33 protein-coding genes are annotated in these 41661 nt (G+C 47.7%); 13 read left to right on the top strand and 20 right to left on the bottom strand.

Annotated features, from left to right (window positions below; translation table 11 throughout):
- The 5 genes from QT987_RS23080 to QT987_RS23100 form a co-directional block, all read right to left on the bottom strand.
- Positions 1-290 (bottom strand): hypothetical protein (locus QT987_RS23080; protein WP_333244808.1); only part of this gene is annotated, 290 nt, incomplete at its 3' end.
- Between the two features lie 371 nt (positions 291-661).
- Positions 662-2482 (bottom strand): efflux RND transporter periplasmic adaptor subunit, encoded by a 1821-nt coding sequence (locus QT987_RS23085; RefSeq protein ID WP_333244811.1) that lies wholly within the window; start codon positions 2480-2482, stop codon positions 662-664.
- Between the two features lie 475 nt (positions 2483-2957).
- A complete protein-coding gene (locus tag QT987_RS23090) occupies positions 2958-3584 on the bottom strand; it encodes a Uma2 family endonuclease (protein ID WP_333244813.1) in 627 nt (208 codons plus the stop codon).
- Positions 3585-3875: 291 nt separating this feature from the next.
- Entirely contained in the window at positions 3876-5144 is a 1269-nt protein-coding gene (locus QT987_RS23095; RefSeq protein ID WP_333244816.1) for a pitrilysin family protein, read from the bottom strand.
- A 426-nt stretch (positions 5145-5570) separates the two neighbouring features.
- Positions 5571-6836 carry a pitrilysin family protein gene (locus QT987_RS23100; protein ID WP_333244819.1) on the bottom strand — a complete coding sequence of 422 codons (1266 nt, stop codon included), beginning with the start codon at positions 6834-6836 and terminating at the stop codon, positions 5571-5573.
- 332 nt (positions 6837-7168) lie between these two features.
- Between QT987_RS23100 and QT987_RS23105 the strand changes: the two genes are divergently transcribed.
- Entirely contained in the window at positions 7169-8197 is a 1029-nt protein-coding gene (locus QT987_RS23105) for a hemerythrin domain-containing protein (RefSeq protein WP_333244822.1), read from the top strand.
- A gap of 423 nt (positions 8198-8620) precedes the next feature.
- On the opposite strand, the gene QT987_RS23110 is transcribed toward QT987_RS23105, so the two are convergent.
- The 4 genes from QT987_RS23110 to QT987_RS23125 form a co-directional block, all read right to left on the bottom strand.
- Entirely contained in the window at positions 8621-9481 is an 861-nt protein-coding gene (locus QT987_RS23110) for an SDR family oxidoreductase (protein ID WP_333244827.1), read from the bottom strand.
- A gap of 398 nt (positions 9482-9879) precedes the next feature.
- The gene (locus QT987_RS23115; RefSeq protein ID WP_333244829.1) at positions 9880-12294 is read right to left on the bottom strand and encodes an SdrD B-like domain-containing protein; all 2415 of its coding nucleotides are present in this window, start codon (positions 12292-12294) and stop codon (positions 9880-9882) included.
- Positions 12295-12839: 545 nt separating this feature from the next.
- On the bottom strand, positions 12840-14759 hold the full coding sequence (locus QT987_RS23120) for an SdrD B-like domain-containing protein (RefSeq protein ID WP_333244832.1): 1920 nt from the start codon (positions 14757-14759) through the stop codon (positions 12840-12842).
- A 102-nt stretch (positions 14760-14861) separates the two neighbouring features.
- Complete coding sequence (locus tag QT987_RS23125) at positions 14862-16073, bottom strand: transposase (protein WP_333244834.1); 1212 nt, start codon at positions 16071-16073, stop codon at positions 14862-14864.
- A 513-nt stretch (positions 16074-16586) separates the two neighbouring features.
- Here QT987_RS23125 and QT987_RS23130 point away from each other — a divergent pair.
- Positions 16587-17264 carry a peptidoglycan-binding protein gene (locus tag QT987_RS23130; RefSeq protein WP_333052055.1) on the top strand — a complete coding sequence of 226 codons (678 nt, stop codon included), beginning with the start codon at positions 16587-16589 and terminating at the stop codon, positions 17262-17264.
- 776 nt (positions 17265-18040) lie between these two features.
- On the opposite strand, the gene QT987_RS23135 is transcribed toward QT987_RS23130, so the two are convergent.
- Complete coding sequence (locus tag QT987_RS23135; protein WP_333244836.1) at positions 18041-19915, bottom strand: DUF1565 domain-containing protein; 1875 nt, start codon at positions 19913-19915, stop codon at positions 18041-18043.
- Between the two features lie 365 nt (positions 19916-20280).
- Here QT987_RS23135 and QT987_RS23140 point away from each other — a divergent pair, with 365 nt between their 5' ends.
- Together QT987_RS23140 and thiS are read left to right on the top strand one after the other, a co-directional pair.
- A complete protein-coding gene (locus tag QT987_RS23140) occupies positions 20281-21363 on the top strand; it encodes a thiamine phosphate synthase (RefSeq protein ID WP_333052050.1) in 1083 nt (360 codons plus the stop codon).
- A 100-nt stretch (positions 21364-21463) separates the two neighbouring features.
- The gene (gene thiS, locus QT987_RS23145; protein ID WP_333207754.1) at positions 21464-21676 is read left to right on the top strand and encodes a sulfur carrier protein ThiS; all 213 of its coding nucleotides are present in this window, start codon (positions 21464-21466) and stop codon (positions 21674-21676) included.
- A 201-nt stretch (positions 21677-21877) separates the two neighbouring features.
- Here thiS and rpmA read toward each other — a convergent pair whose 3' ends face one another.
- The 6 genes from rpmA to glpK all read right to left on the bottom strand — a co-directional run bounded on the left by rpmA (position 21878) and on the right by glpK (position 26251).
- Positions 21878-22177 carry a 50S ribosomal protein L27 gene (gene rpmA / locus QT987_RS23150; protein ID WP_333052045.1) on the bottom strand — a complete coding sequence of 100 codons (300 nt, stop codon included), beginning with the start codon at positions 22175-22177 and terminating at the stop codon, positions 21878-21880.
- A gap of 27 nt (positions 22178-22204) precedes the next feature.
- Entirely contained in the window at positions 22205-22597 is a 393-nt protein-coding gene (gene rplU / locus QT987_RS23155) for a 50S ribosomal protein L21 (RefSeq protein ID WP_333036112.1), read from the bottom strand.
- Between the two features lie 423 nt (positions 22598-23020).
- On the bottom strand, positions 23021-23236 hold the full coding sequence (locus QT987_RS23160; RefSeq protein ID WP_015176895.1) for a hypothetical protein: 216 nt from the start codon (positions 23234-23236) through the stop codon (positions 23021-23023).
- A 324-nt stretch (positions 23237-23560) separates the two neighbouring features.
- The gene (locus QT987_RS23165) at positions 23561-24058 is read right to left on the bottom strand and encodes a DUF3122 domain-containing protein (RefSeq protein WP_333244839.1); all 498 of its coding nucleotides are present in this window, start codon (positions 24056-24058) and stop codon (positions 23561-23563) included.
- Positions 24059-24314: 256 nt separating this feature from the next.
- Entirely contained in the window at positions 24315-24686 is a 372-nt protein-coding gene (locus tag QT987_RS23170; protein ID WP_333244842.1) for a c-type cytochrome, read from the bottom strand.
- Between the two features lie 77 nt (positions 24687-24763).
- Positions 24764-26251, bottom strand: coding sequence for a glycerol kinase GlpK (glpK, locus tag QT987_RS23175; protein WP_333244844.1), 1488 nt, complete (start codon positions 26249-26251; stop codon positions 24764-24766).
- Positions 26252-26487: 236 nt separating this feature from the next.
- On the opposite strand from glpK, the gene QT987_RS23180 reads away from it, so the two are divergent.
- Entirely contained in the window at positions 26488-26937 is a 450-nt protein-coding gene (locus QT987_RS23180) for an endonuclease dU (protein ID WP_333244849.1), read from the top strand.
- 259 nt (positions 26938-27196) lie between these two features.
- On the opposite strand, the gene QT987_RS23185 is transcribed toward QT987_RS23180, so the two are convergent.
- Positions 27197-28399 (bottom strand): hypothetical protein, encoded by a 1203-nt coding sequence (locus QT987_RS23185; RefSeq protein WP_333244852.1) that lies wholly within the window; start codon positions 28397-28399, stop codon positions 27197-27199.
- A gap of 1038 nt (positions 28400-29437) precedes the next feature.
- Here QT987_RS23185 and apcA point away from each other — a divergent pair.
- From apcA to QT987_RS23200, 3 genes are all read left to right on the top strand, one after another.
- A complete protein-coding gene (apcA, locus tag QT987_RS23190) occupies positions 29438-29923 on the top strand; it encodes an allophycocyanin subunit alpha (protein ID WP_333036136.1) in 486 nt (161 codons plus the stop codon).
- Positions 29924-30099: 176 nt separating this feature from the next.
- Positions 30100-30585 (top strand): allophycocyanin subunit beta, encoded by a 486-nt coding sequence (apcB, locus tag QT987_RS23195; protein WP_006634930.1) that lies wholly within the window; start codon positions 30100-30102, stop codon positions 30583-30585.
- Between the two features lie 340 nt (positions 30586-30925).
- The gene (locus tag QT987_RS23200) at positions 30926-31129 is read left to right on the top strand and encodes a phycobilisome linker polypeptide (RefSeq protein WP_006634929.1); all 204 of its coding nucleotides are present in this window, start codon (positions 30926-30928) and stop codon (positions 31127-31129) included.
- Positions 31130-31364: 235 nt separating this feature from the next.
- Here the strand turns inward: QT987_RS23200 and QT987_RS23205 are convergent, their stop codons facing one another.
- Positions 31365-31787 carry an EamA family transporter gene (locus tag QT987_RS23205; protein WP_333244855.1) on the bottom strand — a complete coding sequence of 141 codons (423 nt, stop codon included), beginning with the start codon at positions 31785-31787 and terminating at the stop codon, positions 31365-31367.
- A gap of 36 nt (positions 31788-31823) precedes the next feature.
- Here QT987_RS23205 and QT987_RS23210 point away from each other — a divergent pair, with 36 nt between their 5' ends.
- On the top strand, positions 31824-33044 hold the full coding sequence (locus tag QT987_RS23210) for an FtsW/RodA/SpoVE family cell cycle protein (RefSeq protein ID WP_333244858.1): 1221 nt from the start codon (positions 31824-31826) through the stop codon (positions 33042-33044).
- A gap of 389 nt (positions 33045-33433) precedes the next feature.
- On the opposite strand, the gene QT987_RS23215 is transcribed toward QT987_RS23210, so the two are convergent.
- Entirely contained in the window at positions 33434-33586 is a 153-nt protein-coding gene (locus QT987_RS23215; protein WP_333244860.1) for a hypothetical protein, read from the bottom strand.
- Positions 33587-33825: 239 nt separating this feature from the next.
- On the opposite strand from QT987_RS23215, the gene QT987_RS23220 reads away from it, so the two are divergent.
- Entirely contained in the window at positions 33826-36318 is a 2493-nt protein-coding gene (locus QT987_RS23220; protein WP_333244863.1) for a CHAT domain-containing protein, read from the top strand.
- Between the two features lie 18 nt (positions 36319-36336).
- Here the strand turns inward: QT987_RS23220 and QT987_RS23225 are convergent, their stop codons facing one another.
- On the bottom strand, positions 36337-36990 hold the full coding sequence (locus QT987_RS23225) for a Crp/Fnr family transcriptional regulator (RefSeq protein WP_333244866.1): 654 nt from the start codon (positions 36988-36990) through the stop codon (positions 36337-36339).
- Between the two features lie 713 nt (positions 36991-37703).
- Here QT987_RS23225 and hslO point away from each other — a divergent pair.
- The 3 genes from hslO (at position 37704) to QT987_RS23240 (ending at position 41461) form a co-directional block, all read left to right on the top strand.
- On the top strand, positions 37704-38603 hold the full coding sequence (hslO, locus tag QT987_RS23230; RefSeq protein WP_333215619.1) for an Hsp33 family molecular chaperone HslO: 900 nt from the start codon (positions 37704-37706) through the stop codon (positions 38601-38603).
- Between the two features lie 246 nt (positions 38604-38849).
- Positions 38850-40913 carry a hypothetical protein gene (locus QT987_RS23235; RefSeq protein ID WP_333244869.1) on the top strand — a complete coding sequence of 688 codons (2064 nt, stop codon included), beginning with the start codon at positions 38850-38852 and terminating at the stop codon, positions 40911-40913.
- Between the two features lie 278 nt (positions 40914-41191).
- Positions 41192-41461: a hypothetical protein gene (locus QT987_RS23240; protein WP_333244872.1), complete on the top strand. Its 270-nt coding sequence runs from the start codon at positions 41192-41194 to the stop codon at positions 41459-41461.
- Positions 41462-41661 lie beyond the last annotated feature (200 nt).

The following is a 41661-nucleotide window of genomic DNA, read 5'->3' on the forward strand; positions in this document are numbered from 1 at the left end:
GCTCGCCTGATTGTCGGTTTGATCGCCTGATTGTCGGTATGATCGCCTGTTTGTCGGTATGATCGCCTGTTTGTCGGTATGATCGCCTGTTTGTCGGCTCGATCACCTGATTGTCGGTATGATCGCCCACTTGTCGGTACGATCGCCCACTTGTCGGCTCGATCGCCTGATTGTCGGTACGATCGCCCACTTGTCGGCTCGATCGCCTGATTGTCGGTACAATCGCCTGATTGTCGGTATGATCGAATCAATGACGTGGCGATCGACTGACGCACTCTTTTAAGATACAAGGGGCGGGTTCGCCAACAGGCTTAAAGCTTGCAAATAGGTTCTATAAACCCGCCCGAACCCACGAAAAATCCTCTTATTGATATTGCTGCAAGATGTCAGTTGAAACCGACTGAAAATTCGTCTGATGATGCAGCCAGAAACGATATGATTTTTGGCACGATCCGCCGGGGGTTGAAACCCCCGTCTCATAGAAGACAGTCGGTTGAAACCGACTGAAAATTCGTCTAAAACCGATCTACATCAACTAACTCTTCAGTCCTCTTTCAGAGGACTTTCGCTATGAGACAGGGATTTCAATCCCTGGCGGACTCTGCGACGAACTAGCGGACTCTGCGACGAACCAACTAGCCCCTACTGCGCGGACTAACTACTAACGCAAGCGCCTTCCCCCACCCGGTTGCAAACCCGGAATTCCACCCGACGATGGATTTTGGGATCTAGGCCGCAATCCGGGGGGTAAACTAAGCAGCACTTTTTCATCTCCTTTCAAACCCGATCGCACTTCCGTCTTATCATCCACCGTCATACCAGTCTTAATCGGCATAAAAGCAGGTTTGCCATCTTCTCCACCGGGAACAAAAACCCCCGTTTCCCTTTGTTGGCGGACAATTGCCGCAGTCGGAACTACCAAAACATTTTTAAGTTCACCAGCCTTAAACTCAACATTCACATTCATTCCCGATCGCAGCATTTGTTTATCATCATTAATAATTGCCGCTTTTACCTCAAAACTTGTCACATTTTGCTGGACGATCGACTGAGGCGAAATTTGAGTGATTTTACCTGCAAAAGTCTTTCCCGCAAAAGCATCGGCTTGAATAGACGCAGCCTGGCCGATCTGAATCTGAGAAATATTAGTTTCTGCTACGTTTGCTACTAATTGATTTTTGGAAGCTAAGGACAAAATAGAAGAAGAAGTCGCCGAAGAAACCGCACTACCTGCCGTCGTGGGAGTCACAAAAGCGCCCGGATCGGCGTACTTGCGGGTGACAGTGCCGGTGAAAGGAGCCCGTAGCACAGTGTCGTCGATCAGGGCTTGAACGCTTTGCAGGCTGCCTCTAGCGGCGAGAACTTGGGCGCGGGCTTGGGCGATGTCTTCGGGGCGGGAACCAGCTTCTAACAGGGCCAAAGCTTGCTGTTTTTGCTCCACAGCAGCCCGCCCCGCAGCGATGTCTTCCGGGCGTGCGCCCGATCGCGCCAGGGCCAAAGCTTGCCGTTTTTGCTCCACAGCAGCCCGCCCTGCAGCGATGTCTTCCGGGCGTGCCCCCGATCGCGCTAGGGTCAAAGCTTGCCGTTTTTGCTCGACAGCAGCCCGCGCTGAAGCGATTTCTTCGGGGCGAGCACCCGCTTGCAGCAAAGCTACAGCTTGTTCGGCTTGTCTGACTTGCGTTTGAGCTCGATCGCGCGCGGTGCGGGAGTTGTTGACAATTTGCAAAGCAATGGCTCCGGCATTGTAGAGTTCCTGATTTCTCTGAAAGTCTTCCTCTGCTTGGTTTTTGGCGTATTCGGCATCTCTGAGTTGGGCGACTGCTTGGGCGATGTCTTCAGGGCGATTGCCCTTAAGCAATTTTTGTAAATTTGCCTGTTGTTCAGCTAGTTGTGCCTCGGCTACGGCAATATCCTGGCTTCGATTGCCGTTGAGCAATTTTTCCAGACTTGCTTGTTGTTCAGCTAACGCTGCCTCAGCTACAGCAATGTCTTGGGTTCGATTGCCGTTGAGCAATTTTTCCAGACTTGCCTGTTGTTCTGCTAACACTGCCTTAGCCACAGCAATGTCCTGGGTTCGAGTGCCGTTGACCAATTTTTCCAGGTTTGCTTCGGCGGCTGCGAGTTGTCCGCGAGTTTGGGTAAGTTGCCCTTGGAGGTTGGAGTCGTCCATGTAGGCGAGAATCTGCCCTTGTTCAACCCTATCTCCTTCATTGACAAGCAAACTTTTGAGCATTCCTGAAGTTTTGGGGCTGACGTTAACGGAACGTTCGGGTACAATTGTGCCGTTTGCCGAAATTGTAATCGGCAGGTTCACCCTTTCGACAGCAACGGTTTTTTCCCTGCCTCTGGTTTCGCGGCTGGATTTGACTGTTAACTGGCTGTAAGCTGTGTAGCCGACTCCTGCAAGCAGGGATGTGGCGAGGAGTCCGCTAAGCCAGGGAGTCAGCTCTTTTTTAATCTGAAAGTGCTTTACGAAGTACATATAAATTAGACCTGATGGGTCTGTCTTGAATTTAGACCGATCGGGAACAGAAAAGGTTCAATTGAAGTCTCACTAGGTTTTTTCGGTTGTAGCGCAGGTATCTTCGGATAATAAGGAATGAGAATTAAATAACTTCCACTCTTGAAAGTGGGATGGGCGTCCCGCCCGTCTTTTTTGGACGGGCGGGACGCCCATCCCACAATAACAATTAAAATTGTAAGTTATTTAATTCGCGATCCTTAGTTCAGCTCGATCCAGATGTGAAGCAGTGGTGTGAGGCTCAAGACTCACAGTATAAAACTTTAATTAATAACGTTTTACGCCAATATATAGAGAATAATAAAACTCAGCACTCAGCATAACCCTACGTTGCATAGGAATTAGATTGATCGCGAACTGTCTACTCAAACCTTGTGGCTAAACCTACCTTTATCTGAAGAATATATCCTAATATATCCTACGTGTTGTAGTGATTTTACCTGCCAGCCATCAACACCTGTTCAGCAGTCAGTTTTAAATCTGGGAAAGTTAGAGAGACGATGGTCTGATTGCCCCGAATCTGCTGAATTTGATATTCCCCATTCACTAAAGTGCAGATAGAGAGGGTGGGTTGTTTGGGCTTCCCAATGTGTTGAGTACCACCTAATCCTGCGTAGTCTGCAATCCAATATTCAGGAATACCTAAAACTGCGTAGTCTTCGACCTTACGGGAATAATCATTTTGCCAGTTGCTACTAACAACTTCTGCCACAAATTTAATCGAAGTGCCCAGTGTCAGGATCGACTCGTCAGACCAAAACAGTTCTTTGGTAAGTTCATCTCGATCGACAACTGCAACATCAGGTCGAAATGCTGTCATACCAATATTTGAAGGGCGCAATAGTCCCCGCTGAAGGACAAACCAAGGTAAGCCTGTTCCGTCGATCTGGACACAAATTTTTGTGTTAATGAAGGCTGCAACCTGCTCATGAGGGCCTGTTGGTTCCAAGTCGAATACTTCTCCATCGATCAGTTCATAGCGGTTATCGCCACCATAACGGGCGATAAACTCGTCAAAGCTGAGTGGCTTCTGTTGTATTGGTTGGTCGATCGCAATGGTCATAGCTCAACTTAGCCCAATCAATTCTTTTAGTATATCAGACATCTCCTAAAAAGCCTGTTTTGAACAGGCAGGATGCCTGTTCCACAAGAATTATGGGAGATGTCTATCAGATTGAATACGCGATGTGTGACGGATCAAACCGTTACCGATGCCCCATTACCCTATGCCCTATGCCCTATGCCCCATTTTCATCTCTTACGCCGCAACGCGAAACATTCATTTTACATTCCTAGAAATAGCGGACGATCGCATCGATCGAACTTTTGAAAAGTTCGATCGCCAATTTCCTACTCAACAAACAGCCGCCACCACCAACTGTGTAATCGCTGCCTCCGGGCCCACCAAAGAAATATATGGTTCTACAAAATATTTCTTAGCAGCATCCCGCGCTTGTGAAGCTGTCACCTGTGCAATTTCTTCTTGAAATTGCTGGTCAAATTTAATTCCCAATCCCAAAATTTCATACCAGCCTAAAACTTGGGCAATTTGCGAATTGGTTTGTTTTCCTAAAGCATATTGACCGAGCATTTTATTCTTGCAAGCTTGCAATTCTTCGTCGCTTAGTTCGGTGTTGGCGAGCCGATCGACTTCGGCGCGCAATCCTTCAAAAGCAGTCGTTGTATTTTCCGGCGCCGTACCCATGTACACCACAAACTGAGCCGTGTCCAAGCGCGTCGCGTACAGCGCAGAAACGTCGTAAGCCAAGCCCCGCTTTTCCCGCAATTCCACAAACAACCGGCTCGACAAACCGTTACCCAAATAAGTATTCAGCAATTTAATCGCTGCGTAGTCTGGATTTTTGACAGAGGGTGCGAGGTAGCCCAGCATAATCACTGATTGCTGCGTATCTTGCGCGGTAACGACCGATTGAGGGGAGGGTGATAGGGGGGGGACGGTTAAAGTTGGCAGGGGTGTTAAAGGCGCTTTCCAGGAGCCAAAAGTTTGATCGATCAGGGCGATCGCATCTTCGGTCGATATTCTGCCGGCTACAGAAATAACTACATTATCGGGACGGAAATAGGTTTTGTGGAACTCTTCGAGCTCGTTTCTAGTGAGCTTTGACATAGTAGCTTCCGTGCCCAAGGGAGAGAAAGCATAGGGGTGTTCCTTGTACATCGAGTGCCGCAATTGCTCGAATGCGATCGCAAATGGCTGTTCTTGTTGCGATCGAATTGCTGATATGGCAATGCGGCGTTCGAGTTCGACTTCAGCTTCCGGGAAAGTGGGCGATCGCGTCAATTGCGCCGCTAACTCCAAAATCTCCTCAAAATCCGCAGAAACCGTCTTCAAACTCACTAAAAAATAGTCTGTAGTAGAGTCGGCACTCAACCTCGCTCCCACCGATTCTACACGCTCGGCAATTTCCAGCGAAGACAGTCGATCGGTTCCCTTAGTCATTACCGCCGACAGCAAGTGACACAATCCTGCTTGTTCCGGCTGCACGTAGCGACTACCGGCCCGCAGGAATATCCTAGCTGCAATAATATCTGCTGCTGGATTTTCTGCTGCTAAGACAACAATACCGTTGTCTAAAACCGTGCGCTGTACTTCATTTTTCATGATTAATTTACTTAGTAATTGGGAATGGGTAATTGGGAATAGGTAATGGATAATTGGTAATTACTCTATTGCCATTTTTCTATTTTCCATTTGCATATTGTATGATGTCATACCGGGAAGGGTTTGACGCACAACATCGAAGGATCGCGAATTAAATAACTTACAATTTTAATTGTTATTGTGGGATGGGCGTCCCGCCCGTCCAAAAAGGGCGGGCGGGACACCCCACTTTCAAGACTGTAAGTTATTTAATTCTCATTCCTAAATGTAACAATATCTATCCTTTAAGGTGCGCCACAAGCACAAAGAACCCTGGACAAACGCCGAACCTCTATTCGGTACGGTGCGCCACAAGCACAGAGAACCCCGGACAAACGCCGAACCTCTATCTGGTATAAAAGATATTTATATTCACCGATTTACCAATTAGATTGGTTTGAGTACCACGGCCGTATACCGTCGAGGAGATAGATATTGTTGAGCTAGGCGCTGGAGGTCTAATGGCCCAAATGATTGAATTCTGGTGGGATAGCTAAGCGCTACTTCCGCAGTGGCGATCGTATTGTAATATCCGTAAAGACCGGCTAGCTGTCCCGGCGTTTCGAGCGAGAAAGCAAAATCGTTGCACAGCAAACGCTTACACCGGAGCAATTCTACCTCGGAAACTGGCTCAGACTGCAATTCCCAAAGTCGATCGCAAATCCGAGATTCCACCTGTTCGACATCCTTTGCGTCCAAGACTGCACTGATAGTAAATAAGCTCGATTCCCGTTGCAACGAGAAAGTGCTGTCGATCGCCTCTACCAATTGTAATTCTTCCCGCAGTTCCCTGACTAAACGCGAAGTCCGCCCGTCTGCGAGCAACACCGACAGCAAATCCAAGCCGCAAGCACTTTGCAAGTGTTCAACTCCCGGCCCCGTCCACGCCATCATCAGCCGCGCTTGTTCCAATCGCGGGAGACAGAGTTCCTGACGGCGAATTTCTATCAGTGGCGGTTCCGCCTCTGCGGTAAATTTGGGACAATCCCACCGATCGGAAAACTGCTCAAAAGCTTTCCCCGTAACATCTCTGGCCTGTTGTTCATCAATTCCCCCGACTACCACCACTGTCATATTTTCCGGCTGATAGTGCGATCGATGGAAACAGCGCATTTCGTGGGGAGTTCGCGACATCAGCAACTCTTCGGTTCCCAATACCGATCGCCTGTAGGGATGACGCTGATAAACTGTTTCCATCATGGCTTGGAAACCCAGCCAATCGGGATTGTCTTGAGCTTGACGGATTTCTTCTAGCACCACATCTCGCTCGCGATCGAATTCCTGATCCGGAATCGAAGCCCGCAGCAGCAATTCTGCCAGCGGCTGCGCTGTTTCTGCTAAATAATCGGCCGCAGCGTTGACGAAAAAATGGGCGTAGTCGTGACTTGTAGCTGCATTGGCGACACCGCCCCGATTTTCGATTACCTGGTCAAATTCTCCAGGGGCGATCGAATCCGTCCCTTTAAATATCATGTGTTCTAGAAAATGAGCCATTCCAGACCAAGAATCCGGCTCCAGCGTAGCGCCAGCCCTCACCCACACGTCTAGCGCGACCACCGGTGTGGCCGAAATCCGCTGGTGAATGACCGTTAACCCATTATTCAGCTTCCAGACATTGGCTGGGAACTCTAAAGCAGTGAGCAGTTGAGACAAGCTAGTTATTCTTAAACTTTAGTTAACTTCGGCTGCAACTATGGTAGCGCCTTCCAGCTATGCGATCGGGATTAATTGATACAAAAGTCAGTTGTCAGTTGGCCCTTGTCAGTTGGCCCTTGTCAGTTGACTGTTGTCAGTTGTTATTAAGGGTAATTTTTGATTTTTTTTAAAACGACCTTAGCCTTAATTAATTACCATTTTTTTGCTCAAAAGTCAATAGGTTGCGCGGGATATTAATGAATCAGTCGGGAGAAAGAGGATGTTATCAGAATATTTCAATAAATTAAGAGATGTAAGAACACTAAAGACATTGAGAGGAGAAACGACAGATGGTAGCTACCTTAGAAGATACCAAGCGCCAAGCGATCGCAACTAAATTAGCAGACATGAAAGCGCTGCAAAACCTGTTGATCGCCAACGAGCAATTATTCATCAATTCCTGTAACGACTCCGAACTAGCCCAGCGCTTCCGGGATATGCTCGAAGACGATCGCAAAAACTTGGGCGTATTAGAAACTACGATCGTGCAATACGGCATTCAAGCCGAGCCCAAAGAAACCAGCACAAAAATGATTGAAGAAGTTCAGAAACTCATGCAAGGTTCTGAACTCACCATGTTTGAAAAAGTCGCTCAGCACGAACTGCTCAAACACAAACAAACAATGGCTGGCTTGTTAATTCACAAAGCCGCTCAAGTAGTCGGCGCCGACATCGAAGCTGCCATTACCCCGCTCAATACAGTTAACTTTGAGAACCGCGCTCACCAAGAACAACTCAAAGGAGTTCTCGAAATTTTAGGCGTGCGCGAACTGACCGGCAAAGACCCCGACCAAGGCGTTTGGGCCCGCGTACAAGATGCAATGGCCGCCATGACCGGCATCATCGGCGGTGCAGTTACCCGCAGCAAAGATGAGATGAACATCACCGAAATCCTCACCATGGATCACCGGAAAGCCGATACCCTCTTTATGGAAATCGCAAGCACCGACGATCCGAAAAAACTGCAAGAATTCTTCGGTCAGTTGTACAAAGATTTAAGCGTCCACGCAGAAGCAGAAGAACAAATTGTTTACCCAGCAATTCGCAGCTACTACAGCAACACTCAAGAACTGTACAACGAGCAAGCAGAAATGAAGCAAATGCTCGCCAAGATTAAGTCAATGAACCCCAGTTCTTCTGATTTCAAAGCCCAAATCAAACAGCTCCAAACAGCAGTTCAGGATCACGTTAAAGAAGAAGAAAGCGATATGTTCGCTCAAATTCGCCGCAACTTGAGCGAAGCGCAAATGGAACAAATGGCTACTCAATTCAAAGCAGCCAAAAGCACAATGCAGCAAGAAATGGCTAACCTGAAATAATTTAGCAGCGAGCTAATTGTAGCTCTAGCTGAGCTAAAAACTAGCTAAACTGCAACCTATCAATCCCGCTACCAACGTGGCGGGATTACTGTTTTATCTAATATCTAAAATCACAAATGTTCAATATACAGCGTATCGCAGGTTTATGAAGTAGATACAGTAGGGACACGGCGCCGTGCCCATTGGTGTCAACTTAAGACTAAAACCCTTGAGAAATATGGGTTTTATGCCAAGTCTAGATCCCCCTAAATCCCCCTTAAGAAGGGGAGTAGGGGTTGACTTTGACTGCACTCTTGTCCCCCCCTTCTTAAGGGGGGCTAGGGGGGATCTAGGCTTAATAGTCAAACAGCAGTCTCTGAAAGGGTTTGACGTTAAGTTGACACTAATGGGCTCTTGGAGTGTCCCTACGGGTATCTATTATTTCTAGCCGTTAATCACAGAACCGCCGTTGGGATGCAAAATTTGACCAGTCATGTAAGACGAATCTTTTGAAGCTAAAAATACGTAACTGGGGGCAACTTCATCGGGTTGACCGGCGCGTCCCAAGGCGGTGTCTGCACCAAATTTCTCCACTTTTTCTTCAGGGAAAGTTGCAGGAATTAGAGGCGTCCAAATCGGGCCGGGGGCGACTCCGTTGACGCGAATTCCTTTCTCAGCTAAACTTTGAGACAAGGAGCGAGTAAAGGCAACAATTGCTCCTTTTGTGGAGGAGTAATCTAGCAATTGTTGATTGCCTTTGTAAGCGGTGACAGAGGTAGTGTTGATAATTGCACTTCCTTCTTTGAGGTGTTTGAGAGCGGCTTTTGTGAGGTAAAACATTGAGAAAATGTTGGTGCGGAAGGTGCGCTCTAATTGTTCGGCGGTAATGTTTTCGATGCTTTCTTGGGGATGCTGTTCGGCGGCGTTGTTGACGAGGATATCGAGGCTACCAAATTCTTTAACTGTTTGTTCTACAAGGTTTTGACAGAGGCTTTCATCACCGATGTCGCCGGCGATCGCCATACAGCGTCGGCCTTGTTGTTCGATCGCCTCTTTGGTCTTTTTGGCATCATCATCTTCGTTAAGATAGCTGATGACCACGTTAGCGCCTTCCTTGGCAAATGCAAGAGCCACTGCACGCCCGATACCGCTGTCTCCACCGGTAATTAAGGCTACTTTGTCCCGCAATTTGTCGCTACCGCGATATCCCTCCGCGAAGGATTGAGGTTGCGGAGTCATTTGGGATTCAATACCGGGTTGCTGTTCTTGATGTTGAGGCGGATTAATCTTCTGTTCGGTTGGCATAAAAAATTCCTCTACGTTCTACCTTCATAGATAAAGGTTTTCTGGAGGTAGGACATCGTTCTTTTTGCCGATCGCGCTCTACGACTAAAGACAGTAATTAAAGAGATAAATACACCCGTCAGCCGAACCCATGATTGTGGCGGGTTGGTTTATATAAATTGTGAGTTTTCCTCAAAGATTGTCGGTAAAACGCGCCCCTACGAGCATCGGGATATATTTGTTGTAGAGGCGGGTTTCACGAACAATATTTCCGGTAATTAAAGAAATCGATAAACCCGCCCCGCGAGCCTCTAATTATTGTCAAAACAGCAAAAAGCACGTCAAAACATCATTTGACGTGCTTTTTAAAGAAGCTAGTTGCTAATTGCTGAGTCTCGAACTAGAAACCTAACTTAAGATTAAAACAGCAAATTCGTAGGCTCAGGAGCACCGACGAACAATGATTCATCACGCTGAGCTGCTAAAAACGGTAGGATCGCAGCCTGTGCCCCCTCTTCCAACTTCTTGCCAATAATATTAGCCGCACCAGCATTCTCAAGTACGATCGAGTTGTCAAAGCTGACTTGTGGAGCGACTGAGCCACTGACGTTAGTCAGACTATCTGGAGTATCAATCACACCCGTGTCGCCAGTCAGCGGATCGATGCTCCGAATAGCTATTCCTTGTTCCGTCGGTATTGGCGCCGACACACCGATCTGTCTTACAACAGTATTTGGTCCCGGTACGGAGAACGTAACAGGGTTAGGCCCTGTCGGAATGGGGAACGGGTTGGGAATGCCCGGAGCGTTGAAAACTTCCAAGAGCGAATAGTTGCCTGGAGCTAAATTGGTGAACACGAACTGGCCGTTAGCATCACTCCTTACCAGAGGCTCGGTACCAGCATCGTAGCGGCCGTTCCGGTTGAAATCCAAGGTGAACGGGATGCCCTCCAAAGGAGGTTCGCCCGGATCTTTAACGCCGTTGCGGTTGTCGTCCCGGAATTTTTCTCCGATAAAGTCCTCGAACTGGCCGTTGCCCACCAAAGCACAAGTAAACGTTTGGTTTGCGCCCAGAACGATGTCTAGTGGTTGAGTAGTTTGGAAAGAATTGGAAGGCACCACTTCCCGGACTCGGTAAATACCGGGGGTCAAATTGCCAAACTCCCAGCGACCAAACTCATCGCTGATGGTACTTGCTTCTCCGGCATCAAGGGCGTCGTTACCGTTGCTGTCGAGGTAGATTGTGACCCCTGCGATCGGCCTTTCAAAGCCGTCTCGGTAGCCGTTGCCGTTCACGTCTTGGAATTTGCACCCAGTGATCCGGCTGTTGGGGGTGTTGCCAAAGACGACGTTGGCATCTTCAGTGCTGAGGTTGAACTGCACCCGATCCGGAGTAGTAGGACTAAAACCAACCTGTGGCACTTCTCGAACCACATAATTGCCCGGTTCCAGGATGGTGAAAGCACCGCGCCCGTTGGCATCAGTTACTAGGGATTGTTCCTCTGGGTCGAGGGCGCCGTTGTCGTTGGCATCAAGGTAGACCGTGACGCCGGGAATGCCGACTTCCTGTAGAGTGTTGCCCGGTTCGTAACGACCGTTAGCGTTTTGATCGTTGTATTTGAAGATATTGATGTTGGGGCGCGTATTCCCGACAGCACCGCTACCTGGATTTACCAAAATCGGGGTGAAGAAGACTGCGGGTTCCGGGTTTACGGGGGGGAAGGGGGGCGGAAAGTTCGCCGCAACGACACGCTGACCACCTGGAACAGTTGCATCTGCCACGATGAAAGGCAGTGTTCCCTGCTGTCGCGATTGGGGCCCGGGGGCTGTAACTTCTACCGGGTTCTGCGTAGTTGCAATTGGCGGCTGGTTGGGTATGAATGTGTCAAAGGTTTCCAATACTGAGTAGCTACCAGCCTTCAAATCTCTAAAGGTAGCCCTACCATCAGCGCCAGTGAACAGTTGCGGTTCGCCCGCGTCTCTTTGGCCGTTCCGGTTCAAATCGAGGATGAACGGGATGCCGGAGAGAGCAACTTCGCCGGAGTCTTGTATGCCGTTGGCGTTGTCGTCCCGGAATTTGAAGATCGGGATTTCGTACAGGGGAGTGTTGCCTACTTGAGCGCAGGCCCAGATTTCGCCAGGGCCGAGGTTCACGTCAAGCAGGGGGGTGCTACCGGGGGGGGTGCTTTGGGGAAAATCTCTTTCTAACGGTTCAGTTCCCGGCCCGTTGGCGCGCTCTTCCCGAATCCGGTACTGCCCAGCCGGCAAATCAGTGAATCGGAACTCGCCGTTTCTATCGGTTAAGGTAGTGCGTTCCCCTGCATCTAGCTGACCGTTGTTGTTGGCATCGATATAGATTCTGACGTTTTCCATCGGGGGTTCACTCCCGTCTCGAAAGCCGTCGTTGTCTACGTCGAGGAATTTGCAGCCAATAATCTGACCGCCCGGGACGGGAGCATTGCCGAACAACACTGTGGCATTAGTTCCCGCGAGGGTGACGACGACTGGGTTGGGAGTTGTCGGGGTGAATCTGGGTGGCGAGATTTCCCGGACTGTATAGGTGCCTGGAAGCAAGCCTGGAAATACGAAGTTTCCGCTGGCGTTTGTCAGCGTCGAGGGTTCACCTGGATCGACCTGGGTGTTGTTATTCGTGTCAATAAAGATTTGGACATCGCGCAGTCCCGGTTCGCCCGGTTCTCGAACGCCGTTGCCGTTGAGGTCATTGAACTTGGTACCCTGGATACCCGCAGGAGCGTTGCCAAAATTGATGGTTGGCGGTAGCACTATTTGGGGTAATACAGGAAGTACCTGACTAGCTATTCTTTCTTCTGCCATGATTTTCTTTTCCTTCACACCTAAATCTACGTAAGCTACAGGCTACTGTATCACTTTGTCAATCAGCAGTTAGCTGCTGCTAGCGACTGACGATCGCTACTCAATCATACATACGTCTACGTTGCTCGAAGGTTCCTCATCTAACATCAGGCTTACTCCAGCTTTGTCGCACGAGATTATATCAGGTTTTGAATAGCTGTGGCAATTTGAGCGCAATATCTTCAAGATTTGCGCCCTGAGTTTTTCTGCCCGTGGACACTTGCTGTTTAGAGCTGGAACAACGTTAAGATTCACTGAACCTCGGTGAATTGAGCGACCATGCCACGAGGGCGATCGCACTTGGGGAATTGTCTGATAATTCCTAAAAACAGGTATGATACTACCTCTGAATCTTGCTCCTCATATACAAGCCAGCTTTGGGCTTCCCGGAACTCTGGCTATGCGTTGGAGGTTGCCAACAATAGGGTATCACGCGATCGCCCTTTAACCTCTTCCTAATTTTTATCTGCGGTTTGGGATGTGGGGCGATCGACTTTTGTGTCACCCTACATAACCGAGAAATCTCTCGCGCCCATCTGCACAAACGAGTGAGCGATCGCCCCATTATTTAATTCATTTTTATTGACAAAATTACCAATTTGTGCATTAGGTTCTAGACCTAAATTCTGTTGCCCAAAGTTAGGAATATTGCCTAAATTTGCAAAAAATCCATCACTCAAAAATTTACTATTTTGATAACTATCATGACCCTGGCTCAAAAGCAAGCTATCGGCCCTCATATTACCTGCAGGTTCGGGTCCGGTATAGCTGTTGGCATCCGTCAGCGGGTCGCCCTTCCAGGATTTAGCCGCCCTACCCTCAGCCTCTCCCGTTACCAAATCGATGCTGCTGGCCCGAATCTCTGCCGAGACAACAACCACAGCAGGCGGAGTCGTTTGAATAAAACCGGGGGGCGGAACTTCCCTGACAACATAACTACCTACCGGAACATTGCGGAAACTGTAATTGCCCTGAAGGTCGCTTAAGGTACTCGCTTCACCCGGATCTAAACTGCTGTTGTTGTTGAGGTCGATGTAAATTTGAGTATTGGCGATCGGCGGTTCCCCAGGATCTAGGCGGCCGTTGGCGTTAAAATCGTTAAATTTCACACCGCTGATCGTGCCAGTCACCAACACGTTACCAAAGCTGAGATTAGTGGCATTTGTGCCGTTACCCACGGTAATCGGAGTCGGATTTGGCGTGGTTTGTTGAAAACCGGGCTGCGGGACTTCCCTCACGACATAGGTTCCTGGAGGCAAATTGATAAAAGAGAAATTACCTTCGGGGTTTGTTAAAGTCGAAGGTTCGCCCGGATCTAAACTGCCGTTGTTGTTGAAATCAAGGTAAATCGGCCAGTTGGCAACTCTCGGTTCCGTCGGTTCGTTGATGCCGTTAGCGTTGAGGTCGTTGAACTTGAAGCCGCTGATGCTGCCGGTAGGAAAATTGTTGCCGAAATTGACGCCGACAGCGTTGGTATTGCCGGTGATGTCGATCGGGCCTTGATTTGGCGTAGTCTGTACCCATCCTGGTTGCTGGATTTCCCTGACCAAATATCTGCCGGGAGAAACATTGGCAAAAGTGTAGTTCCCTTGCGGGTTGGTGATGGTGTTGGGTTCGCCCGGATCAAAGCTGCCGTTGCCGTTGAGGTCGAGGTAAATTTGCCAGTTGGTCAGAGGCGGGTCTGTCGCATCTCGGACGCTGTTGGCATTGAGGTCGTTGAACTTGACACCGCTGATGCTGCCGACAAAAAAGACATTGCCAAAATTGATGTTGTTGACAGTGGCGTTGGAAGTAACGTTAACCGGGCCGGGGTCAGGCGTGGTTTGAAGAAAACCCGGTTGCTGGACTTCTCTCACCAAATATGTATCTGCGGGAATATTGACAAAAGCGTAATTGCCTTCAACGTTTGTAAAGGTAAAAGGTTCGTCGCCGTCTAGCCTGTTGTTGCGGTTGAGGTCGAGGTAAATTTGCCAGTTAGCTAGCCCTTGTTCCCCAGGATCTCGGCTGCTGTTGTTGTTGATGTCGTTGAATTTTGTGCCTGCGATCGTCCCTGCGTTGAAGTTGTTGCCAAAATTGATATTGCCAGCGTTTGTGCCACTGGTAATTGTGATGGGTGCGGGATTTGGGGTAGTTTGGCGAAAGTTCGGCTGCTGGACTTCCCTAACTTGGTAAGTGCCCGGTGGCAGGTTGGCGAAGATGTAGTTGCCTTGCGGGTTTGTGAGGGTGGAAGGTTCGTTAAACTCAAGCTGGCCGTTGTTGTTGAGGTCGAGGTAGATTTGCCAGTTGGGAATGGGGACTTCTCCGGGATCTGGGAGGCCGTTGGCGTTAAAATCGTTGTATTTAGTGCCGCTGATGCTGCCGACTTGGAAGTTCCCGATGTTGACGTTGCCGATGTCTATTTGGCTGGCGGTTCTGAATTCGGACATGGTGTTGCTGGGGCCCAATGAACGCGGTTCAATGTTTTCTGTAGGGCAATCTAGCAGTTTTTTTGCCAATTGCAGCTATTTCAGGGGTTGACACTCCCCTGGCTAAAGCCGAGGGGATTCTTGATTCGCAGAATCAACTTGCCGATGCAGAATTACTTCAACATCGGTAGCGGTCAATTCTCCACAAGCGTTCGGATCTAAGATCCTAGTTCCGACGTGCCCCGTCGTACTTAATCCCCGACTTAGGATGTTTTTAGCTGCGTTCCAGTCACGATCTAATACGCATCCACACCGACAAGCGTGGGTTCGTGTTGATAGACTTTTCTTAACAATTGTTCCGCAGCTAGAGCATTCTTGACTTGTTCCGTTAGCTGGTACGGCAATCGTAATTCTTCCGAATACTTTGCCGAAATACTCCAACCAAATTCGGAACATATACCAAGATGCGTCGTTAATCGATTTTGCTAAAGAGTGATTCTTCACCATATTTTTGCTCCTCAAGTCTTCGTAGGCTACACAGTCGTTAGACTGGATGACGCATCTTGCTAACTTCACGGCAAAATCTTTACGCTGTCTACTTATTTTGAGGTGGCGCTTCCCTAGAATCGCTCTAGCTTTTTTTCTGTTTTGTGAACCCTTGACTCGCTTTGAGACTCGTCTTTGGGATTTTTTCAACCTGCGTTCTCCCTTGCGGAGGAAACGCGGGTTCTCAATTGCAACCCCATTTGAGTCTGTGTAGAACTCTTTAATTCCTACGTCTAACCCGATGGCGTTACCTGTGACTTCAGTCTTTTCAGAACGGTTAACTTTAATGCAAAACTGGACATAATATCCGTCTGCCCGTCTCACCAAACGTACTCGCTTAATTTGACTACGCTGATAGAAATGTAAGTCGCGTGTTCCTTTTAATTTGAGCTTCCCGATTCCTTGCTTGTCGGTAAAAGTGATGGATTTTCGGTCGTCTGCCAAGCGCCATCCCGTAGTCTTGTACTCGACGGATCGGTTGTCTTTCTGGAATTGCGGGAATCCTTTTTTTCCTGGGACTTTCTTTTTACAGTTGTCGTAGAATCGGGAGATCGCCGACCACGCTCTTTCTGAGCTAGATTGTCGAGCCATGCTATTCAAGTCATCGCAAAACGTCCATTCCTTAGCTAAAACAGCGCTATACTTGTTCAATGCGTATTTATCGACATTTTCGTTTTCCATCCAAAACCGCAATGCTTTGTTTCGGATGAACTGCACCGTTCTAATTGCTTCGTTTACAGCGTCAAATTGCTGCTTTTTACCGTATGCTTTGAACTCGAAAACTAACATGACTTCGACCTGATCACGATAGTCTTATGCTAGCAGCATTGGCTTAACCTTACTCTGAGGGTTCACAAAGATTTACATAGCTTTACTCTACAGCGCCATCCTGAAATCTAAGAAAATAGACTGGGAGGCTAAAGCCTCCTTGCCCCTTTCATCCCCGGACTAAAGTCGCGGGGTTTTCAGGATATTATTTATAAATTTTTTTTAGGAAAGGGAGGGGGAGAGGGGGAGAGGGGGAGATTGGGAGAGGGGGAGATTGGGAGAGGGGAAGATGGGGAGAGGGGGAGATTGGGAGAGGGGGAGAGGGGGAGATTGGGAAAAATCTTCACGCTTGACTTGTTGGCTTAACATCCATCCGTTAAATTCTCCCTTGCCAATGCGTTGCCGAACTTCACGCTTGACTTATTGGCTTAACATCCATCGGTTACATCCCGTAGATTGCTCGTTGCCGAAATTCCCAATTTTTTCCAGATTTGATGTACGATCGCTACCAGTTTTGCAGAGGTCGAATTCCCAATGTCCCAAAACTTGACAGCAAGCTGGAATGACGCCCGCGAGGTTCCGAGTTTGCTCTTTGGCTGGAGTTTGTGCGGTTTATTGGCAATAGGCTCGATCGCCCCTACTCCTGCTGTCGCACAGCTACCTACCTCCGAACAAGTTAACAGCAACAGCCGGATCGCTCAAACAGGTGCGATCGTCCGCCCCGCAATCAAATTGGGCAGCCGCGGCTCGGAAGTGATCGAACTCCAAGCTGCTCTTCAATTGTTGGGCTTTTATACTGGCTCTGTAGACGGGATTTTCTCACAAAGCACCGCTAGAGCTGTGTCTCAGTTTCAGGAAGCAGCAGGCTTGCCTCCCGACGCCATAGTCGGTCAAGATACTTGGAATCGGCTGTTTCCTGCGACTCCGAGCGCGATCGAAAACCCGATCGCCAACGATCCTGTAACTGGCGACAACTCAGAGATTAGCCCCGAAGCGCAGCCAACCAATTTTCCAGTTTTGAGAAGACGAATGCGGGGGCCGGCAGTCAGAGATTTGCAAGAGCGGCTGCGGGCCAAGGGATTTTTGCGGGTGAGTGCTGACGGCGTGTTTGGCCCGGAAACTCAAGCTGCTGTCAAGGCGGCTCAGCGACAATACCAATTGCCAGCAGACGGCATTGTCGGTCGCGCAACTTGGGAAGCTCTGCTGCGTTGACAGCAAGGTGTAGAGTCTTGGACGCAGCAAGACTCAAGAAACCGGGTTTTTTACCTATAACTCTGGATGTAACGCCGTATTTTTGTAAAAAAACCCGGTTTCTGATATCCCCAAAGTCGAGATTTTATTAGCAAACTGCACATTGTGCGACCTACTAATTTTACAAATTGTTAATAATCGATTTGGGAAGTATTTCATCACATCAAAAAGTGTCAAGTTTGGTAAACAAAGTGTTTTTATGGGCGGAGTTGGTGTTAACTTAAAAACATGAGGGGCAAAACCAAGAAGCACAAAAAACTTGGATAAAAAATTTGGAATTAGAGTATTTGTCCCGATCGGCTCTAGTCCGCAGGCAACGCCTGAACCGTGTAGCTTATTAGCAAAGAAAGGTTGATATTGCGATTCGTATTGGTTAGATAGCTTGAGGCTATTGCATGAATCAAAAGTTGCGATCGCACAGTCAAACACAGAAGTCTGAATAGACTCCGCTGATAGCTAGCTCGTCTCCAGAGTAGTTGCAAAAAAGTCCACCTTAGTTGTAGTTTGCTGAAACTCAGTAGAGCTAAAATCCCACTTGAATCAACTTAATTTACAAAGTTTTTAGGGTCTGGCATCCGATATGCTAGGCCCTAAAATTTTGTTGTTGGTTATTGGTTATTGGTTATTGGTTAACCTCCTTTAAATGCCGAACAGCTTAGCCGGAAAGGATATTCCCAATGCCCAATTCCCAATGCCCAATGCCCAATTCCCAATGCCCAATTCCCAATGCCCAATAACTATTTAATTTCTTCAATTTGAGCATTCAAACCGTTAGCGCTGAGCATTTCTAGCAATTCCTCAGCTTTTTCGCGTTCCCGAAAAGCACCGGCTTGGATCACCGGTCGTCCGCTGGAAAAAGAGCGAAAAGCACCGGGAACGAGGGATTGCATTTTTTGTCGATCGCCCCAACTGTTGGCATCCACCACAACTCGATACCGGAAACCCAAAGCTCTGGCTCGATCGAATGACGGCGAATTATCCGCGGCATCAGGCCAAGAATTCCCCCCTAAAGCAGCAGGTACATAGCCGCCCCTTCCGATCGGAATGTTGCGGCCCGGAACCGGCAATCTCCCCTCGGAAGAAACCGAACTCGAACTATCAAAATTGGGAGGAATCATTGATTGCTGTACCGAAATTTCTGAAACAGATCGATAATTCGGATCGGGCACAGGAATTGCGATTGTCCCTGGGACTACCGATGAAGCACCGACATTCCTCCCAGAAAGCTCTTGGCGCTGGGCGCTTCGCGGTGCGGGTCGATTTTGCACCGGTCGCCTGGAAACGGGCGCAGGCGGGGGAAGTGGCGCTCTTTCAACTCTGGGACTTAGCCGTCCAGGAGTGTAAACAGGGAGAGAAGTGTCGGGGCCACCGATGCTGGGAGGTCGATCGGCTATACGCTGCAAAGCACTTCCCCCCATTGGCCCTGGGGTAAAAGTTCCCGCCACATCAACCGATCCCGTCGTCCGGCTGCTCGACAATTGATTGCCGTAAGCTGGGATTACTTGACCTTTGGCCGCATTGTTCACATCGTACTGGCCGTTGTTGCGAATGACATTGCCCCCTGGTTCGGCTGCTGTTCCCAAATCCGGCAGAGAACTCGATATCGCCACAATTCCGTCCCGCCGATTACTCTCGATATAATTGTTACGCAGCACCGGTCTAGCATTAGCTTGCACCACTACGCCGTCCTTATTGCGAGTAATTTTGTTCCCAATCAGCAGAGGCGAAGCGTTCTGCGCTACATTTACCCCAAATCCCGTGTTTTCAAACACATTATCTCGAACTTCCGGCTGGGAACTGCCAAAAATCGTGATGCCGTTAGCTCCATTTTTCGAGAAAACATTCCCGCCAATCGTCGGCCTGGAAGTACCCACTACCGAAATTCCGTCGTGAGTGCTCCCAGAAAAAGTATTGTTGACAACTGTCGGAGAACTCGATTCGATCCACAAAGCGTAACCGCGAGAGTTGGTATTCGTCACCGTCACCCCGCTGAGTCCCGCCCCGTCTGCGCCTAAAATCGCAATATTTTGACCCGCCGAAGTCGGACTGATAAAGTATCCTCCGCCTTTGATGACAATATTCTGACCGCGAGTGTTGGGATTTCCCTGAACTGTTACGCTGGGCCTGAGCATTAATGGAAATTTTTCGCCGGTTTGCTCGCTGTAAGTACCGGGCGCTAGCAAAATAGCTGTTTTGGGCGGGGCCACGCTTAAGGCGTAGGTAAGGGTTTTAAACGGAGCTTGATCGCTGCCGTTGCCTCCTGTGTCGCTGCCCCCGATCGAGCTGACGTACAGTATGTTAATCTCGCTCTGCAGCGTCTGAGAAAGTAGCTGCACTCCGGGTATCCCGGCAGCGATAACTGACGGTTGATGGTTGCCAAGGGCGGTCATCGCAAAGACGAGTAGAAGGCAAGAACTCAAACAAGATTTTTGCGATCGCTTTTCTTTGCACCAGGTCTGTTGTAAGTAAATCAGCATAAACAAACGCAACTTATCTGTGATCCGAGTTTCGCCTCCGGTGTTTCGTGTCGGGTTTTCGCGATCGAAATTTAAAGACGCCCGCCTGCTTGGGTTGTTCTCCCTTAATCTTTTGTGTTGTTCTGCTAACCTCACGGCTCTCCTCCCAAGTGTGGTATGCAGCTTAACGATTTCACTCTCATCAAGTTTGATCTATTATGCTTCGTTTTTCTCAAATTCAATAAAACTTAAAAATTTGTCTAAATTAAATCGGTTGAGGTAAAAATTAGGCCGATCGCTTTGCTACGATCTTGACCAAGAATTTCAAAGGTGGTACAAGCCCCCCCTCTCGATCCGTGGAATCAATCGAAAGCATCTCAAATCTAAAATCCTTGCGTCCCCCGAATTTATCTCGCGCAAGTCAATCCAAAATCCAAAATCTAAAATCTAAAATCGAATGACGGCGTGGGAGAATATAGCGGTTTGACTGGTAGGATTAATTATAATTAGGGTGGTTGTGAATGACCGACAAACAAAACAGAACTTTACCGGCACAGCCAGCCCTCTGCCGGATTTTAGATGCAAATTTAGATCGATCGCGCGAAGGGTTGAGAATTATTGAAGAATGGTGCAGGTTTGGTCTCAACAGCTCGGATTTAGCTGGCGAGTGCAAGCAACTGCGTCAAGAATTGGCTGCTTGGCACGTCGCAGAATTGCGAAGTGCTAGGGATACGCCGGCCGATCCGGGTACGGAGTTGACTCACCCGCAGGAAGAGCAGCGTTCGAGCATTCAGCAGCTACTGGAGGCGAATTTCTGTCGGGTGGAAGAAGCTTTGCGGGTACTCGAAGAGTATGGCAAAATTTACGATCGGAATATGGGCGCGGCTTTTAAGCAGATGCGCTATCGGGTTTATACTCTCGAAAGCGATTTGCTGGCTTACCGGCGCTACCAGCAGTTACTTCGATCGCAGTTATACCTTGTAACTTCGCCGAGAGACAACTTGATGGGAGTCGTGGAAGCTGCTTTGCAAGGGGGACTGACTTTGGTGCAGTACCGCGACAAAACCTCAGACGACGGCGCAAAGCTGGCCAACGCGCGTAAGCTTTGCGAACTTTGTCACCGCTACGATGCTTTGCTGATTGTGAACGATCGCGTGGATTTTGCGATCGCAGCGGATGCCGACGGCGTACACTTAGGACAGCAAGATTTGCCTGTGGCGGAAGCGCGCAAGTTGCTCGGCCCGGGACGGATCATCGGTTGTTCGACTACGAATGGCGAGGAAATGCAGCGAGCGGTTGATGCGGGAGCAGATTATATTGGAGTTGGGCCGGTCTACTCCACTCCTACTAAACCTGATAAACAGGCCGCAGGTTTGGACTATGTGCGGTATGCTGCTACTAAGTCACCGATTCCGTGGTTTGCGATCGGCGGAATTGATATCAACAACCTCGATGAAGTATTGAATGCCGGAGCTCAAAGGGTTGCCATAGTACGCGCGATTATGGAAGCAGAACAGCCTACTTTAGTGACGCAGTTTTTCATCTCGCAGTTGATTCGGATGCAGAATCTAAAAGCTCAGAAAGCTTTGCACGGAAAAAGCTAGGTTGATTGGAGATTGGTAGGGCGGGTTTAGCACAGGAAATCTGTGCATAAAATATAATTTTGTTACCAAACCCGCCCTGAAAACTGATATTTTTTTACTTATGATAAATCAAATTGCGCTGCAAGTTAACGGAGAAACCCGCAATTGTGCGATCGACACACCGTTACCAGAATTACTAGAACAATTGGGATTAAACCCGCGCTTGGTGGCTGTGGAGTACAACGGGGAAATTCTGCACAAACAATTTTGGGAAACTACACAAATGCAAGAGGGCGACATCTTAGAAGTTGTCACAATTGTCGGAGGAGGCTAGCCACAAATTAGTGACAAATTAAGCCTCTAGTCCGCCAGGGAATGAATTCCCTGGCTAATAGCGAAAGTCCTCTCAAGAGGACTAATGAGTTCTTCAGTCCTCTTCAGAGGACTTTAGCTTTGAGGCAGGGGTTTCAACCCCTGTCGGACTATCGGTTTGACGTTAATTTGTGAGTAATCGCCCGAACCTAGGAACGAAGAATTAAACTGCTACAGCTTCAGCCACAGCTTCAGCCACAGGTGCTGCTACAACAGGATAAATGCTGACTTTCTTGCGAGTTTTGCCTTTTCTTTCAAAAGTCACCACACCGTCAATCATGGCAAACAGAGTATCATCTCTGCCGATACCAACATTATTACCAGGGTGAACTTTAGTGCCGCGTTGACGGATCAAAATGTTGCCAGCTTTGACAACCTGACCGCCGTACTTTTTGACACCCAGACGCTGAGAATTAGAATCGCGTCCGTTACGTGTACTGCCTGTACCTTTCTTGTGGGCCATAATATCCTCAACTGTATTTACTATGTTTTATTCTGAATCAGTTTCGGCGGTTTGGGGAGTTTCAACAACTGCTTGAGTTAAGTCTCTGGCGGCCAAGACTGTACCGTTGACGCTAATCGAGTCAATCATAAAGCGAGTTGTTTCTTGACGGTGCCCTTTTTTCTTCCGAGTTTTCTTTTTCGGCTTCATCTTGTAGACGAGGACTTTGCGGCCCCGGAAATGCCGGAGAACCGTTCCTTCTACAGTGGCATTTTCTAGTAGAGGCTGGCCGATATGAACCTCGCCTTCGTGCTGGATCAGAAATACTTTGTCTATGGTGACTTTGGATTCAGCTTCAACGTGAAGCAGTTCGATGTCGTAGAAGCGGCCTGGTTCTACCCGAAATTGTTTGCCGCCGGTTTCAATGATTGCGTAAGTCATGGGATGGTTGTTGAGATTGCCGTACAGGTAGCTGAGTTGTCCGTTGTCCGTTGTCCGTTGTCCGTTGTCCGTTGTCCGTTGTTGTGAACTTTTGACTGGCGACTTTTGACGGATGACAGTTTTCTTTCAGCTTTTGGAATGTCTTAACCTGATCCGAGCCGGATTTAGACAGACAATCTACCATTATTCGCGATTTTGGTATTTTTGTCAAGTTCGATCGCGCTGGAAAGTTCTAATTAGGTAAGACTTACGCACGGGTGGTCAGAAACCGGGTGTTTTTACGAAAATTCTTCGTTTTCAGCCAGAGATTAGGTAAAAAACCCGGTTTCTTCGGTCTTAATGCGTAAGCCCTGTTAGGGATAAAATATAGAAGATGCTTTAACTTTTTTATCCCATTTCTCCAAAAGGTCGATCGAACTCGATTCAAGCAGTCGCAGAACATTTGCGCGATCGTAACAATTCCAAAGCTTGCTGTTTCACCCTACCCTCCATAACCTCTTTCTGCAAATTAATAAAAGCCTCAAAATCTTCTAAACCATACTTGGTCATCTGCAACTGCTGTCGCAACTGTTCTTCGGCCTCAACCGTTAAGTAACCTGTTGCCAAAGCTTTTCGGACAATTTTACTGATTAAAGTCATAGTAGATTTACCCTGAATACACCTACGTTAAAACACTGAAGTTTTGTCACCTGACTAACTCAGTTTTTAGTTTGTTTCATAATTACCCTTAAAATAGGTTAAATCTACCTTAAGGTCTATGTAAATAAAGTTATTTTTGATACATTGATGAAATCGTAGCGATTTTAAATGTAGAGTGCTATTAAATTGGTATCTTTAGTTTTTGCCAGACCACATTATTCTTCAAATACGTTAAATCTACCTTAAGGCATATTTAAACATAGCGATTTGTGACATGGGAAATTGTATGGCTTTTAAATGTAGAGTGCGCTTAAATTGGTATCTTTAGTTTTTGTCAGACAACAGCCGCCATTCTCTCACAGCAAAAGGAGGAACCAGCAATTCTGTTCCTTTTTGATTTTTCACGGGAAAATTCAACAGCAAAGGTCGATTGCTTTCCAATTGTGCAATTATTGATTTAAAATCGTATTCTCCGACATTAATTGGCAAATCCGACTCTTTCCAAATATCATTAGCCTTGCCAATTTCGCGCTTCCCCGCCGCAACTTTCAGCGGAACCGGGTGCTGTAATTCTGTTCCGGGAAATCCTACCAATCTCAGATTTAAAGACTTTACTACTCCCGATTTTACTCGCTTGTACAAAACAACTTGCCACGCTTTGTCATCAGTATCGCGGAGGCTTTGTACGGATCGGAACATTACTGTCTCAGCAGTTTCGGGATATTTGTGAATCGAAGCCAAAGCGGGCGGGCTGACAGCTAAGATTAGATACAAACACAAGCTAATAATAGTTAAAGCTTGACGCCAATAATGTATTCTCAACTTTCCATCCTCCGATAATTTCCCTTTATTTTACCATACAATAAAGCCTAAAAAAACGCCGACTTTCTATTGATAGGAATTCTGCATAATAATACAGCCTATTCGAGGTTTATGACGTACACCCCAGAAACCGGGTTTCTTTACAGTTCTCGCATCATTACTGATCCTGTTGAAGAAACCCGGTTTCTTTGTACTACAGGAAGGAACCGGGTTGATGAGACACGATTGCGTAAGTCCTAAATAATCAACCGATGTGCTATTTCCAATCGGTTTCGGCTTGGGATAGCACGTAAGCTGAAACATCGATAATTTGTTGTTCCGACAAACGATCTTTGTAAGCGGGCATAATACCTTTGCCGTTGGTTACTAAATTGGAAATGTTGGCGATGGAATCCATGCCGTATTTTTTTAATGCTTTTTGTTTCAAGTTTTTGCCGCGCCTGATAATGTTGCCGCCGTTGATGTGACAGCCTGCACAGTTGGCGCTGAAGACTTCGGCTGCGGTTGTGGTATTTGTAGTTGTATCTGCGATCGCCATTTGGGAATTAGTGGCGATGTCTACAAATCCCAGTGTCAGTATCAATAGACAGGCGGTGAAGATTTTTTTTAACTTATTTAGCGAAATCATTTATTTGCAAATTAAAAAAAAATAGTGCTGGATTTAAGGATATCACTAAATACGGATTTTGGGGTTAACTCAGCGATTTATTCTTCCCAATCGAATGTGCGGGAAACTGCTTTTTTCCAAAAGCGATATTTTTGCTCGCGAAGTGCGATCGGCATTTTCGGTTCCCAAGTACAATCCACCGCCCAATTGTCCCGCAATTCGGCTAGCTGACTCCAAAAACCCACCGCCAAACCGGCCGCATAAGCGGCACCGAGTGCAGTAGTTTCTGCTACCACAGGCCGCACCACAGGCACTCCCAAAACATCGCTCTGAAACTGCATCAGCGTGTGATTTCCCACCATACCTCCGTCTACTTTTAAAGACAAAAGCTGCACAGCAGAATCCTGATTCATAGCGTCCAAAATTTCCCGCGTTTGCCACGCTGTAGCTTCCAATGCTGCGCGGGCAATGTGTGCCTTAGTCGCGTAGCGAGTTAAACCGGCAATTACTCCCCGCGCGCTGTCTTTCCAATAGGGGGCGTAGAGTCCAGAAAATGCCGGGACAACGTAAACTCCCCCACTATCTTCGACTGTATTTGCTAATGTTTCTACTTCCGCAGATGTGTTGATGATGCCCAAATTGTCCCGCAGCCACTGCACTAAAGCTCCGGCGATCGCAATACTGCCTTCCAAAGCATACACAGCGGGCGATTCTCCCATCTTGTAGGCGACTGTTGTCAGTAGTCCTTGCTTTGAAGGGACGATCGTCTCACCGGTATTCAGCAGCATAAAACAGCCCGTACCGTAAGTATTTTTCGCCTCACCCAGACTGAAACAAGTTTGCCCCACGAGGGCGGCTTGTTGATCGCCCAAAGCAGCCGCAATTGGAACACCTGCAAGCAATCCTTTTGCAGTTCCAAAAACTTGACTCGAAGGGCGAATTTCTGGCAGCATCTGACGGGGAATTGCCATTATTTCCAAAGTTTCCGCATCCCAATCAAGGGTTTGCAAATCCATCAGCATCGTGCGGCTGGCGTTAGTAACATCGGTAATGTGCGCGCCGCCAGTCAGGTGCCAAATTAGGAAAGTATCGACATTGCCAAAAATCGCATCCCCTCGATTTGCAGCTTCCCGCAATCCTGGAATATTGTCCAGCATCCACTTAATTTTCGGCCCGCTGAAATAAGTAGCCAGCGGCAAACCGCATCGTTTTTGAAATCGGTCTTTGCCCTCAACTTCAGCTAACTTTTCGCAAATTTGGTGAGTGCGAGTATCTTGCCAAACAATCGCATTGCCGTAAGATTTGCCAGTTTTTCTGTCCCAAATAATTGTAGTCTCGCGCTGGTTGGTAATACCGAGTGCAGCAATATCTGTGGGTTCGATATTGCCGATTTCGAGGGCATTTTTAATCACGCTTTGGGTGCGCTGCCAAATTTCATCGGGATTGTGTTCCACCCATCCTGGTTGCGGATATATTTGCTTGTGTTCTTGTTGGTTGCTGCAAATTATTTGTCCCAGGCGATCGAATATGATAAATCGGGTGCTGGTAGTTCCTTGGTCGATCGCTGCTACGTATTTTTTTACCAATTGTCTAAAATATTTTTAGTAATGAGGTCTTTAACGTATATGATACTATATCTAGAAGTCAAATTAATGTCAAAAACTTTAGCTTACGGAATTCCCCAAGTTGAAACTGGCAGATTTGCTGAGGCTCGATCGCACAATTAAGGTTATTGGCTTTGACGACGCTCCGTTTTCTCGTACAAGCGGCAGTCTGGTGTCGATCGCGGGCATAGTCTGCGGGGGGAACTCGATTTGAAGGAATGGTGTGGGGACAAGTCCTCCCCGACGGATTAGATGCCACGGATGCCATTTCTGGGCTACTCATCGGAGGCAAATTTTTGCCGCAATTGCATCTGGTTTTGCTAGACGGAATTGCTTTCGGCGGCTTCAATATTATTGACCTTCCCGAGTTAGCATCACGGCTGCAAATTCCTTGCGTTGCTGTCATGCGCCGCCAACCAGATTTAGCTGCTGTTGAAAAAGCCCTCCGCCATTTACCCGATTCAGAATACCGTTTAGAATTGTTGCGCCGCGCTGGTAAAATTCACGCTTTTGAACCTTTCTTTTTTCAAGTTTGCGGCGAAAAGCCGGAAGTAATAGCGAGGGTTCTCCAGCGTTTGACAGACACTGGTAAAGTTCCTGAAGCTTTGCGTTTGGCTCATTTGATTGGTGCGGCGGTAATTAATGGAGTTAGCAGCAGTTCTGCTTGAATTATGATTAAGAACAGGCAAGATGCCTGTTCCACAAAGAGGAAATTTTATTGTGGGCTGGGCCGGATATCCTGTTAAGAACGGGCAAGATGCCCGTTCCACAAAGAGGAAATTTTATTGTGGGTGGATCGGATATCCTGTTAAGAACGGGCAAGATGCCCGTTCCACACAGAGTAAATTTTATTGTGGGCTGGGCATCCTGCCCGGCCATGAAAAGTTTATTGACAATGGTGCAATATCTCAGTTTCTACTCGCTTAATTACACAATTTCGCCCTCTAATTCACCGAATTCGATTTGAGTTCCCAACGCCAAAGTCAGAGTAGTTTCAGGTTCTACCATTTTTATATCGCCTTGAATGTCTGTAGCCCACCAAGCGCGATCGCACAAATTTGTCAATCCTAACGAAAGCTCGTTTCTCGATCGAGAAGTGACTATAGCTACAAGACCGTTAGATGCTGCGGCTGTTAAACTCGGTATGTCAGAGGTGAATAGTTGAGTTCCCGCACTCAGAGGAATAACTCGACTTCCTAATTTCAGGGAAAATTGACCGCTGGTAAAAGAATTTACTGCGGGCTGATCTGATATAAAGGTAGGCGGAATATTTGTCGGTGTTGGGGCTGGCAAGTCAGAGTTTCCTACTGTAATTGTACAGTTGCCGATTCTCTTTTGGTCGCCCGATCGCAAATAACTCACCGCCCCGCTATCAACATTCTCGCAAACAATTTGACCTGCTTCCAATTGAAACCGCATTGCTAGGGGCGAAACATTAGGAATGCAGATAATAGACAAATTTTCATCACTGCCAAAAGTCACTGGTTCCGCACCCAGAGTGAGAGTGCGATTTGCTCCCGTATCGTAACTAATTACTAGCCAAGCTTTGTTGAACAAAGTTTCAGCTACAACTAGCATAATTCCAATCCAAAAACCGATCGCAGCACAGCCAGCTAAACGGCCCGCCGTACCGGAGAGATTGTAAGCAAATAGAATAAACAAACAGCCGCCCAACACACCCCCAACACCGCCGCCTCCCAGGCCGCGAAGCGCCCCCAAATTAGGAATCCGCTGTGCAAGTCCCAGTCCTAACAAACTGCCAGCTATTCCCCAGCAAATTACTCGCAATAATTCGTTGTTTCCGTCGCCAATTCCGCTATAAATACCTTCGGCGATCGCCCCAGAAATGGCTCCTGCAATTAAACCAAACAATCCGCCATTTTTTAAAGCCTGTTTAATTTGAGGCTTGCCTTTGATATAGTAATAATAGCCGAACATGATAGCCGTAGCAATACCACCGCCTACCAATCCAAACCACCGAGCTGTGGACAATACACTGTCAAAAACAGATTCTGAACCAGTGAGCCCCTGCATGAAAGGTTCGGTGATGAGATTGCCGACGAAACCGCCGACAGCACCGCTAATGCCAAACTGTAAAGCTTTTTTAAGGGCTGATAGATTTCTTTTCACGGCGCACCAGATTTAAAGTGAGAGTCCAATCTAGCTACAAGCTCGAAAGTCATGATTTCCGATGCTCTTATATCTTGCACTATTATCGAGAACAGGCTTTCCGGCCTGTTCCACAAACACAAAGAGTGAGTGTTCTTGTGGGTAGTAGGGGTTGGGCCCCAGAGCCCGCCCGTCCAAAACTTATTGAGAATGCTGCAAGATGTGAGACGATCGCACATCTCCCCCCTCACTGGTGTCAACTTAAGGTAAAACCGATAGTCCGTCAGGGGTGGAAACAAGAGCCTCAAAGCCAAAGTCCTCGCGAAGCGAGGACTAATGAGTTCTTCAGTCCTCTTTTAGAGGACTTTCGCTATGAGACAGGGAATTCATTCCCTGGCGGAGTGCCGGGTGAGCGGGAGGACTGGCGGACTAAAAGCCTAAGTTGACACCAATGCTCCCCGCCTGTCTCCCCCCTGTCTCCCTCTCAGGGAAAAGTCTTTGAGGGTTGCGCGATCGCCCGTCACAATTCCCGCTCAAGGCTCGATCGCCTGTAACCCTTGCTGCCAGATAATTTTAGCAATTTTTTAACTATGAAATTTTAACAATGAAGACCCAAGCGAGGGCCCAAATATGAAAAGGAATGTTACAAACTATTACAGTAACACTCAGAATGTGAACATAATGCCTCAAAATACTTGCGAGAGGTAGTTGTGTCAGAGAAGCAATATCCTTACTAACTGCCCGACAGTCACTCGATCGCCACTAAGTGGCCTGCTGCAATCTTGATCATAAATTAAAGATCGCATCAGTCATTTATGGTATTGTAAGCGACAGGCTTAGTGCGAGCACTCACAAGCGCACCGGCGTGAAGAACCAGCGCCGTTAAGCACCGAAGGCAGTCACCCGCCAACAACTTCAACAGTTGCTGAGTGTGGAAAGTCCAGCCTTCCCCGTCAAAGCTCCTGCCTGAGCAGGAAAGATACGGGACGCAAGCGCCCGCCTTCGCTAGCTCAGCGCAGAGCAGTTCATATAGCAAAATATCCAGCGGGTACACACAAGATGAGTATCGTCACCAAATCAATCGTCAACGCAGACGCCGAAGCTCGCTACTTGAGCCCAGGTGAATTAGATCGGATCAAAAGCTTCGTCACCTCTGGTGAACGCCGCGTCCGCATCGCCCAAATTTTGAGCGAATCCCGCGAACGCATCGTCAAGCAAGCAGGCGACCAACTTTTCCAAAAGCGCCCTGATATTGTTTCTCCCGGCGGCAACGCTTACGGCGAAGAAATGACCGCAACTTGCTTGCGCGACATGGACTACTACCTGCGTTTGATTACCTACGGAATCGTAGCTGGCGACATTACTCCGATCGAAGAAATCGGTATTGTCGGCGTCCGCGAAATGTACAAATCTCTCGGCACCCCGATTGAAGCCGTCGCCGAAGGCGTTCGTGCTATGAAAAATGCAGCAAGTTCGCTGCTGTCTGGAGAAGATGCTTCCGAAGCTTCCTCTTACTTCGACTACGTTATCGGTGCGATGCAGTAAGGAATTTTGATTTTAGGTTTTCGATTTTAGATTGAAAAATTGGGGGTTGCCGGCAACAAGTTAAAAGCTATTGCAAATAACCAGCCAGTTAAAAATCTTAAATCCCACATCCCAAATTCCAAATTCTAGCTCCAAAATTGGACTGACTCAGCCACTTTCTAGGAAACAAGACAACCATGCAAGACGCAATTACCGCCGTTATCAATTCCTCTGACGTTCAAGGTAAGTACCTCGACATCAGCGCTCTAGACAAGCTCAAGAACTACTTTGCTTCTGGCGAACTGCGCGTCCGCGCCGCTACCGCCATCAGCGCTAATGCAGCCACAATCGTCAAAGAAGCAGTTGCTAAGTCTCTGTTGTACTCTGATGTAACTCGTCCCGGCGGCAATATGTACACCACTCGTCGTTATGCAGCTTGCATCCGCGACTTGGACTACTACCTGCGCTATGCCACCTACGCTATGCTAGCTGGCGACCCTTCCATCCTCGATGAGCGCGTGCTCAACGGTTTGAAAGAAACCTACAACTCCTTGGGCGTGCCCATCGGTTCTACCGTACAAGCAATCCAAGCAATGAAAGAAGTCACCGCCGGTTTGGTCGGTTCTGACGCTGGTAAAGAAATGGGCGTCTATTTCGACTACATCTGCTCTGGCTTGAGCTAAGACTCAGGAAGAAGGAAGAAGGAAGAAGGAAGTTCGGCAACGGATTCTGTAACGGATGTAACGGATGTAACGGATGTAACAGATTTCAGTCCGATGGAAGTCGGAAGAAGGAAGAAGATTTATTTCTTGCCTCTTTTAACTTTTTACTTTTTACTTTGGACTTTTTACCTTTGACTTTGAAAAGAGGTCAGGGAAGTTGAGAGTGATTGCTAGACCGTCAAAGGCTGGTCGAGAAAGCCCGACGAGTTTTAACGAGCTAGTTTTGACTCCTAACTCCCTGCCTTCAATCTTTAAAAAATCCATCTAATAATCTGTAAACCTACTCAGGAGTTAGTTTCCCATGAGAATGTTTAAGGTCACTGCTTGCGTCCCAAGTCAAACCCGCATCCGCACTCAGCGCGAATTGCAAAATACCTATTTTACTAAGCTCGTTCCTTACGACAACTGGTTCCGGGAACAGCAAAGAATTATGAAAATGGGCGGCAGAATTATTAAAGTGCAACTGGCTACCGGTAAGCCCGGAGCTAATACAGGTTTACTTTAAGAGCCGAAGCTGGATTAGTAGAGGGGTAAGAGGTCGCGATGACCTCTTTTTTGTTGTTATATAGCAATCCTCGCATCATTTGCATAATTATTGTAGGGGCAATCCCCCGTGGTTGCCCGATAGATAGGGGGTAGGCACGGGGACACTACCCCTACAAATTTATCTGAATCATTTAGGATTCCTCTAGTAGAAGGAAGAATGTCCAGCGTGGTTAATATAATTATGGACAAATATTTCAATAAGCAGAAAGTATAACTGCAATTATCGCTAACAAAACAGCAAGCATTTGTGGTAATGTAATAGCCTCTTTCAAGAATAAAGACGATAATAATATAGTAATCAGCGGGTAGATAGACGTAACACTCACTACATTGGCAACTTCACCTTTGGCAAGGGCTAGAAAAAATACTAATGATGCCACCGTACCACAAACGCCAACTACCATCGCAAACAAAATCCCCCTAACATCTCCCTCAAAACTAAAATTGTTAGTGTGGAAAATAATAAATAAAGTAGTTAAAATAGCGCCAATAGCTTCATAAACAAAAGCAGTTTTGTAGTCAATATATTTAGTCGCTAAATTGCCAAAAAATCCCCACAAACCATATAATAGCGAACAGATTAATGCGTAAATTAACCAATCTGGTACTTTAGCCATCTTTGTTAGAGTTTATTGAGAGCATTCTAAAATCCTATGGCTAATGACATTCGACGCTTGATTCCATTTCTTGACCCCAGCGCGTCTCAATGGGCCGCTGAGGCTCGGTGGCTAAGGTGGCTGACTTTTCTGTGGCTGTTTGTCGGGCTGACAGCATTGTTTTCGGCTTCCTATCCCATTGCAAATTATGAACTTGGAGACGGCCTTTATTATTTTAAACGACAGCTAATCGCAGTGGCGATCGGGCTGGCCGGCTTTAACTTGATAGTGTACTCCCCACTGCGCTACATCATGAAAACATCTCAGTTAGGCGTTTTATTGCTGCTGGGATTGCTCTGGTTGACCTTAGTTCCGGGAGTGGGAACCACAATCAACGGGGCGACTCGCTGGATATCTCTGGGCCCGGTTCCGATTATTCAACCTTCTGAGTTGATTAAGCCGTTTTTTGTTCTCCAAAGCGCCCGCATTTTCGGCAACTGGCCCCGGTTGACGAATAAAGTTCGCTTAACCTGGCTGTTAATTTTCGGCGCCATGCTGTTGGGAATTTTGTTACAGCCGAACTTAAGTACCACGGCTTTGTGCGGGATGACTTTGTGGTTGGTGGCTTTAGCGGCGGGCTTACCTTACTTGCAGTTGGGCGCAACGGCTATGGGGGGAATGCTTTTAGCGGTTTTAAGTATTAGTTTGAGGGAATATCAGCGCCGCCGGATTATGTCTTTTCTCAATCCTTGGGCTGATCCGATGCAAGACGGCTATCAGTTGATTCAAAGTCTCCTGGCTGTTGGTTCTGGGGGCATTTGGGGTGTGGGTTTGGGGATGTCGCAGCAAAAGTTATTTTATTTGCCGATTCAGTACAGCGATTTTATTTTTGCTGTGTTTGCTGAGGAGTTTGGTTTGGTGGGAGGTTTCTCGCTGTTGCTGATGTTGGCGGCTTACTCGACTGTGGCTTTGAGGGTAGCGATGAAGGCTCGAAATATTGAGTCTCAGTTGGTGGCGATTGGGGTGATGGTGGTGATGGTGGGACAGTCGCTGCTGAATATTGGGGTGGCGACGGGGGTTTTGCCGACTACGGGTTTGCCTCTGCCGTTTTTTAGTTACGGGGGCTCATCGATGTTGGCAAGTTTGTTGTTGTCGGGGTTGCTGATTCGGGTGGCTAGAGAGAGTTCTGAGGCTGATGTGGTTTCTTTGGACGGACGCCGAGGGAAGCCGGAAAAGCCGAAGTTGCGATCGAACAACCCAACTACACAAACCGAATAATTTGTCAAGTTATTTCTTTGACGCGCGGGTAGCTAGAAACCGGGTTGTTTAACCACAATATTTGCTTAAAACCTTCAATAAGAGTCAAAAAACCCGGTTTCTTTAGCTTCTGCTGCGGTATCATTCCGCGCGATCGACTATTTCCGCCCGTCACCTTTATTGGGCGGTTCTTCTTGTTGTTCTTGAGGTTTAGCTGTGATCTCAGTTAATTCTTTTTTGTCTGGTTGCGGTGTTTCTTGAGTTGAGTTAGCCATTGAGTTTAGTCCTAAATAGATGCACCGCTTAATGATATCTTTTCCGGCTACAAATGTGTTGCTGTAGATAGGGAGAGGAAGAGCCAGACAAACAATTCTGATGCAATTCGATGAGAGCTTTAATATTAGACAGCATTATGTAGAGGCAAATGGCTGTCGCTTGCTATACTGCTGGAGGGTTGCAGCCAAACAAATCGGAGGCGGACGCAAAAACACCTTTGTTAAGAATTCAAGGCCGAGATGGCGCTCTCGAACGATTAACCCTTGCTGCTGCAATTTTCCCAGCATTCGCGTTACTGTTACCAGAAAGAATTGGTTTAAAGCCGGAACTGCGATCGGGAGAAATTAAAAAAAGACTATTCATTACTCCAATCCTCTTCCTTCCAGGTAGATGTCGCTATCTTGCGGTCAACATTCCACAGTCAACAGTCAACAGTCAACAGTCAACTGAACCGCGTCGTGCAAATCGCATTAGCAATATCTTGATGTGTCAAGCGGATATTCAAACCAGAGGCCTGTCAAAAGTTATGAAACTGCAAAAAATTGGATTGTCGGGACTGATCTCAATCTTGGCGACGCTGACTATAGGCGAGTTTCGATTTATCGCTAATTCTCAATTTAAAATCATCAATTCTCAAGTCTTAGCTCAAACTCCTGCTCAGCGGAAAGCCGAGGCAGACCGACTGGTACAGCAAGGGATTCAGCAGTTCCCGACCAGTCAATTTCAAGCTGCATTGCAGTCTTGGCAACAGGCACTAATAATTTATCAAGAAATTAAAGACCGCCAAAGCGAGGGGGAAGCTCTGGGATGTCTGGGACTTGCTTATCTTTACCACCAGGGCGACTACGCCAAAGCGATCGACTACGCTCAGCAGTGGTTGGCGCTTGCGCGCGAAATTAAAGACCCCCAAAGCCAGCAGCTTGCTCTGAGTAATCTGGAAATTGCTTACGCTACCCTCGGCGACTACGCCAAAGCCATCGAGTACGCTCAACAGTTGTTGGCGATCGCGCGAGAAATTAAAGACCGCCAAAGCGAGGGGAAAGCTCTGGAAAATCTGGGAATTACTTACAAGTCCCTCGGCGACTACGCCAAAGCGATTGAGTACCAAGAGCAGTGGTTGGCGATCGCGCGAGAAATTAAAGACCGCCAAAGCGAGGGGAATGCTCTGGGAAATCTGGGAGATGCTTACCTTTCCCTCGGCGACTACGCCAAAGCGATCGACTACGCTCAGCAGTGGTTGGCGATCGCGCGAGAAATTAAAGACCGCCAAAGCGAGGGGAATGCTCTGGGAAGTCTGGGACTTGCTTATCTTTACCACCAGGGCGACTACGCCAAAGCGATCGACTACGCTCAGCAGTGGTTGGCGATCGCCCGAGAAATAAAAGACCGCCAAAGCGAGGGGGCGGCTCTGGGAAATCTGGGAATTGCTTACAATTCCCTCCGCGACTACGCCAAAGCGATCGATTACGCTCAGCAGTTGTTGGCGATCGCGCGCGAAATTAAACACCGCCAAAGCGAGGGGGCGGCTCTCAACAATCTAGCACTTGCTCTGGCCAAATCTGGCAATCTCCCAGCAGCAGAGAAAACCCTACTTGATAGTATTAAAGTTTCCGAATCTCTCCGTGCTGGATTAGAAGATGCCAATAAAGTGTCAATCTTTGAAACCCAAACTTACCCCTACGTCACTTTACAAGAAGTCTTCATTGCTCAGAAAAAAACTAATGACGCTTTAGAAATTGCCGAACGCGGTAGAGCCCGAGCTTTTGTGGAGTTATTGGCATCTCGCCTTGCCCCATCTGCCTCTTTCACAACTACTATCAACCCCCCCAATATTCAGCAAATTCAACAAATCGCTAAAGAGCAAAACGCTACCCTCGTCGAGTATTCAACTATTGAGAATCTAGCCCTCTATATTTGGGTTATCAAGCCGACTGGTGAAATTACCTTTCGCTCAGTTGACCTCAAATCTCTGAACATCAATCTACCCGAAGCCACCGAACAGACAAGAGTATCTGCTGCTACCGGGAGGAGAGGATTAAACGAGCCAGATACAGCCTTAGCTGAGATGATTCGCGGCACTCGCGAGGCTCTGGGTGTATCGGGGGACACTGCCAATAAACAAACAGCTAATCCCCCTGCTTCTACCACTGCTAATTCTCGGATAATCTACCCCAAATTACAGCAAAGTTATCAACTATTCATTCAACCCATTGCCGATCTTTTACCTACTGACCCGAATGCTCCTGTCATCTTCATTCCGCATCAATCCCTGTTTTTAGTTCCCTTTGTCGCCTTACAAGATCCGACAGGTCAATATCTGATTGAAAAACATACCATCCTTACTGCTCCCGCCATTCAAATTTTGCAGTTAACCCGCCAATCACGGCAAAAAGTCCGACAACTTTCTCTCCAAAATAACCTCGTCGTCGGCAATCCAATTATGCCCAAAATTGGCAACCCGCCGCGCCAATTAGATCCCTTACCGGGCAGTGAACAAGAAGCAATTACAATTGCCCAACTTCTGAATACTAAACCGATTACAGGCTCTCAAGCGACTAAAGCATCGATTACTCAACAGATGCTAAAAGCCCGAATTATTCATCTGGCAACTCACGGATTACTCAATGAAGTGAAGAGGGGAGATTTACCGGGAGCGATCGCCCTTGCTCCATCAGGAAATGATGATGGATTGCTGACTTCGAGCGAAATTTTGGATTTAAAATTAAATGCTGAATTAGTGGTATTAAGTGCTTGCAATACTGGCAGAGGAAAACTCACCGGTGATGGTGTGCTTGGGTTATCTCGTGCTTTAATTAGTGCTGGAGTTTCTAGTATTATCGTTTCTCTGTGGTTAGTGCCCGATGAGCCGACAGCGGAATTAATGGCAGAATTCTATCGCCAATTACAGAAAAACCCGAATAAAGCTCAAGCTTTGCGGCAAGCGATGCTGATGACAATGAAGATGCACCCAAATCCGCAAGATTGGGCCGCGTTTACGCTGATTGGCGAAGCAGAATAAGATTTTTTTCTGCGCTTGCTACACAGCTTGAGGGTTGCAGCCAAACAAATCGGATCTGGACGCAAAAACATCTTTGTTAAGAATTAAATGCCGATCGCCATCTCGACTGATTAACCCTTGCTGCTGCAATTTTCCCAGCATTCGAGTTACTGTTACCCGCGTCGTGCAAATCGCATTAGCAATATCTTGATGTGTCAAGCGGATATTCAAACGAGTTCCCTCCACCACAGGCTGACCGAATTCCTGTTGCAATAATAGCAGTAGCTGATACAAACGGTCATCTACTCGCCGCTGTCCGGCGATCGATAAAATTGCTTCCATTTGCCGCAGCCGCCGTACCATTTGAGGTAGCAACTCGTGAGCCAATTGAGGAGAAGCTTCGATTTCCACCATTGAATACCAGATCAAATAAATATCTGATGTCGCCGTAGCTCGGTAAGTCTGCAAGCTTGTCAACCACAAACCGAAGCACATCGAAGGCCCAACCCAACCCAAAAGTCCTTCTTCCCCGCTTGGATAAAGCGTACTCAGTTGTGCTAGACCTTGACAGACTCGCCAAAGGCCTTGCGACATCATAGGAATGGTTTCCCCCTTGGCATAAAAATGCAAGTTTCGACTCGCTCCTGTGTTATGCTGGATTTCCGCTAAAAGTGCTTTGGATGTTGGTGGCATATCCTTTATTTCCAGCTAAAAAACATTGGTCTGAGACCTACGCCTCTGACTCTAACCGACCAAGGTAAAGGTTTGGTAATCGTCAGGTTAGCGGCAAGATAAGCTTTAGTCATTAGTCATTAGTCATTAGTTGTTAGTCATGAGTCATTAGTCATTAGTCATTAGTTTAAGACTTATGCACCGGTAGCCAGAAACCGGGTTGTTTAGATTAAGTACATCGGCTTAAAAGCCTCTAGATAGGTTAAAAAGCCAGGTTTATTTGTTCGTAGTGCGTCCTGGACTATAGTTATTAGTTATTAGTGGTTAAGCTGTGGAGCATTTAAAATAGTATTGTAGGGTGCGTCAGTCCGCAGCGTTTCCCTTGCCGATGGAAGCGATCGATCTGACGCACCCTACTGGCATCGTTAGTGGTTTAAATGCTCCACAGATTATTTGTTAGTTGTTATAAAATGACTTAGAATAAGGTGGCTTTGTAAAAATAAAGGCACTCGTTATTTGGGGCTTTTCAAATAAATATTGATCGTGAATAATCCCTTCGAGTATTTGTTAAGAAATAGTTGGTTAATCAAGGTAAAAAAGAAAACAGAGGCGAGTTGTGAAGTTCGATCGCACATCCAGGCCCGCCGAGTCAACTGCTGCTCTCTGCTGCCACAACCTTCAAGAACTTATAAAATAGTTCAAGAAGGTATCAAAAGACAAAAGCAAGGTTTTTCATGGCCGATCAATTAATTCGCGCTACAGCCGCAGAGGGCGGAATTCGCGCTGTAGGCGTCATTTCCACCCGCCTCACCGAAGAAGCAAGACAGCGGCACAAGCTCTCCTACGTGGCTACAGCCGCCCTCGGCCGCACGATGTCGGCGGGGCTGTTACTCGCCTCCAGCATGAAGCGGCCCGAATCGAGGGTCAACATTCGCATCAAAGGAGATGGGCCACTGGGCGGGCTTCTGGTTGATGCAGGACTTGATGGAACAGTTCGAGGTTATGTGGATAATCCCGAAGTGGAACTGCCGCCCAATGCTAAAGGCAAACTAGATGTCGGCGGGGCAATAGGTGACGGGTATTTGTACGTGGTGCGGGACGTTGGATACGGCTTCCCTTATTCAAGTACGGTGGAATTGGTTTCTGGCGAAATTGGCGACGATCTGACTCACTATTTGGCAACCTCGGAGCAAACGCCTTCGGCTCTGGTTTTGGGGGTGTTTGTGGGGGCGGGCGGGGTAGAAGCGTCTGGGGGTGTGCTGTTGCAGGTTCTGCCGAAGGCGGCAACGGACGAAAAATTGGTGCAAACTTTAGAATCTAGAGTTGCTCAATTGTCGGGCTTTACGCCACTGCTGCGATCGGGCAAAACGCTGCACCAGATTCTCGAAGAGTTACTGGGAGATATGGGCCTGGAAATTTTCCCGGAAACTCAGATGGTGCGCTTTGACTGTGGCTGTTCGTTCGATCGAGTTTTGGGAGCTTTGAAAATGTTGGGCGAAGCGGAACTCCAAGACATGATTGAAAAAGATGGGGGGGCTGAGGCTACGTGCCATTTCTGCAACGAGGTTTACCAAGCTAATAGCGACCAACTTGCGGAACTCATCGGCGATTTGCGCTCAAACTCCGGTTCTTGAGAGGATAATGTGTAATTGGCTCTATTGAGTGCGAGTTAGGGATGATGGCCTTGACCAATTGCCAATTACGCATTATCAATTACCTAATCACAAAATTTTGATTGTGGCGGTTTGGCGATCGGCTCTTGCAGTCTGGGGCCGACGGGAGTATGTAAAAGTGATGAATACATTTTATAGAGCAGTTGATAGCAGCGCTCGCAGTTTTTAAATAACTAACGCTGGCTGGTTGCTGTTTGTGGTGAGGATATGAGTCAAGATCGCAAAATACCAGGCCGTTGGTCTGCATCAGAATCCTTGGAGTCAACAAAGGATACTTCGTCGCTGGTGCGCTTACCAGCAAGGAAAAACCGGGCCCAACGACTTAAAGAGCTCCGAGAGTTGGTTACTTCGGGAAAACTGCCGGGAGGGCATCTGGAACTACCGCCGAATTTGTCTGGGGAAAACTCGCAGCCGCCGGGGGAACACAATCCGTTGTGGCGGAACTGGTCGAATAAGTGGCAGTTTTGGCTGGCGCTGAGTTTGATGCTATCGGTGGGTATGGGGTTTGTGGCAATTGCGTCTTTGCTCAACCTGACATCGCAGTCAAATTGCTCAAAGATTTTTTGGCCGACGGCTTCTGCTAACGATCGCTTTTTTTGTGCTCAAGAAGCAGCAAGCAAGCGGACGGCGGATGATTTGCTCAGGGCGATCGAATTAGTGAATGCTTTGCCACAAAACCATCCGCTGCGGCCGAGAATTAACACTCAAATCGATCGGTGGTCGGAGGATATTATTAGGCTGGGAAATGCTAGTTTCCAAGAAGGAAAGCTGGATGAGGCGATTGCGCTCGCTCGTAAGGTTCCTAAAAACGTTCCCGCTTACCCGAAGATGGAAAAGCAGATTGAAAAGTGGCAGTCGATATGGAGCGATGCAGAGAAAATTTACCGCACGGCGGAAGACCACTTGCGTCAGGAAGAGTGGCCGCTGGCTTTCAGCCAAGCTACTCTGCTTTTGGATTTGGGAAATACTTTCTGGGAATCGGCTAAGTACGAGGAATTGACTAAGCTAATTCAGACGACTAAGGCGGAGGGCAATAAGTTGCTAAAAGCCCGGAATACAGCCTCCGAGGGAGGTCTCGACAATCTGGTGACGGGGATTAAGCTGGCTCAGGGAATTGATCAAAACAGTTATTTGTATCAAGCTGCCAATAAGGCGATCGCGGAATTTAGCAAGAAAATTCTGGAGATCGCCCAAAAACGATTGCAAGCAGGGGATTGGCAGGAGGCGATGGCGATCGCTAATAAGATTCCAGAGTCGGCAAATTTAAGGGAACAAGTACAGGATTTTAATGAGTTGGCGAATGCTACTTCTCAGGCTTTGACTGGCTCTGTTGAGGGTTTCTCCAAGGCGATCGAGATTGCTCAAAAGTTGAACTCCGGCCGCCCTTTATACAAACAAGCTCAAGATTTAGTCGGTCGCTGGCAGCAAGAAATGGCTGATGTCAAAGTTTTGGATTTGGCAAGCAGGCTGGCGGCGCCTGGTGGGGTAAATGATTTGAGGGCTGCGATCGCGCAATTGCAAACAGTCCCGGAATCAAATCCCCGCGCTTCGGAAGCTCGCCGTCAAATTAGCACCTTGAGCCGTCAAATCGAGCTGCTGGAAGACAGTCCCTATTTGCAAAGAGCGAACGATTTGGCGAGTACGGGCGATCCGAATGCTCTGGAAGCCGCCGTTGCTCAAGCTTCTCGGATCGGTAGAGGTAGGGCGCTTTACGTGGAAGCTCAAGCCAAAATTCAAGCTTGGATCGAGAGGAGACAGCGGCTTGTTGACCAGCCGTTTTTGGATAGAGCTCAGCAGCTAGCGGCGGCCGGCAATTTGGCGGGGGCAATTGAGATGGCGCGCCGGATTCGATCGGGACGGGTGCTTTATCAGGAAGCTCGATCGAACATTCGGAGTTGGGAGGCTCAATTTCAGGGCGAGCAAAATTTGCAGAACGCCCGTCAGACGGCCCGAGCCGGGACTGCTGACGCTTTGCAAACGGCTATTGCGCTAGCAAGTCAGGTGCCGGAGTCGAGTTCGCTCCGGTGGCAGGCGAGTGAGGCGATTGATGAGTGGAGTCAGCGGATTTTGGCGCTTGGTGTCGAAGAGTCGTCGTCGGATCTGGCTGGGGCGATCGCGACTTTGAAGAAAATTCCTTCGGGTACTCGGGCTTTTGAGCAAGCTCGATCGCAAATCAAAGTTTGGGAGGAGTCGCTGAATCCTCCTGAGTCTGAATCTCCCCCTCCCGAACCGCCGGAAATTGAGCCTCCGACCAGCTCTGGCAATCGTTAGGTTTGAGGGTGAGAAGCTGCTACCTAATATGGAATGAGAATTAAATAACTTCCACTCTTGAAAGTGGGATGGGCGTCCCGCCCGTCCAAAAAGGACGGGCGGGACGCCCATCCCACAATAACAATTAAAATTGTAAGTTATTTAATTCGCGCTCCTATCTTTACTTATCTGTACAAGCAAGCGTTAATTTGTACATATTTTTTTGCGGTTTTAGTCTTTATTAATAATGAATATCATAATTGTGGTATGTTTAAAAAATAACTATTTTTAGAAACCAGATGGGTACTTTATTTAGCCAGAAAGAGCGAAATGACTGCACAGTAGAAGATTCACATCTGGATGCTTTTATTGCAGTGATAGTAAAATTATCCAAGAAGCATGGCATTAGTGTCGCAGAAGTTATAGCTGCAAAGGAAGTGCTTGAAAGTGAACGAAAGAACGATCTTTATGTAAGGAATGGCGATGCTTTTGATGAACAGATGGCTGGCTTTGGTGAGCTACTGCAACAACTCATTTCCGCGATCGAAAATTTGCCGTCTGATACATAAAACTCTTGTGATAAATTTAAGGTAGAAAGAAAGGGTTAAAGTTTATGGCAGTCGATCTGGTTTGAGATAGTTGATCGTTAATTGCCAATTTTCAAAAAACAGAAGACTCCGCTCCCGGACTTATTAAGGAATGAGAATTAAATAACTTCCACAAGTTTGTGGGATGGGCGTCCCGCCCGTCCAAAAAGGACGGGCGGTAC

Source organism: Microcoleus sp. SVA1B4, assembly GCF_036700545.1.
Taxonomy (GTDB): Bacteria; Cyanobacteriota; Cyanobacteriia; order Cyanobacteriales; family Microcoleaceae; genus Microcoleus.

What these genes read in the sequence shown, in the direction of transcription:
- QT987_RS23085 (WP_333244811.1), bottom strand. Translation starts at nt 2,482, where the DNA reads ATGTACTTCGTAAAGCACTTTCAGATTAAAAAAGAGCTGACTCCCTGG.
- QT987_RS23090 (WP_333244813.1), bottom strand. Translation starts at nt 3,584, where the DNA reads ATGACCATTGCGATCGACCAACCAATACAACAGAAGCCACTCAGCTTT.
- QT987_RS23095 (WP_333244816.1), bottom strand. Translation starts at nt 5,144, where the DNA reads ATGAAAAATGAAGTACAGCGCACGGTTTTAGACAACGGTATTGTTGTC.
- QT987_RS23105 (WP_333244822.1), top strand. Translation starts at nt 7,169, where the DNA reads ATGGTAGCTACCTTAGAAGATACCAAGCGCCAAGCGATCGCAACTAAA.
- QT987_RS23110 (WP_333244827.1), bottom strand. Translation starts at nt 9,481, where the DNA reads ATGCCAACCGAACAGAAGATTAATCCGCCTCAACATCAAGAACAGCAA.
- QT987_RS23115 (WP_333244829.1), bottom strand. Translation starts at nt 12,294, where the DNA reads ATGGCAGAAGAAAGAATAGCTAGTCAGGTACTTCCTGTATTACCCCAA.
- QT987_RS23120 (WP_333244832.1), bottom strand. Translation starts at nt 14,759, where the DNA reads ATGTCCGAATTCAGAACCGCCAGCCAAATAGACATCGGCAACGTCAAC.
- QT987_RS23125 (WP_333244834.1), bottom strand. Translation starts at nt 16,073, where the DNA reads ATGTTAGTTTTCGAGTTCAAAGCATACGGTAAAAAGCAGCAATTTGAC.
- QT987_RS23130 (WP_333052055.1), top strand. Translation starts at nt 16,587, where the DNA reads ATGTCCCAAAACTTGACAGCAAGCTGGAATGACGCCCGCGAGGTTCCG.
- QT987_RS23140 (WP_333052050.1), top strand. Translation starts at nt 20,281, where the DNA reads ATGACCGACAAACAAAACAGAACTTTACCGGCACAGCCAGCCCTCTGC.
- thiS (WP_333207754.1), top strand. Translation starts at nt 21,464, where the DNA reads ATGATAAATCAAATTGCGCTGCAAGTTAACGGAGAAACCCGCAATTGT.
- rpmA (WP_333052045.1), bottom strand. Translation starts at nt 22,177, where the DNA reads ATGGCCCACAAGAAAGGTACAGGCAGTACACGTAACGGACGCGATTCT.
- rplU (WP_333036112.1), bottom strand. Translation starts at nt 22,597, where the DNA reads ATGACTTACGCAATCATTGAAACCGGCGGCAAACAATTTCGGGTAGAA.
- QT987_RS23160 (WP_015176895.1), bottom strand. Translation starts at nt 23,236, where the DNA reads ATGACTTTAATCAGTAAAATTGTCCGAAAAGCTTTGGCAACAGGTTAC.
- QT987_RS23170 (WP_333244842.1), bottom strand. Translation starts at nt 24,686, where the DNA reads ATGATTTCGCTAAATAAGTTAAAAAAAATCTTCACCGCCTGTCTATTG.
- QT987_RS23180 (WP_333244849.1), top strand. Translation starts at nt 26,488, where the DNA reads ATGGTGTGGGGACAAGTCCTCCCCGACGGATTAGATGCCACGGATGCC.
- apcA (WP_333036136.1), top strand. Translation starts at nt 29,438, where the DNA reads ATGAGTATCGTCACCAAATCAATCGTCAACGCAGACGCCGAAGCTCGC.
- apcB (WP_006634930.1), top strand. Translation starts at nt 30,100, where the DNA reads ATGCAAGACGCAATTACCGCCGTTATCAATTCCTCTGACGTTCAAGGT.
- QT987_RS23200 (WP_006634929.1), top strand. Translation starts at nt 30,926, where the DNA reads ATGAGAATGTTTAAGGTCACTGCTTGCGTCCCAAGTCAAACCCGCATC.
- QT987_RS23205 (WP_333244855.1), bottom strand. Translation starts at nt 31,787, where the DNA reads ATGGCTAAAGTACCAGATTGGTTAATTTACGCATTAATCTGTTCGCTA.
- QT987_RS23210 (WP_333244858.1), top strand. Translation starts at nt 31,824, where the DNA reads ATGGCTAATGACATTCGACGCTTGATTCCATTTCTTGACCCCAGCGCG.
- QT987_RS23215 (WP_333244860.1), bottom strand. Translation starts at nt 33,586, where the DNA reads ATGCTGGGAAAATTGCAGCAGCAAGGGTTAATCGTTCGAGAGCGCCAT.
- QT987_RS23220 (WP_333244863.1), top strand. Translation starts at nt 33,826, where the DNA reads ATGAAACTGCAAAAAATTGGATTGTCGGGACTGATCTCAATCTTGGCG.
- QT987_RS23225 (WP_333244866.1), bottom strand. Translation starts at nt 36,990, where the DNA reads ATGCCACCAACATCCAAAGCACTTTTAGCGGAAATCCAGCATAACACA.
- hslO (WP_333215619.1), top strand. Translation starts at nt 37,704, where the DNA reads ATGGCCGATCAATTAATTCGCGCTACAGCCGCAGAGGGCGGAATTCGC.
- QT987_RS23235 (WP_333244869.1), top strand. Translation starts at nt 38,850, where the DNA reads ATGAGTCAAGATCGCAAAATACCAGGCCGTTGGTCTGCATCAGAATCC.
- QT987_RS23240 (WP_333244872.1), top strand. Translation starts at nt 41,192, where the DNA reads ATGGGTACTTTATTTAGCCAGAAAGAGCGAAATGACTGCACAGTAGAA.